The 56,536-nt window shown below is 51.4% G+C and carries 52 protein-coding genes and 2 tRNA genes; 25 read left to right on the top strand and 29 right to left on the bottom strand.

Annotated features, from left to right (window positions below; all coding sequences use genetic code 11):
* The first annotated feature begins 74 nt into the window (after positions 1 to 74).
* Positions 75 to 476, top strand: coding sequence for a glycosyl-4,4'-diaponeurosporenoate acyltransferase CrtO family protein (locus NGM62_RS22260; protein WP_390937533.1), 402 nt, complete (start codon positions 75 to 77; stop codon positions 474 to 476).
* Positions 477 to 496: 20 nt separating this feature from the next.
* Here the strand turns inward: NGM62_RS22260 and NGM62_RS14820 are convergent, their stop codons facing one another.
* From NGM62_RS14820 to NGM62_RS14805, 4 genes are all read right to left on the bottom strand, one after another.
* A complete protein-coding gene (locus NGM62_RS14820; RefSeq protein WP_262249033.1) occupies positions 497 to 1,822 on the bottom strand; it encodes a sensor histidine kinase in 1,326 nt (441 codons plus the stop codon).
* A gap of 197 nt (positions 1,823 to 2,019) precedes the next feature.
* Positions 2,020 to 2,760 carry a 3-keto-disaccharide hydrolase gene (locus NGM62_RS14815; protein ID WP_262249032.1) on the bottom strand — a complete coding sequence of 247 codons (741 nt, stop codon included), beginning with the start codon at positions 2,758 to 2,760 and terminating at the stop codon, positions 2,020 to 2,022.
* Between the two features lie 166 nt (positions 2,761 to 2,926).
* Positions 2,927 to 3,002, bottom strand: a tRNA-Gly gene (locus tag NGM62_RS14810).
* Between the two features lie 64 nt (positions 3,003 to 3,066).
* Positions 3,067 to 3,555: a regulatory protein RecX gene (locus NGM62_RS14805; protein WP_262249031.1), complete on the bottom strand. Its 489-nt coding sequence runs from the start codon at positions 3,553 to 3,555 to the stop codon at positions 3,067 to 3,069.
* Between the two features lie 56 nt (positions 3,556 to 3,611).
* Here NGM62_RS14805 and NGM62_RS14800 point away from each other — a divergent pair, with 56 nt between their 5' ends.
* On the top strand, positions 3,612 to 6,077 hold the full coding sequence (locus NGM62_RS14800; RefSeq protein WP_262249030.1) for a bifunctional UDP-N-acetylmuramoyl-tripeptide:D-alanyl-D-alanine ligase/alanine racemase: 2,466 nt from the start codon (positions 3,612 to 3,614) through the stop codon (positions 6,075 to 6,077).
* A 106-nt stretch (positions 6,078 to 6,183) separates the two neighbouring features.
* A complete protein-coding gene (locus tag NGM62_RS14795; protein WP_262249029.1) occupies positions 6,184 to 6,780 on the top strand; it encodes a DUF502 domain-containing protein in 597 nt (198 codons plus the stop codon).
* A gap of 16 nt (positions 6,781 to 6,796) precedes the next feature.
* Here NGM62_RS14795 and NGM62_RS14790 read toward each other — a convergent pair whose 3' ends face one another.
* Positions 6,797 to 7,642, bottom strand: coding sequence for a 3-hydroxybutyryl-CoA dehydrogenase (locus tag NGM62_RS14790; protein ID WP_262249028.1), 846 nt, complete (start codon positions 7,640 to 7,642; stop codon positions 6,797 to 6,799).
* Between the two features lie 250 nt (positions 7,643 to 7,892).
* Between NGM62_RS14790 and NGM62_RS14785 the strand changes: the two genes are divergently transcribed.
* The 6 genes from NGM62_RS14785 (at position 7,893) to NGM62_RS14760 (ending at position 16,133) form a co-directional block, all read left to right on the top strand.
* Positions 7,893 to 10,904, top strand: coding sequence for a TonB-dependent receptor (locus tag NGM62_RS14785; protein ID WP_262249027.1), 3,012 nt, complete (start codon positions 7,893 to 7,895; stop codon positions 10,902 to 10,904).
* Positions 10,905 to 10,950: 46 nt separating this feature from the next.
* Positions 10,951 to 11,883, top strand: a complete 933-nt coding sequence (locus tag NGM62_RS14780) for an ABC transporter ATP-binding protein (RefSeq protein ID WP_262249026.1) — start codon at positions 10,951 to 10,953, stop codon at positions 11,881 to 11,883.
* Complete coding sequence (locus NGM62_RS14775) at positions 11,883 to 13,214, top strand: ABC transporter permease (protein ID WP_262249025.1); 1,332 nt, start codon at positions 11,883 to 11,885, stop codon at positions 13,212 to 13,214. Before NGM62_RS14780 ends, NGM62_RS14775 begins: the two co-directional genes overlap by 1 nt.
* A gap of 12 nt (positions 13,215 to 13,226) precedes the next feature.
* Positions 13,227 to 13,616 carry a hypothetical protein gene (locus NGM62_RS14770; protein WP_262249024.1) on the top strand — a complete coding sequence of 130 codons (390 nt, stop codon included), beginning with the start codon at positions 13,227 to 13,229 and terminating at the stop codon, positions 13,614 to 13,616.
* Between the two features lie 15 nt (positions 13,617 to 13,631).
* The gene (locus NGM62_RS14765; protein WP_262249023.1) at positions 13,632 to 14,921 is read left to right on the top strand and encodes a tetratricopeptide repeat protein; all 1,290 of its coding nucleotides are present in this window, start codon (positions 13,632 to 13,634) and stop codon (positions 14,919 to 14,921) included.
* Between the two features lie 207 nt (positions 14,922 to 15,128).
* Complete coding sequence (locus tag NGM62_RS14760; protein ID WP_262249022.1) at positions 15,129 to 16,133, top strand: sensor histidine kinase; 1,005 nt, start codon at positions 15,129 to 15,131, stop codon at positions 16,131 to 16,133.
* Positions 16,134 to 16,283: 150 nt separating this feature from the next.
* Here the strand turns inward: NGM62_RS14760 and NGM62_RS14755 are convergent, their stop codons facing one another.
* Genes NGM62_RS14755 through NGM62_RS14735 form a run of 5 tightly spaced genes read right to left on the bottom strand, consistent with a single transcriptional unit; the run spans position 16,284 to position 22,851 of the window.
* Positions 16,284 to 18,122 (bottom strand): UbiD family decarboxylase, encoded by a 1,839-nt coding sequence (locus NGM62_RS14755; protein WP_262249021.1) that lies wholly within the window; start codon positions 18,120 to 18,122, stop codon positions 16,284 to 16,286.
* A gap of 30 nt (positions 18,123 to 18,152) precedes the next feature.
* Positions 18,153 to 19,181 carry an LLM class flavin-dependent oxidoreductase gene (locus tag NGM62_RS14750; RefSeq protein ID WP_262249020.1) on the bottom strand — a complete coding sequence of 343 codons (1,029 nt, stop codon included), beginning with the start codon at positions 19,179 to 19,181 and terminating at the stop codon, positions 18,153 to 18,155.
* Positions 19,182 to 19,224: 43 nt separating this feature from the next.
* Positions 19,225 to 20,406, bottom strand: a complete 1,182-nt coding sequence (locus NGM62_RS14745) for a class I SAM-dependent methyltransferase (RefSeq protein ID WP_262249019.1) — start codon at positions 20,404 to 20,406, stop codon at positions 19,225 to 19,227.
* 10 nt (positions 20,407 to 20,416) lie between these two features.
* Entirely contained in the window at positions 20,417 to 21,616 is a 1,200-nt protein-coding gene (locus tag NGM62_RS14740; protein ID WP_262249018.1) for a polysaccharide pyruvyl transferase family protein, read from the bottom strand.
* A gap of 47 nt (positions 21,617 to 21,663) precedes the next feature.
* Positions 21,664 to 22,851 (bottom strand): cysteine desulfurase family protein, encoded by a 1,188-nt coding sequence (locus tag NGM62_RS14735; protein WP_262249017.1) that lies wholly within the window; start codon positions 22,849 to 22,851, stop codon positions 21,664 to 21,666.
* Between the two features lie 74 nt (positions 22,852 to 22,925).
* Here NGM62_RS14735 and NGM62_RS14730 point away from each other — a divergent pair, with 74 nt between their 5' ends.
* Positions 22,926 to 23,342, top strand: coding sequence for an OsmC family protein (locus NGM62_RS14730; RefSeq protein ID WP_262249016.1), 417 nt, complete (start codon positions 22,926 to 22,928; stop codon positions 23,340 to 23,342).
* 67 nt (positions 23,343 to 23,409) lie between these two features.
* Positions 23,410 to 23,482 (top strand) — tRNA-Thr (locus NGM62_RS14725).
* 84 nt (positions 23,483 to 23,566) lie between these two features.
* On the opposite strand, the gene NGM62_RS14720 is transcribed toward NGM62_RS14725, so the two are convergent.
* From NGM62_RS14720 to NGM62_RS14700, 5 genes are all read right to left on the bottom strand, one after another.
* Positions 23,567 to 24,139, bottom strand: a complete 573-nt coding sequence (locus NGM62_RS14720) for a DUF1572 domain-containing protein (protein ID WP_262249015.1) — start codon at positions 24,137 to 24,139, stop codon at positions 23,567 to 23,569.
* Between the two features lie 56 nt (positions 24,140 to 24,195).
* On the bottom strand, positions 24,196 to 24,489 hold the full coding sequence (locus NGM62_RS14715) for a GNAT family N-acetyltransferase (RefSeq protein WP_262249014.1): 294 nt from the start codon (positions 24,487 to 24,489) through the stop codon (positions 24,196 to 24,198).
* A 205-nt stretch (positions 24,490 to 24,694) separates the two neighbouring features.
* Complete coding sequence (locus NGM62_RS14710; RefSeq protein WP_262249013.1) at positions 24,695 to 25,390, bottom strand: hypothetical protein; 696 nt, start codon at positions 25,388 to 25,390, stop codon at positions 24,695 to 24,697.
* Positions 25,391 to 25,474: 84 nt separating this feature from the next.
* Positions 25,475 to 25,606, bottom strand: a complete 132-nt coding sequence (locus tag NGM62_RS14705; protein ID WP_262249012.1) for a hypothetical protein — start codon at positions 25,604 to 25,606, stop codon at positions 25,475 to 25,477.
* Positions 25,607 to 25,612: 6 nt separating this feature from the next.
* The gene (locus tag NGM62_RS14700; protein ID WP_262249011.1) at positions 25,613 to 26,377 is read right to left on the bottom strand and encodes a hypothetical protein; all 765 of its coding nucleotides are present in this window, start codon (positions 26,375 to 26,377) and stop codon (positions 25,613 to 25,615) included.
* 217 nt (positions 26,378 to 26,594) lie between these two features.
* Here NGM62_RS14700 and NGM62_RS14695 point away from each other — a divergent pair, with 217 nt between their 5' ends.
* From NGM62_RS14695 to NGM62_RS22255, 3 genes are all read left to right on the top strand, one after another.
* Positions 26,595 to 27,542, top strand: a complete 948-nt coding sequence (locus NGM62_RS14695) for an endonuclease/exonuclease/phosphatase family protein (RefSeq protein ID WP_262249010.1) — start codon at positions 26,595 to 26,597, stop codon at positions 27,540 to 27,542.
* Between the two features lie 161 nt (positions 27,543 to 27,703).
* Positions 27,704 to 27,931 carry a hypothetical protein gene (locus NGM62_RS14690; protein WP_262249009.1) on the top strand — a complete coding sequence of 76 codons (228 nt, stop codon included), beginning with the start codon at positions 27,704 to 27,706 and terminating at the stop codon, positions 27,929 to 27,931.
* Positions 27,928 to 28,275, top strand: coding sequence for a type II toxin-antitoxin system PemK/MazF family toxin (locus tag NGM62_RS22255; RefSeq protein ID WP_390937521.1), 348 nt, complete (start codon positions 27,928 to 27,930; stop codon positions 28,273 to 28,275). The genes NGM62_RS14690 and NGM62_RS22255 overlap by 4 nt, the downstream gene beginning before the upstream one ends.
* A 90-nt stretch (positions 28,276 to 28,365) precedes the next feature.
* Here NGM62_RS22255 and NGM62_RS14685 read toward each other — a convergent pair whose 3' ends face one another.
* On the bottom strand, positions 28,366 to 28,989 hold the full coding sequence (locus NGM62_RS14685) for a 7-carboxy-7-deazaguanine synthase QueE (RefSeq protein WP_262249008.1): 624 nt from the start codon (positions 28,987 to 28,989) through the stop codon (positions 28,366 to 28,368).
* A 126-nt stretch (positions 28,990 to 29,115) separates the two neighbouring features.
* Here NGM62_RS14685 and thrS point away from each other — a divergent pair, with 126 nt between their 5' ends.
* The 4 genes from thrS (at position 29,116) to rplT (ending at position 32,322) form a co-directional block, all read left to right on the top strand.
* Complete coding sequence (gene thrS / locus NGM62_RS14680; RefSeq protein ID WP_262249007.1) at positions 29,116 to 31,041, top strand: threonine--tRNA ligase; 1,926 nt, start codon at positions 29,116 to 29,118, stop codon at positions 31,039 to 31,041.
* 12 nt (positions 31,042 to 31,053) lie between these two features.
* On the top strand, positions 31,054 to 31,623 hold the full coding sequence (gene infC, locus NGM62_RS14675) for a translation initiation factor IF-3 (RefSeq protein WP_262249006.1): 570 nt from the start codon (positions 31,054 to 31,056) through the stop codon (positions 31,621 to 31,623).
* Between the two features lie 31 nt (positions 31,624 to 31,654).
* Positions 31,655 to 31,855: a 50S ribosomal protein L35 gene (gene rpmI / locus NGM62_RS14670; RefSeq protein WP_262249005.1), complete on the top strand. Its 201-nt coding sequence runs from the start codon at positions 31,655 to 31,657 to the stop codon at positions 31,853 to 31,855.
* A gap of 122 nt (positions 31,856 to 31,977) precedes the next feature.
* Positions 31,978 to 32,322: a 50S ribosomal protein L20 gene (gene rplT / locus NGM62_RS14665; protein WP_262249004.1), complete on the top strand. Its 345-nt coding sequence runs from the start codon at positions 31,978 to 31,980 to the stop codon at positions 32,320 to 32,322.
* A 369-nt stretch (positions 32,323 to 32,691) separates the two neighbouring features.
* On the opposite strand, the gene NGM62_RS14660 is transcribed toward rplT, so the two are convergent.
* Entirely contained in the window at positions 32,692 to 33,324 is a 633-nt protein-coding gene (locus tag NGM62_RS14660) for a hypothetical protein (RefSeq protein WP_262249003.1), read from the bottom strand.
* A 168-nt stretch (positions 33,325 to 33,492) separates the two neighbouring features.
* On the opposite strand from NGM62_RS14660, the gene NGM62_RS14655 reads away from it, so the two are divergent.
* Positions 33,493 to 33,954 carry a LytR/AlgR family response regulator transcription factor gene (locus NGM62_RS14655; protein ID WP_262249002.1) on the top strand — a complete coding sequence of 154 codons (462 nt, stop codon included), beginning with the start codon at positions 33,493 to 33,495 and terminating at the stop codon, positions 33,952 to 33,954.
* Here NGM62_RS14655 and gap read toward each other — a convergent pair.
* From gap to NGM62_RS14625, 6 genes are all read right to left on the bottom strand, one after another.
* Positions 33,949 to 34,950 carry a type I glyceraldehyde-3-phosphate dehydrogenase gene (gap, locus tag NGM62_RS14650; RefSeq protein ID WP_262249035.1) on the bottom strand — a complete coding sequence of 334 codons (1,002 nt, stop codon included), beginning with the start codon at positions 34,948 to 34,950 and terminating at the stop codon, positions 33,949 to 33,951. The genes NGM62_RS14655 and gap overlap by 6 nt on opposite strands.
* Positions 34,951 to 35,231: 281 nt before the next feature.
* Positions 35,232 to 35,840: a peroxiredoxin family protein gene (locus NGM62_RS14645; protein ID WP_262249001.1), complete on the bottom strand. Its 609-nt coding sequence runs from the start codon at positions 35,838 to 35,840 to the stop codon at positions 35,232 to 35,234.
* Positions 35,841 to 35,864: 24 nt separating this feature from the next.
* The gene (locus NGM62_RS14640; RefSeq protein ID WP_262249000.1) at positions 35,865 to 37,127 is read right to left on the bottom strand and encodes an aspartate kinase; all 1,263 of its coding nucleotides are present in this window, start codon (positions 37,125 to 37,127) and stop codon (positions 35,865 to 35,867) included.
* A complete protein-coding gene (locus NGM62_RS14635) occupies positions 37,127 to 37,942 on the bottom strand; it encodes a DUF3298 and DUF4163 domain-containing protein (RefSeq protein ID WP_262248999.1) in 816 nt (271 codons plus the stop codon). The genes NGM62_RS14640 and NGM62_RS14635 overlap by 1 nt, the downstream gene beginning before the upstream one ends.
* A gap of 3 nt (positions 37,943 to 37,945) precedes the next feature.
* A complete protein-coding gene (locus NGM62_RS14630) occupies positions 37,946 to 38,431 on the bottom strand; it encodes a GNAT family N-acetyltransferase (RefSeq protein WP_262248998.1) in 486 nt (161 codons plus the stop codon).
* Positions 38,428 to 39,093, bottom strand: coding sequence for a YggS family pyridoxal phosphate-dependent enzyme (locus NGM62_RS14625; protein ID WP_262249034.1), 666 nt, complete (start codon positions 39,091 to 39,093; stop codon positions 38,428 to 38,430). The genes NGM62_RS14630 and NGM62_RS14625 overlap by 4 nt, the downstream gene beginning before the upstream one ends.
* Positions 39,094 to 39,247: 154 nt before the next feature.
* Between NGM62_RS14625 and NGM62_RS14620 the strand changes: the two genes are divergently transcribed.
* From NGM62_RS14620 to NGM62_RS14610, 3 genes are read left to right on the top strand one after another with little or no spacing between them, the layout of a single operon-like run.
* Positions 39,248 to 39,922, top strand: coding sequence for a DUF4296 domain-containing protein (locus tag NGM62_RS14620; RefSeq protein ID WP_262248997.1), 675 nt, complete (start codon positions 39,248 to 39,250; stop codon positions 39,920 to 39,922).
* Positions 39,923 to 39,924: 2 nt separating this feature from the next.
* Positions 39,925 to 42,300, top strand: coding sequence for an endonuclease MutS2 (locus NGM62_RS14615; RefSeq protein WP_262248996.1), 2,376 nt, complete (start codon positions 39,925 to 39,927; stop codon positions 42,298 to 42,300).
* Positions 42,300 to 42,944, top strand: coding sequence for an MgtC/SapB family protein (locus NGM62_RS14610; protein WP_262248995.1), 645 nt, complete (start codon positions 42,300 to 42,302; stop codon positions 42,942 to 42,944). Before NGM62_RS14615 ends, NGM62_RS14610 begins: the two co-directional genes overlap by 1 nt.
* A 55-nt stretch (positions 42,945 to 42,999) precedes the next feature.
* Here NGM62_RS14610 and NGM62_RS14605 read toward each other — a convergent pair whose 3' ends face one another.
* The 3 genes from NGM62_RS14605 to NGM62_RS14595 all read right to left on the bottom strand — a co-directional run bounded on the left by NGM62_RS14605 (position 43,000) and on the right by NGM62_RS14595 (position 49,869).
* Positions 43,000 to 45,636: a TonB-dependent receptor gene (locus tag NGM62_RS14605; protein WP_262248994.1), complete on the bottom strand. Its 2,637-nt coding sequence runs from the start codon at positions 45,634 to 45,636 to the stop codon at positions 43,000 to 43,002.
* Between the two features lie 277 nt (positions 45,637 to 45,913).
* Positions 45,914 to 47,407: an amino acid permease gene (locus NGM62_RS14600; protein WP_262248993.1), complete on the bottom strand. Its 1,494-nt coding sequence runs from the start codon at positions 47,405 to 47,407 to the stop codon at positions 45,914 to 45,916.
* Between the two features lie 218 nt (positions 47,408 to 47,625).
* Positions 47,626 to 49,869 (bottom strand): sodium-translocating pyrophosphatase, encoded by a 2,244-nt coding sequence (locus NGM62_RS14595; RefSeq protein WP_262248992.1) that lies wholly within the window; start codon positions 49,867 to 49,869, stop codon positions 47,626 to 47,628.
* 164 nt (positions 49,870 to 50,033) lie between these two features.
* Between NGM62_RS14595 and NGM62_RS14590 the strand changes: the two genes are divergently transcribed.
* Positions 50,034 to 51,470, top strand: a complete 1,437-nt coding sequence (locus NGM62_RS14590) for an APC family permease (protein ID WP_262248991.1) — start codon at positions 50,034 to 50,036, stop codon at positions 51,468 to 51,470.
* Positions 51,471 to 51,491: 21 nt separating this feature from the next.
* Here NGM62_RS14590 and NGM62_RS14585 read toward each other — a convergent pair whose 3' ends face one another.
* The 3 genes from NGM62_RS14585 to NGM62_RS14575 form a co-directional block, all read right to left on the bottom strand.
* Positions 51,492 to 52,019 (bottom strand): SAM-dependent methyltransferase, encoded by a 528-nt coding sequence (locus tag NGM62_RS14585; RefSeq protein ID WP_262248990.1) that lies wholly within the window; start codon positions 52,017 to 52,019, stop codon positions 51,492 to 51,494.
* 159 nt (positions 52,020 to 52,178) lie between these two features.
* On the bottom strand, positions 52,179 to 53,507 hold the full coding sequence (locus NGM62_RS14580; RefSeq protein ID WP_262248989.1) for an APC family permease: 1,329 nt from the start codon (positions 53,505 to 53,507) through the stop codon (positions 52,179 to 52,181).
* 174 nt (positions 53,508 to 53,681) lie between these two features.
* On the bottom strand, positions 53,682 to 55,079 hold the full coding sequence (locus NGM62_RS14575) for an ATP-dependent DNA helicase (protein WP_262248988.1): 1,398 nt from the start codon (positions 55,077 to 55,079) through the stop codon (positions 53,682 to 53,684).
* A gap of 106 nt (positions 55,080 to 55,185) precedes the next feature.
* Between NGM62_RS14575 and NGM62_RS14570 the strand changes: the two genes are divergently transcribed.
* Complete coding sequence (locus NGM62_RS14570; protein WP_262248987.1) at positions 55,186 to 55,992, top strand: DUF3822 family protein; 807 nt, start codon at positions 55,186 to 55,188, stop codon at positions 55,990 to 55,992.
* Positions 55,980 to 56,513 (top strand): RsmD family RNA methyltransferase, encoded by a 534-nt coding sequence (locus tag NGM62_RS14565; RefSeq protein WP_262248986.1) that lies wholly within the window; start codon positions 55,980 to 55,982, stop codon positions 56,511 to 56,513. Before NGM62_RS14570 ends, NGM62_RS14565 begins: the two co-directional genes overlap by 13 nt.
* Positions 56,514 to 56,536: the final 23 nt, after the last annotated feature.

Here is a 56,536-nt window from a genome sequence, read left to right as displayed (position 1 = left end):
GACTTCAAAAAAGAAATATTGGGCTTTTTAAGGGTTGACTAATTACAGGACTTAATTATTGGTTTTATATTATTTTGGTAATAGCCGTTTTGTTCTCCGTACTGCCGCAGAAAGTACTCCAACAGCTCACAATCGGAAACAACCAAACGGTATATGAAAAATGGGGAGTCAAGTTTATCCGAAAGTTTGTGCAGGACGGAGATTGGATTAAATCGTGGTCGAACGGCTCATTACCATTGCGGATCGGAAATAAATTCCAAGCGCGCAGGTACTTGACCACTATAGCTATGTACGAGCGTTTTCATTGGACGTGCTTTATGTTTTTTGCCGGTACTGCCGTTTATGCGATTATAATTGGACATGTCTGGATCAGCCTTTGGATCACAGTAACAAATATAGCGTATAATGTCACGTCAATTATGCTCCAACAGTATAACCGTCTTCGAATTAATCGCTTGTATAAAATAATCGGGTAAACCTTTGCGCTCTGATTCGCTTAGCGGAGCTCCAAAATAAAAGTGGTTCCCTTGCCGGGTGTACTTACAAAGCGAAGTGTTCCCCCTAGTGCTTCGGACAGCTCTTTACACAGCACCAATCCCAACCCCACGCCCCTTTCATTGCGCGTGCCGGCATTGGGGTCGGTGTTGAGCGTAAATATCCTATCCTGTGCTTCTTCCGGTATGCCTATGCCATTGTCTGCCACACTGATAGCAACCGCACCGGCTGTCGCAATCGCACTCACGCGGACCCTACCATTGGGCTCAGTGAACTTCAAGGCATTGTTCACAAGGTTCCGGATGATAATTTGAATCATATGCCTATCGGTATGAGCCACCACATCTTCGTCCGGCAACGTCAGTTCCACGCCCTTGGCCCGGGCGGTACCGAGCTCGATTTCGAGGGCATCACGGATACAGGTACGTAAGTTCACCGGCTCAGATTTTACGGTAATTCCTTTGATCTGCTGCTGGGCCCACGTCAATAGGTTGGTTAGCAAAGCCGATGTCCCCGCCAACTGCTTCTTCAATTCCCCTTCGATATATTGGCGTTTATCCGGTTCCAGCGCTGTGTGGAACAACATATCCATGTAGTTATGTATATTTCCGAGCGGGGTGCGCAAATCGTGTGCAATAATGGAAAACATCCGGTCTTTCTCGGTATTCAGCCGTTCGAGTTCTTCTTTCTGCATGCCGATTTCGAGGTGTTGCCCGCGGATTGCTTCCGCACGGTCTGCTGCCGACCGGCGCTCAAATTCGTAGTTGGTGATGATATATGAGGTTCCGTAGTACAATACCGAAGATAAAATGATGTATTGGAACAAATGGTCCCAAAGCCGGTCCGACAGCGTGTTGTATTCAAATGACACCCAGTCCGGATACCGGTATTGCACGTACAGCAGCGTAGTCAATAAACTGATATTGATTGCACACCATATCAATTTAGCCCGCTTACTGGACGAAAGAACAATCATCGGGAATAGCGCAATCCAAAAACTAAGCAGGTTGGGGCCGTTTATTCCCCCCGCGAATAAAAAAATCAGTGAAAAGAACACATTTATTGTCACACCGAACAACCCAATCGCCAATTCCACGCGCTTCGCGACACGCGAAAGCACGAAGTAAATAATGAGAAGTACGATGGCTACGAATAAAAGATAGAGCGCTTCGTATTGCTGAAAGACGTAATTGATAGGGACGGAAACCAATAATCCCATCATGGCGAAAGCGCAGACCGAATGGAATATCCTGCCCTGCAATGAAAACTCATCAGGAGATCCCTTGAGTGTCGCCCACGGTCGGAACTGTCTGTACTGCGTAGACATTAGGATGATAGGTTATACTTAAACTTGTGGTTAAAGATAGTCTTTTACCGGGTGAGTCGCAACATCTTGGTTGTTCAAAATACGTTGGCCGCACCGAAATTCTGTTCAATTGGCCCGAGAGCGCATCTTTCAGCGCACAAAAAAATCCCCAGTGTTGTTCTACGGCCGGGGATTTCTATCATATTATTAACCAGCCGTTACAATTCCTTGATGCGGATATTGCGGTAGGCAACCACATCGCCATGATCTTGCAATGCGATCCTGCCTTTCGGGTACTTGGCGAAGCCTTCCCAGTCTTTGAATTTACTGGCGTTGAGTACCTCTTCCCATTCGGGCGTGCCAATGGTTACGTCGGCAGTTTGCACATCGTTGAGCCACAACGTGATTTGTCCATTATTTTTACGGATACGGGCTTTGTTCCATTCGCCCACGGCCTTCGGCTGGGACACTTCTGCACTACCAATCATGTCATACAGGGTGCCGGCGAGGTGGTTTTCTATTTTATTATCACCGGCATCGATGTTGTCAAGCACCTGCATCTCGATGCCGGTTTGGTAGGTTGCACTGTATTCAGGAACCTCATGGACACCGAAAATGATACCGCTGTTACCCCCCGATGAGATTTGCCATTCCAGTTCCAGCTCGAAGTTCTCGTATTCGCCGTCGGTCACAATATCGCCACGTTGCTCATGTGGAACGTCAGGATTGAACCGCAGTTCGCCATTTTGAGCCGTCCAAGCTGCTGTGACGGTATCTCGCAGATAGGTGTGCCAACCATTGGTGGTCTGTCCATCAAATAAAGATATCCAGCCACTATCCTCCGCAACGGAAGTCGTCGTGTCTTGGTCTTGGCTGTCACCATTTTTCTGCCCGGCTCCGCAAGAGGCCAGGAATACAACCGCAAAAGCAATAGTTAACCAGTTTTTCGAATTTTTCATGTTTAAAATGCTGTGTTGTTTTTTACTAGTTTGTTTGAGTTCCAATACTACGAACTTATTTTGAAATAGCCGCGCCTTCGGGAAAATAATTTATCTTAGAACTGGCTTTCACCACGTCGCTGAAAACGAAAAACCCTTTCTATCATCGATAGAAAGGGTCTGTTTTTGGAGCGAAAGACGAGGTTCGAACTCGCGACCTCAACCTTGGCAAGGTTGCGCTCTACCAACTGAGCTACTTTCGCTTGCTGTTTGTGGATGCAAATATAGTGGAGTTTTCGGCATCTGTCAAATAATTTTTGGAAAAAATCACAATTCATTGTCATTCAACAACTCGAGTATGAGCTCGCTCTCATACCCCTTGCTCAAGGCGTAGCGCACCAGCTTGTTTTTCCGTTTATAGGGGTGTGTTTCTTTTTCCAAGCGGGCCTTGGCGCGCAGAAGGTCGCCGAGCTTCCCGCGGTATTCTTGTTCATCTAGACTGGCCAGCGCGGCCCGGATGAGGGGGGCAGACACGGCCTTTTGGGCCAAACCTTGCTTAATCTTGTGCTTGCCCCAACCGTTTATCCGGAATTTACCCGAGGTATAGGCCATGGCGAACCGCTCTTCATTTAAAAATCCTTCGGTGATGAGCTCGGCGATAACATGCTCCACATCTCCGCTGTGTAGCCCCCAATGGTAAAGCTTGTCGCGTACTTCTTGCTGCGAGCGCTCCTGGTAAGCACAATAGGCTTCGGCTCTGCCTTTGGCTTGTCCGGGTGTCAGTTTTCTACGGCTTTGGCCGGTTAAGTCGTCCATAGCACCAAAATGGCAAAAAATTCTCGCAGTACCCAAAAAATGTTGAAATTCGTGCCATGGCTAAGCACACCCATTCTTATACCATCCGCGAGGTTTCGGAGGCAATGCAAACGGTAGATGCTGTCTACGCTGACGCCGCTGCCACCGTTGCGACATTGCTCTACGACAGCCGTCGGCTTATCTATACCGCCCAGGGGCTTTTTTTCGCCTTGCTAGGTCGGCGGGATGGGCATCGTTATCTCGATGACGTGTACGCATTGGGCGTCCGTAACTATGTGGTGATGGCCGGGCGGACCGATACCAGCCGGTTTCCGGACGCTAATTTTATTGTCGTTGAAGACACGCTCCGGGCGCTGCAAGAGCTGGCGTCATACCACCGGAGTAGGTTCGACTATCCCGTAATCGGCATTACAGGCAGTAATGGGAAGACCATTGTGAAAGAATGGCTCATGCAGCTGCTTTCACCCGAGCACCGAATCGTGCGCAGCCCGAAGAGCTATAATTCCCAGATCGGCGTGGCACTTTCGCTGTGGCAGATGGATGCCAGCTATGATTTAGCCATTATTGAAGCCGGTGTGAGCGAGCCCGGGGAAATGGAGCCGTTGCGCACGATGATCCGACCGGATATGGCTATCCTGACTACTGTGGGGCCTGCCCACGACGATGGATTCCGATCGCGTGAGGCAAAAATCAAGGAGAAACTTCAACTGTTCAGTGGCACAGCCAAAGCGGTGTATTCGCCCAACGACACCGCCGGAATACCGGTGCCGTCGGAGGGAGTGCATATCACGTGGGGTAGCAGCGATGCCACGTTGACGGTTGTGGGCCATGCCGCCACCGCGGGGAACCGGTGCACCATCCATGCGAAGCACAAAGGGGTCGATGTGGCTATTGACATCCCGTTCACAGACGCCGCAGCACGTGCCAATGCCGTTTGCTGTTGGGCGGTACTGCTGGCCATGGGATATGGCCAAGAGGTGATCCGGGCACGTATGGCGATGTTGCAGCCGGTGGAGATGCGGCTGCAAATGAAGAAGGGAATAAACAACTGCACCATAATAGATGATAGTTACAGCAATGACCTGGCTTCGCTGCATATAGCGCTCGATTTCTTGAAACAGCAGCACCGGCACCCGATCCGGACGCTGATTTTATCGGATCTCCCCGGCGTGGCAGAAGGCGAAGTCCAAGTTTATGATGATCTATTTAAGTTGCTGTCAGATAGCAGTATTAACAGGTTGATTACCGTAGGGCCAGTATTGGGTGAGTTCAAAGGTGCCCCAAATGGGATAATACGCGAGTCGTTTGCCGATACCGATGCATTGCTGGCGTCGCTGCCCAAGCTGGACTTCCATGATGAAACCATTTTGCTGAAAGGTGCCAGGCGCCACGCATTTGAGCGGGTCAGCGCCGCACTGATGGCCAAAGTGCACGACACGGTATTGGCAATCAATTTAAGTGCTGTAGAGCATAACCTGAACCAGTACCGGTCGCTACTGCCCAAGCAGGTCAAACTGATGGCGATGGTGAAAGCATTTTCTTACGGTAGCGGCGATTTTGAGATCGCGAGCCTGTTGCAGTTCAATAGGGTAGACTACCTTGCGGTGGCGTATGCCGATGAGGGCACCGAGCTCCGCAAGGCGGGTATCTGGATGCCGATCATGGTGATGAACCCCCAGCCAGCTTCTTTTGAAGCCCTGTTGGAGCACCGGCTTGAGCCCGAGATATACAGCTTTGCTATTCTCGAAGAGCTGATCAATACGCTGGTGTCGAAAAATATCAGCGGTTACCCCATCCACATCAAGGTGGATACCGGAATGCACCGCCTTGGTTTTGCAATGGCAGATCTGATGCAGCTGGTACAGCGTCTCGGTGATGCTCCCGAGGTTAAGGTGAAGTCGGTGTTTTCACACCTGGCAGCCGCCGGCGATGCACAGCACGACGCGTTTACGGTGGGACAGCTGACGGCCTTCCTGGGTTTTACAGATCGGTTGGTCGGAGCGCTACAGTACCCCGTACTTCGGCACATAGCCAATTCGGCCGCTATCCAGCGTTGGCCCCAGGCACACCTTGATATGGTACGGCTGGGGATAGGCTTGTATGGGATTGGCGCCGGGAGTGGTAATGCATTGCAGCTGCAGCAAACGGGTACCTTGAAAACTGTTGTTACGCAGCTGCACAGCATCCCGGGGGGCGACAGTGTGGGGTACGGGAGGCACGGGCGCGTAACGAAAGATAGCCGCATCGCAACGGTCAATATCGGCTATGCCGATGGATACGACCGGCGGTTTGGCAATGGGGTGGGGTACATGCTGGTGAACGGACAACGCGCGCCGACGATAGGTGATATCTGTATGGATATGACCATGCTGGATGTAAGCAGCATCGACGCCAAAACAGGTGATGAAGTCATCGTGTTCGACGATATCGAGGAGCAAGCAGCAGCTATCGGTACAATCCCGTACGAATTGCTCACCGGAATATCCCAACGGGTCAAACGGGTTTATTACTATGAGATGTGAGGGATTTGAGGAGCAAGGATTAATGGTTTGAGGAGCAAGGATTAATGATTTGAGGAACAAGGATTAATGGTTTGAGGAGCAAGGATTAATGATTAAATAAAAAAACATGAAAAATAAAACGCTACGACTGTTTTTTAATTACCTGATTAAAGGAGCGATAGTAGTGGTGCCGCTAGCTGGTGCACTGTTTCTGATTGTATGGATTGTGGCAAGCATCGACTCGGCCCTCAACCTAAGCAGCTGGTTTTGGGAAGATGAATTGGGCCGTCCGCTGTATGTGCCGGGCTTGGGGATACTTACCGTTATCATCGGATTGGTCATCGTAGGCATGATATTCACCAATGTGGTAACCGCACCGATATACAACTGGTTTAATGACCTCATCAACCGGATTCCCCTGTTCAATACCTTGTATTCGTCCATCAAAGATTTTACCGAAGCATTTGTTGGCGATGCCAAAAAATTCAACGAACCGGTGCTGGTGGAAGTGAATGAGACGGGCCTTAAAAAGGTGGGTTTCCTTACGCAGCACGATTTAACCGCACTCGGGCTGCAAGGTGAAGTGGTTGTTTACTTTCCGTATTCTTATTCGTTTGCGGGGCAGGTTGTTATCGTGAAGTCTGAGCGGGTAAAGCCCCTTCAGATGAGTGCCACCGACGCGATGAAGCTCGTGGTGTCGGGCGGGGTGAGCGGGTTGGAATAAGATCCGCTTACCGTCTTCAGTAGGTATAGAACCCTTGTCCTGATTTCCGCCCCAGCTTGCCGGCAGTCACCATGTTGACAAGGAGTGGGCAGGGTGCGTATTTCGGATTGCCGAAACCATCGTGCAGCACACGCATAATGGCGAGGCATACATCTAGTCCGATGAAATCGGCCAGTTGAAGCGGTCCCATCGGGTGGGCCATACCCAGCTTCATCACCGTGTCTATCGCCTCCGCATCGGCAACATTTTCATAAAGCGCATAAATAGCTTCGTTAATCAGGGGCATCAAAATGCGATTGGATACAAACCCCGGATAGTCGTTGACTTCTACCGGTGTTTTATCCAGTTGCTTGGAAAGGGCCAGTACTTTGGCGGTTGTATCGGCCGAAGTGGTGTAGCCCTTGATAACCTCCACCAGTTCCATCACCGGTACCGGGTTCATAAAATGCATGCCGATAACCCGGTCGGGGCGCTGCGTTTCGGCTGCTATTTTTGTGATGGAGATGGATGAGGTGTTACTCGCAAGGATGGTATGGTGGGGGCACAACCGGTCTAAGTCGCCAAATATTGCCAATTTGGTGCCTTCATGTTCCGTGGCCGCTTCCACCACCAGGTCGGCCTGTCGCACCCCGTCGGCCAGCACGGTATGGGTTGTGATGCGGGCTAGGATACGCTCCTTATCGGCCGAGGTGATGGCCTCCTTGTTGATTTGGCGGTCTAGATTATGGGCTATGGTTGCCAACGCTTTCGTCAATGCTGCAGCATTGATGTCTATCAGTGCGACCTCAAATCCATATTGCGCTAATGTGTGGGCTATTCCGTTGCCCATCGTACCCGAGCCGACGACGCTTATCCGTTGCATGGCATTCCAATTGGTTCAGCACAAACATAAAAAAAAACGCCCATCCACCAAAAGATGGAGTGGGCGTTCATCATCAAACTTAACCAAAAATATGAACTTTCTATTTCGTTATCTCTGCTGTTATTGGTGAGAGTATTTTTGAGCGTGAAAGTTTAATTTCCAAATTGTTAAAAAATGTTAATCCGTAGTTAGTTGTGTTCAGAAATATTTTTGTATTATTGTGGTAAACCCAATTATAACTGAGAACGCTATGGCACACATGACGACCTTTAAGCGCTTTGGATGGTATGGCATACTGTTCATGCTTCATTTTTCTTTCCTTCCGGCATTTGCCCAAACCACGATTTCGGGTACGGTCACCGATGCCGCCGGCCGACCGTTGGTTGGTGTAAGTATCCAAGTAAAGGGCAAGATCATCGGCACCACTACTAACGATGCCGGAGTGTTTACCGTGCGTGTAAACGACCAGCCGCCCCTTACCTTACATGTATCGTCCGTCGGTTACACACCGCAGGAAATCACGGTTGCTGAGCCCGCCCCGGCATTGTCCATTACCCTGCAGGAGCAGACCATTATGGCGTCGGAGGTGGTGGTATCCGCTTCGCGTATTGAAGAGAGCGTTATGCAATCGCCGGTTTCCATCGAGAAGCTGAATGTGTTGGGGATCCGGGAGAGCCCGCAACCCAGCTTCTATGACGCATTGCAAAACCTCAAAGGGGTGGAGATGAGCACCCAGTCGCTGACCTTCCGGTCGGTTAATACCCGTGGGTTCGCTTCCAATGGCAACACGCGGATGGTGCAGCTCATGGATGGCATGGACAACCAGGCCCCCGGCCTCAACTTCGCCGTGGGAAACGTGGTCGGCATGTCAGAGCTCGATGTGGAGAGCGTGGAGCTGCTTCCCGGGGCGGCATCGGCACTGTATGGTCCCAATGCTATCAATGGGCTGCTATTGATGAAAAGCAAATCACCTTTTACCTACCAGGGGCTGAGTGCTTACGTAAAAACCGGACTGATGAGTGCATCCAACCGCACTAAACCGAATACTGCATTTTATGATGTGGCGGTGCGCTTCGCAAAAGCATTCAACGACAGGGTCGCCTTCAAGGCGAATATTGCATACCTCAAAGCAAACGATTGGCAGGCAACGGATTACCGCGACCAAAGTTTTACCAATAACACCAACCTGGAAAACAACGTTGGCAATACGCAAGGCAACCCGACATACGATGGGGTGAATTGGTATGGCGACGTGGGTGCCAACCTATACGATGTGCTCTATGCCAATGGGACACCCGGCGATGGTTCCGATGGGTCGTCGGCCGCACTAGGAGCGATATTCACCACGCAGATCCCGCAAATCGGTAATTCAACGCTACCGCAGTTTATTGCAGGTTCAAACCCCTTGGAGCAGGTGGTCGCAGCACGTAATATCTTCCAGAATATGGTGCCCCAATATTACCAGTCGGCACCGGGTTATTCCGAACAGCAGCTTACCGACTACCCGACCAAGAGCCTGAAACTCAACGCATCCCTGCATTACCGGATCAACGATCGGGTGGAAGCTATCCTGCAGGCCAATTGGGGCAAAGGTTCCACGGTCTATACCGCTGCCGACCGCTACAATATCCAGAACTTCACGATGGGGCAGTACAAGGCAGAATTGCGCGGCGACAATTTCTTTGTGCGGGGCTACACCACGCGGGAAAATTCGGGTGATGCCCATGCGCTGGGAGTACTGGGCAGCCTGATGAGCCAGCGGTATCTGCAAACGGCCATCGGTGCAGGTGCGCCTACTTTCGTGCAGAATGCCTATACGCAATATGCCGGTGCATTTTTAGTGGCCTACCAGCAGGCGGTGGAGGGCGGGGCCGACCACAGCACCGCGGTTGGTGCCGCGCAAAATGCGGCGAATGCGTATGCCGGGGCTAATAGGGATGGATGGATGGGCGATGCAATGGCGCCTACACTGGAAACGGCAAATGGCTTGTTCTTGCCCGGTGGTACCGAGTTTGAGGCGACGGCGGCAGATATCAAAACACGGGCTATCCCATCCGGTGCCAATTTCCTCGACCGTTCCAACATGTACCATGCCGAAGGCATGTTCAATTTCAAGCAGCAAATCGATCCGGCTATTATGGAGTTGATTGCCGGCGCGAACTACCGGGTGTACGACCTCAATTCGGAAGGGACACTTTTTGCCCGCGACGACAACAATGAAGAATTCAACATCCGCGAATGGGGCGCATACGTGCAGGCCGGGCGGAACTTCAACGACATATTCAAGCTGACCGCTTCATTGCGCTACGATAAGAATGAGAATTTCAAAGGACAATTCAGCCCCCGCATATCGGGAGTACTCACCGTTGCCGAAGATCACAACTTCAGGGCGTCGTTCCAGCGGGGGTTCCGCATACCTACTACGCAGAACCAATATATCGACCTGCTGACGCCACAGGCGCGGCTTGTCGGTGGCCTGCCGCTGTTCCGTGAGCGCTATGATATGGTCAGCAACCCCGTGTATGCCCTTTCAGACGTGCAAAGTGGCAACATTACGCCGTACCAATTCAAGGATTGGGAACCCGAAAAGGTGGAGACCTACGAGCTGGGCTATAAGAGCGTAATCGATAACCGGCTCTTTATAGACCTCTTCTATTATTACAATCGGTTTCTCACATTCGAGGGAGTTACCGTATTAGTGCAGTTGAAAGATCCGAATGGGTCGCCGGCCGACCTGGCCGACCCCACGCGCCGCAATGTGTATAGCATGCCCGTGAACGCGCCGCAGGTGCTTAAAAACTCGGGGTGGGGCATCGGGCTCGACTACGTCATCGGGCGTGGATATACGCTTACGGGAAATGTCACACAAAACGTATTGCTCAATGACGACGAACTGCGGGAGCAGGATCCGTCTTTCGTCACGTTTTTCAATTCGCCGAAATATCGGTTCAACATAGGCTTTTCCAATCGCGATATCAACCGGTCCGGCTGGGGTTTCGGCTTGACCTTCCGCCATCAGGCCGAGTTTCTGTGGAACGGCTCGATCGGCACCCCGGCCGTCAATATCGGCAGGCACTCCATGATCCCGGCATATTCCACATTCGATGCGCAGGTGAGTAAGAAAATACCCGCCATCAGGTCTATCGTAAAATTGGGCGGCACCAACATAGGCAATAAGCTCTATACCACGAGCTGGGGCAACCCGTCGGTGGGTGGCTTATATTATGTGTCGCTGTTATTTGATGAGCTGCTGAACCTGTAACAATATCTGCATGTGTGCGTCAAATGTGAAAACCACAAAACACACAATGCTTGAAATTAAAAATATTGTAAAACAATATGCTAACCACCGGGCTTTGGATGACGTATCCACACGGGTGGAAGAGGGGAGTATATTCGGTCTTTTGGGGCCCAACGGTGCCGGGAAAACATCGCTCATCCGGATTATCAACCAGATAACGGCGCCCGATGGCGGGGAAATCTATTTCGATGGCGAGCGGTTGAATCCCGGCCATATCAGTCGCATCGGGTACCTTCCCGAGGAACGGGGGCTCTATAAAAAGATGGAGATAGGCGAGCAGATGCTCTACCTCGCCCAGTTAAAAGGCCTTTCAAAAAGTGAAGCAACCGAACGCATTAAACATTGGTTCGAAAAAATGGACATGCAGACCTGGTGGCACAAAAAGGTAGAAGACCTGAGTAAAGGCATGCAGCAGAAAGTGCAGTTTGTGGCAACGGTGGTGCATCAGCCCAGTCTGATTATCCTCGATGAACCGTTTACGGGATTTGACCCGGTCAACGTAAACATCATCAAAGAGGAGATCCTTGCCCTGAACCGCGGCGGTGCCACCATCATTTTTTCCACCCACCGGATGGAATCTGTCGAAGAGCTATGCGACAGCATCATACTCATCAACAAATCGAAGAAGATCCTGGATGGTAAGGTAAAGGAAATCAAAAACACCTACCGCACGAATACCTACCGCGTGGAGTACCTGCACCAAGAAGAACGGATTGCCGGCGTGGAGGGCTTGTTTACCATTGCTGGCCGGGAGGCTACCGGTGATAACACCACGCTCACCATACAGATTGCTGATGGCAAGACCATCAACGACGTGTTGGCCTATTTGATTCCGTTGGTACATATCCATGAGCTCAAGGAAGTAGTTCCGAGTATCCACGATATTTTCGTCCAACAAGTAACCACTCAAACCACTGCACCTATAAGAGACGCCCAATAATGAACAAGATATTACTGATTATCAAGCGCGAATACCTGAGCCGGGTTAAGAAAAAATCCTTTTTGCTGGTCACTTTTCTGGTTCCGCTGTTTCTCATCGGAATCTATGCGCTCACCATATACCTTACCGCCAAGAGTTTTGAGAACAACCAGGCCACGGTCTATGTGGTAGACCAAAGTGGCCTTTTCGAAGGGAAAGTAGCGAATACCGAAGACGTCACTTTTATCGGTGTATCCGGTGATGTTGCCGCTGAAAAGGAGCGGATACTCGCCGAGGGTGGGAAAACGTTCCTTTTGATTATTCCTGCCGACATCGAAGCCTCATCGCGGGTGGAGCTTTTTTCGAAAGAAGCGGCTAGTTTCGGCGTACAGGGCGAGGTGTCCGACCAATTGGAAGAGGTACTCCGCGATAGGGCGTATGCGGATGCGGGCATTGACCGCGCTACCGTAGAAAGTATCAGTCCCCGCGTGAACATTTCGGCCAAGGAAATTACCGAAGAAGGTGAGAAAGATAGTAGCGCCGGGGCGGCCATGGGCATTGCCATGTCACTTTCCATCCTGGTCTATATCTGCTTATTCCTTTATGGCTCGCAGGTGATGCGGGGTATCATTGAGGAAAAAAACAGCCGTATCGTAGAGGTGATCATCTCGTCGGTAAAGCCGTTCCAACTAATGATGGGCAAAATCATCGGCATTGGCTTGGTCGGCCTTACCCAGTTTATCCTATGGATTGTGCTTTCGTCGGCACTGATGGGTATCGCCGGCACGGGTATGATGGGCAAAATAGCGATGGAAACGCAGGTGGAAAACCAGCAACAACTATTGACGGATAGCGGCGTAGCAGCCACGGCGTCGACCCCGGAAATAGGCATGGTTGGTAAGGTCACGCAGGAACTGGCCAAGGTCGATTTCCAAACAATCATTATCACCTTTTTGCTCTATTTTTTCGGAGGTTACCTGCTTTACAGTGCGTTGTTTGCCGCCGTAGGCTCGGCGGTGGATAGTGAAACGGAAACGCAGCAATTCATGCTGCCGATCACGATACCGCTCCTGTTTACATATATCCTCTCGTTTGGGGTACTGATCAACGACCCGCACGGGCCTTTAGCCTTCTGGCTGAGTATGGTCCCCTTTACCTCGCCGATAGCCATGCTGGTGCGGGTGCCGTTTGGCGTACCCGTATGGGAGATCGCGCTGTCGTTGGCGCTGCTGGTGGGGGGCTTTATCGTTACCACCTGGGTGGCTGGCCGGATATACCGCGTGGGCATCCTGATGTATGGCAAGAAAGCCAGTTATAAAGAGCTGGTCAAATGGTTCCGTTATAAAGGATAATAGCCGTATGACATGAAGCCCGTTATCGCCGCGATCCTATTCCTCTTAACCGGGGTTACCGTCCAGGCCCAATACCGCGAGTTGGTTGGCCGTCCGTATCCGCGGCGGCTGGATGCGATTGACCGGCTTTACGGGAGTGTTATCGCCGAGGAGATGCCGGCCGGCGACGTTGCCGATACGCTCAAAGGCATGCGGGCACTGGCCGAAGAGCTGGATGATGAGGAGCTGCTACTGGAAGCCGATTTGCTGGAAGCGAGTTATGACCTCGAGGTGGGGGCGGGCAGTTTGGAAAAGATGCAGCAAACGTTGGATAAGGCCACAGAGGCGGGCATATCCCATGTTGTTTACCGTGCGGTTTGGTGCATTGGCCAGTATTACTGGATGCAGGAAAAATACGAATAAGGGTTCCGGTGGTATATGCGGCTGGACGATATGATGCGGAATGTCGATGTGGCCGACTTTCCCAATAAAGCGATTTACCTCGAAGAGATTGGCAGGGCCTATTACCGTTTTGGAGATTACGAGCAAGCTATTCCTTATTTCAAAACCGTTGCGGCATTGCCTGCCAGCGATTTCTACCTCCCCAGCTGGCGGCACGCCATCAATACCATGGGGCTGACCTACCGCCAGCTGGGGTTATTGGACCAATCGGATAGCTGTTTCCGGCAGTTGATAACGCACGCTACCGATGTGAGCGAGCAGTGGGTGGGGATCGCTTCGGGCAACCTCGGTTACAACGAATACCTGCGGGGCAATTACGACGATGCCGTTCCGTTGTTCGAGAAAGATATCCGCATTGCGGAGCAATATGACGATCCAGGGCTCGCCGCCGGCTCGGCAATGCCATTGGCCGACGTGCTGTTACAGCGCGGGCAGGTGGCTGCGGCAAAAGCATCGCTCGATAAAGCTTACGCCTATATCCAAGAATCCAGGCAATACGACCGCCTGCGCGAGTGGTACCCTATAATGAGCAAATGGTACACGGCGGTAGGCCAGCAACAGGTGGCTGCCCAATACCTCGATTCCGCGCTGGAGGCTAATAAGCGCTACGCTGAAAAATTCAATGCGCTGAAGCTCATGCGCGCCAACCAGGAAATCATGGCCAGCCGGCAGGAGGCGGCGCTGGAACGTCTCCACGCCGAAGCGGCCCGCCAGCGCGTGAGGCGCAACGCCATAGTTGCCGGGTTGGTGTTGGCAGCATTTGCCATTCTGGTGCTTTATGGAATAACCGTTTACCGCAACCGTATCCGCCGTAAATTGCAGGAGTCCGAACTCGAACGCGCGCATCACGAGCTGGATAGTGCCCGCCGATTGCTTGAGGGTTATGCCAGCCGGATTTTGAGCAATGCCCGTATTATCCAGTCTATGGAAGGTACTGAACCGGAGCGGGACGACCCTGCCCTGCGGCAGCTACGCACAGCCACTATCCTTACGGATGCCGATTGGATTGATTTCCGGACCCAATTCCAGAAAGTATATCCCGGTGTTACCGAAAGGCTCACCGAGCAGCACCCCGACCTCACACCTGCCGAATTGCGCTACCTATTCCTGCTTAAACTGGAATTGTCGAATCACGAAATTGCCCACGCATTGGGTATCTCTCCCGCCTCCCTACCGGTCACGTGGCATCGCATCCGTAAAAAAATCGGCCTTTCTGCAAGTTTTACACCGCCAATGTTCTATACCGACTATTTTGTTGGCAACTAAGGGGTTGTCGTACATATCTGTTCGTTGTAACGCTAGTTGTAACGCCTAAAAAAGCCACTTTTTGGGGAATACCGCTATATTCGCGAGACCCAGTTATATAAAAGAAACAAAATGACGCCTTTACTACCAATTCATTAATAAGCACTGATTTCATGTGAGGCAGATGCCATGCTGTACCGTGGGGGTGGGCGCACTAAACTTTTAGTAATGAATATAGCCGCATTGATAACAAAGCAGTATCTAACGGTTGATGCTTATGTTGAAGCATGCAACGCGAGAATCCTACTGCAGATACAGGATGCTGTGGTGGTAATGGATGGCGATAGGGCCATCGGGATCCTTACGGCCATGGACGTGGCCTTGAAGCCGGAGGGCCTGGTCGTGGAATGCTTCCGTTATCGGCCGCCTGTCGACTTCACGGATACCCTCAGTACGGTCCTCGACCGTATGGTAGCCAGCGGAGACACTACGCTCCCGGTAAACCGCCAGGGGAGCTTTTATGGCCTCATCAAACAGTCGACCATCTTAGCCCACCTATACGCTAACCAAGAGAAGCAGAAATTGGCCTTATTGGCAGCGGCCCACGATATACGCTGCCCCATAGCGGCGATAGAGACATTGGGAACGATATTGAAGGCAGACCCGGCATTGAGCCACCACCAACATCTCATCGGCAAACTAAACGAAACGTGCGATTACATACAGATGCTTATTGAGGATATCCTTACCACCGAACAATGCCAAGACGAAGCCATCGAACTGGCGGACGAACGCCTTGACGAGCTGGTTGATACCTGTACGGAATCCCTTGCCGATAAGTTTGAGGGCAAGCAGCTGGTTTTGTCAAAGCACCTGGTGTCAAATACCGTCATTAAAGTAGACCGCCCTAAATTAACCCGGGCCATCAGCAATATCCTTTGGAACAGCATCAAGTTCACCCATCCGGGAGGGGTGATTGACGTGTTCACCGAGGAGGTGCCGGGCTGGGCCATGCTGGTGGTGCAGGATACGGGAATAGGTGTCCCCAAGTCGATGCAGGAACATATCTTCGATAAGTTTACGGAGGCCAAACGGAAAGGTACTGCGGGAGAACCGACGACCGGACTAGGGCTTTACCTCACGAAAACCGTTGTCGAATCGCATGGCGGCACCATCAGTATGGAAAGTGATGGGCAGAGCGGCAGCCGTTTCACCATATCGCTTCCATGTTGAAGTCGTTCCTGTTTAGGTCTGCGTCCCTCAGGCTTTTGGTATTGCTTATCGTTTTGCTGCTCGTGCTTTCGCTGTGGGCATACCTACACTACGAGGGAGTGTTAGCGCGCATCCAACATGACGTAGACCAGCTAGAATCACATTGAAAACTCACAGGATACCGTGCAACGGTCCGCCTTGGGCACCCAGGGCGTCCACCCGCTTTTCTACTTCCGCATCTTTGATGAGCTCGGGTGCGTGGTGTGGTTTTTTACGTGCGTCGATAACCAATGGCCCACGGCACCCCCAGTGCTTATGCCGGGTGAAGCTGCCTACGCCGTGGATGTCGTGCGACGGGTTGCTGCGCGTAAAGGTAATCCATACGAAATTATCCACGTTGGCTGCGGTGAAGGCAGCATCGTCGCAAAGAACCACAAGCTGTACACCTTCGAGGCCCAGGCTACCGGCCTCGTGGCACCACGTGTCAATACGGCTACTCTCAGTAGCTTCATCGATATAGGGCGGTGCTTCCACGGCCAGCACGCCCGGCAGGGCAAGCTTACACTGGTGGAAGGGCCGCGGCAACTCAAACCCGCCCGGTAGTTCGGTGGCCAGCTCACGCCTCTTATTACCTACGGCCGCGAAGACAACTTTCGAACCCGCATTGAGGCCATCGCCGGTATAATCTAGGGTGTCGATGGTTGTTTGCGTATGGAAGTGCAGGTCTCGCTTCAGGTCGATACGTTCCAAAATATGCGTTAAGAATGCGGGGACGTCGTTGATGTCCAGTTGCGGGTTGTCTTGGTGTGCCGAAATCAGCAAGTATTTGGCTAAGCTTAGTTGGTTTTTACCTAATATCTGGTTGGCAATGGTGAGTATTTCCTGCGGCCGCTGTGTTTCCGCGTAGGGTGTGTATCGCTCGCTGCCGATGGCGAAGAGGAGGGGGTGCACGCCAGCAGCGTCCACGGCATGGACGGCATGGAGACCGTTTATTTCCTGCGGGATCGCCGATCCGGTGATTTCGTGGATCAATGCGCCGAAGCTGGTGTCTTCCTGCGGCGGCCGCCCCACCACGGTGAACGACCATATCGGGTCTTTGCGGTGGTAGACTTTATGCACACGCATCAACGGGAAGGGGTGCACCAAACTGTAATAGCCCAGATGGTCGCCGAAAGGGCCTTCCGGCTTGTTTTCGTGCGGGTACACGGTTCCGGTGATTACAAAATCGGCGTCGTTGGAGATGCAGAAGCCATCGGCATCGTAGAAATAACGGAAGCGGCGATTGCCCAGCGCGCCCGCAAAGGTCAATTCGGAAAGCCCTTCAGGTAGGGGCATCACTGCTGCCAGCGCGTGGGCCGGCGGTCCACCCACAAAAATACTCACCTTCAGCGGTTGGCCCAGCTCATTGGCTTTGGTCTGGTGTATGCCGATGCCACGGTGCAGCTGGTAGTGGAGCCCTACCTCCGTGTCGGGGGCATAATCGTTGCCCGCCAGTTGGATGCGGTACATCCCTAAGTTGGCGTTCATCACCCCCGGTTTGGTAATGTCTTCGGTATATACCTGGGGCATGGTCACGAACGGGCCGCCGTCCATGGGCCAGTTCACAATCTGCGGCAGTTGGCTGATGCGCGTGGTGCCGTGTAAGATGGGTGCATCCCGCTTCGTTTTCCAGGGTAGGGCAGACAGTGCGGTCGTAGCCACATTCGCATACCTGAAGGGTTTCTTCAGTGCTTGCATGGGGTCTGACTTGACGTCGACCAATACCTTGATTTTGTCGAGCGTGTCCCTGAACATGAAGCGCGAGCGTTCTAGCGTTCCGAACAGGTTTGACACCGCTGGGAACCGGCTTCCCTTGATGTTTTCGAATAGCAGTGCGGGGCCCCGCGCATCATACACACGCATGTGGATGGCTGCCATTTCCAGATAGGGGTCTACCTCCTGTTTAATGCGGACAAGGTGTCCGTGGCGTTCCAAATCGTCTATGCATTCGGCGAGGCTTCGATATCCCATGGTATGTGTATTAGCTAGCGCAAAGATAGGCTAATTCCGCTCAATTGGTGCAGCCTGCTGGTTGAGGCTGGCAACAACTTCGCTGAGTATGCGGTACGACTTCAGCCGCGCGCCTTGTTCATAGATATTGCTTGTTGTCATCAGTTCGTCGGCATCGGTCTCAGCTACGAATGCCGCGAGCTGCTTGGAGAGGGTTTCCTGGCTGCCGATAAATGTGCAGGCTGTCATCTGTTTTACCGCAGCTTCGATTTCGGGCGACCAGAACGGGTCCATAGACGGAACCGGCGGCTGCAGCGGGCGGCGGGTGTTGGTAACGATACCCAGGAACATCCGGTACATGCTGGTTGCCAGTACATGGGCTTCTTCGTCCGTATCGGCGGCTATCACGTTCACACAAGCCAGTACATACGGCTTATCCAGTTGTGCCGATGGCTTGAAATGCTGACGGTAGATGGAAATGGCACGATAGAGCTGGGCGGGGGCAAAGTGTGCCGCAAACGCGTATGGCAGCCCCATTTCGGCAGCTAGGTAGGCACTGTCAGTGCTCGACCCCAGTATCCAGATCGGGATGTCGAGCCCTTCGCCGGGGAATGCCCGCACGCGGCCATCGATGTTTTCGTCGCTGAAATACAGTTGGAGCTCGCGGATATCTGAAGGGAAGTGGTACGCTGTGCCCAGGTTGTTGCGGCGCAGGGCAGCAGCCGTCAGCTGGTCGGTGCCCGGTGCGCGCCCCAGTCCCAGGTCGATGCGGCCGGGGTATATCGACTCCAGTGTGCCGAACTGCTCTGCGACTGCCAATGGCGCATGGTTGGGCAGCATGATGCCGCCCGAGCCTACCCGGATGCGGTTTGTCTTGCCTGCCACATGGCCAATCAGCACCGACGTGGCTGAACTGGCAATATTTTCCATGTTATGGTGCTCGGCGAGCCAGATGCGGGTGTATTCCAATTGCTCGATATACCGGGCCACTTCCACCGTGCGGGCAATCGCCGATGCTGCGTCCCCACCTTCAATAATCACTGATAGATCTAGTGCAGAAAGCTTGAGTTGTTTATGCATAACTGCAAAGTACCGCAATAAAGGCCTCTTACACAAACAGGGGTCAGCATTTTGATGCAAAGATGACCAATAGCTCATCGCCGGCGCCGGTGCAGAAAAATAAGTGCTGGTCGCCACCTTCGCTGATCCTGTGCCGCTTGCGGAGTTCCTCCGCCTTCAGTGGGAAATTCCGGGTGCTCACATTACCGCGGTAGGTGGTTTTTGCCTTTTTGAAGGCACCGTAAGTTACCACGTCGGTAATCCGGAATATTTTTCCCATAAAGTCGTCGTGCGGCTCGCGAGCCGTATACAGGTGGGTGTGGCGGTGGAGTTTATCCAACCCGTAGCGGGTACCGATCAGTTTGAAAGCACCCGATTTGAGAAGAGCTGCGTCGGGCTCATGGAGGTATCCCGTAGGTGCGCCGTAGGTGGGGCTCGCCGTTAGCTCCTCAGCGGGCGTGAAGGCAAACCATGCCACGGAATCGGCTGTTAATGCGGTGGCCACGAGTTGCGGTTCGCCGGTATGTCCGCGGTCCATGACAAACAGGAGCTCCTTACACTCATTGCCGGAACTGACGATGTGGACGGCGCTCACGCTCTCCAGTGCCTCCAGCGCAGCGGTGATATCCAGCAGCGGCGCCGATTTGATGATCAGTTGTGGCACCTTCCGGAGCAGCTCCCCCTGGAGGGCGACCACATCGGGCACACAGTCTTGCAGCCGGAAAACCTTGCGTTGGGCTACACGGCGCGATGGGTCGATATACGCAACGTCAAAGGTGTTATCGGGTTGGGTACGGAGGTGCTCCATGCCATCGGCAGCGATGAATGTGCAGTTTGTTAGGCCCATTGCCGCCGTGTTGTGGCGGGCAATCTGTGAGAGTGGGGCATTGGTTTCGCAGTGGGTTACCGTTGCTGCCCGTTGTGCGAGGAAGAGTGTATCCACACCGAAGCCGCCGGTGAGGTCGATGACCCGGGATCCCTTGGCCACGATAGCCGCTTTGTGGGTTGCGGTGATTTGCGACGATGCCTGCTCGATGGCTAACTTTTCGGGGTAGTAGATGCCGGGTGTGCTGTGCCACAGCGGCAATTTCTTGCGGCAACGTTGCCGGCCGTCCAGCTGCTGCGCCAGTTCGGCGGCGGAAACCGCTGGGAACGGGCTTTTGGCCAGTGCAATCGCACTCGGAGCACTATGTTCATGCTCCGTTAAAAAACGCTGTACTTCGGGTGTCAGGATATGCATGTTCATGCCAGGAAGTTTAGGGGATGACCAATTGACGGATATGCGCAAAAGAGGCCTCAGCAGCTTCCAATTGGGTATTGCGCGATCGCTCCAGTGCTGTCCGTTCTATTTGTAGTGCCCTGCTTATACCTTCTTGCAGGCCACCTATAGGCATGGTATGGTTTATTCCGTCCACCCCCCAGGTTTGCAGGTAGCTGTGGAGCTTGGGCACCACCATGCCAACGTAGGGCACGGCGTAACTCATGGCAGTGATGGCGCCGTGGAGGCTGGTGCCGGCGTAAGCGCGCGCGTTGGCAATGAGGTACATGATATCCCAGATGGTTACCTCATCTACCAGCGTATGAGGCTGTGTAAGTAGCGGGGCGATGCGCTTTAGTGCGAGGTGGTCGTCGTGGTTCAGAGCCTTACCAATAGGGCATAGGCAGAGGTGGAGGCCGGTTTGGACAGCTACAGCGTCTAGCTGCCGGGCTATTTCGTGCTCGTTGGTTTTGGCATGATTGTTCTTGATCTGGAAGAACACATATTCACCGCGGTGTTGTGATACATACGTGGCAACGTTTGCCGACACGCGGTGGGCCAATACGCTGATGGGATAGAAATTGGACATCAGTATCGCCGAATCGGGGTACAGCTGCGTGCCTATTCCCTGCACGGCAAGGTTCTGTTGTGTCGCCTTATCGCGCACGGCGAAATAATCGATCCTGCGCAGCTTGTCCCGTAGCCCCGGGAAGCGCCCGAAAATGGCCGGGTCGATTTCCGACCCACCGAGCGAGTTGAAAACAACGCAATCTACGCCTGTGAAATCCGACGCCGTGAAAACAAAGGGCAGTTCTGTTTGGCCCTGTAATTTCCGTTGGGCAAATCCATTGAGATCGATGACCTTGTTGATGTGGTGGTGGAAACGGTGCGTGCGCTTGAAAGCCTTGTTGAGCGCCAGCAGCAGCGAGCTCCATGTAACGGCGACGGCCTCACCGCCAGCGACGATGACACTGGTGTGGCCTCTTCTTTCTCGGCAGGCGCGGTAGAACGCCTGTATGTCTTCGGTAGGTTTGCCACCCAGCGCGCTGAGGTCGCTTTTGACCACCCCGAAATAACGGGCGTTGAAGCGCTCCCCGTAGGTGGCGAGTTGGGCTTCGATGACCAGTGGAAACAAGAGGTCGCCGTAGTTGAAGCGATCGAATGCGCCGATGATTAAAATATAGTTTTCAGTAGCCAATCCGTGTAAAAAAACAATAGCACATCAAGATTCGTACCCAACGCAAATTATTCAACCAGTCCGGCCTCATAGAGTTGCCAGACAGGGGAGGTGGCCCGCAGTTTTTCCACGGCGGTGGTGAGCAGCCCGATTGCCGTTTGGATTTCGGCCTCGGTATTAAAGCGGCCCAAGCTGAACCGCAGCGATGCATGGGCATCGGCGGCGGAGAGGCCCATTGCCATCAGTACGTGCGACGGATCGCGCGTGCCGCTTACGCAGGCGGAGCCCGAAGCCAGGGCAATATCCGGTACGCTGACCATGATTTCGGCTGCGCGGAGGTGTTTGAACGTGATGCTGCTGACATGTGGCAACCGTGCGGTGCCCTTTCCGTTTACCTGGGTGGCCGGTAGTTTTGCCAGTGCCGTTTCCAGCGTATCGCGCAGCGTGCCCAGCCGGGCCGTATCCTCGGTACGCCACCGGTGTGCCAGTTCGGCCGCTTTCCCGAGCCCCACGATGCCAGGCACATTCAGCGTGCCAGCCCGGAGCTTATTCTCCTGGCCGCCGCCGTGCAATAATGCCCCGGTTTGTATAGGTTTGCTACGTCTGCGTGTATAAAGCGCACCGATGCCCTTGGGGCCATAAAGCTTATGGGCGCTCAGGCAGAGCAGGTCGGGGCCACCATTCGCCACGTCGATTTGCACTTTTCCGATTGCTTGGGTGGCATCGCAGAAAAACAACGTTTGGTGCTTGTTGGTAAGCTCAGCGATATTTGCTATAGGGTGGATTACCCCAGTCTCATTGTTGGCCTGCATCAGCGCAACCAGGATGGTGTCGGGCCGGATAGCCGAATCCAACGCGCCCAGATCGATTTGGCCATCGCTTGCAACAGGCAGGTAGGTAACTTCGGCCCCTTTTTTTTCCAGGTATGCGAGTGTATCCAACACCGCTTTGTGTTCGGTGCGGCAGGTGATGATGTGTTTGCCTTTGCTTTGGTAGTGTTCGAAGACCCCCTTTATGGCAGTATTGATAGCTTCGGTTGCCCCCGATGTGAACGTGATTTCCTTTGGCGATGCCCCGATCAGCGCCGCTACTTGTTCCCGCGCTGTGTCTACCGCAGCCGCAGCTGTCCGCCCTGCCCGGTGTGTCAGGCTGGAAGCATTGGCATAATGTGTGGTGAAATACGGCATCATCGCTTCCAGTACGCCGGGGTCCAGCGGTGTGGTTGCATTGTTGTCGAAATAAATCAGCCCGTCCATGGTGCGAATTTATAAACAATTTCGGGGGAATGTGTGTTATTCAAGTATAACTTTATCGCATAATCAAAACAACTATGAAATTTATTAGAAGAGCCAGTGCCCAATGGAAGGGTACCGGAAAAGACGGCAGTGGTACCGTAAGCACACAGAGTACGGTACTGAATCAGACGACCTACTCCTACAAAACGCGCTTCGAAGACGGGGTAGGTACCAATCCCGAGGAACTGATTGGGGCGGCACACGCAGGTTGTTTCGCCATGCAGCTCAGCTTTCTGCTCAGTGAAAAAGGCTATGAGCCGACCGACCTCAGTGTGGGTGCCAAGGTAACGTTCGAAGACGGCAGCATTACGCTGATACAGCTGGACCTGAAAGGGACCGTTGCAGGGATTTCCGGATCCGAATTTGAGGAGATCGCGGAAAATGCCAAGGCCATCTGCCCGATTTCGAAGCTGCTGGATACCAAGATTGAGCTGACGGCGGCACTGGTGTGAGTTGTCGAAAATACTTGTAGAAAAAAACAAGTTTACGTATGTTTGCAGCGGCAAAAATCTTGCTGCTGCCGACGTAGCTCAGCTGGTAGAGCAACGCATTCGTAATGCGTAGGTCGTAGGTTCGAATCCCATCGTCGGCTCACCATCAAACTGATGAAATTCCCCTCTATTTCAAGATAGCAGGGGTTTTTTATTTGCTGAACTGCTTGTTAGCGGTTCTGTTTTTATTTCCCTTTGTCGGTTAGAAATTCGTCTGTAAAATGTTGCCGTTGCTTTGGTTTTGAAAATTTTTCTTTGTTAAATGTTTGCGAATTACCTTTGGGAATGGATAACGACGTCCAACCGTTTTCTGCCAGCATTTTTCCTAAGAACACAATTTGTCCAATGTGATATGTATAATGTGCGAGTTGCCGATTAACGGCTTCGGTTACGGAGTGTCCTTGATTGCGTATGTATATGATTTTGTCAAGGTCATCTGCCGTCAATGAGTTGATAGCGTTGAAAAGGCACGCCCAGCCTTCGTTCCACTTGCTTAGAAGTTCTTCCCTGCTTGTTATGTCATTTAGAAATTCAGCATCTCTGTTCCGGGAATCTTTTTCTCCGTCTGAAGTCAAAAAGTCTGTCCACCGTGAAAGCATATTTCCCCAAAGATGTTTTACGATTGTTGCGATGCTGTTGCTGTCGTCATTGTATTGCCAAAACAATTTATCGTCGGGTACCTGCGAAAACGTTTTGTCGCCAAGCATTCTGTAATATTCAAATTGCTTTCTTACGCTGTCCAGATAGTCGTTTGTCATGATTCCTTTGTCTTGTTGGTGAGGCGCCTTTTCATTAGGCCGGTTCCTTTTAGGTTTTATTTTTTAAACCAAATGTCATTGTATTCCTCGGGATTCCGTTTAAACTGAGCGTGTACATACGGACAAAGCGGTATGATTTTCAAGTTGTTGTCCCGAGCATAGGCAACTAATTTCCCCAATAGTAACTTAGCAAATCCTTTTCCGCCATGCTCTGGACTCACTTCAGTATGGTATACTGTCAATACCTTCTCTTTCACGGAAATATCCATTTTTCCGACTTTCTTTCCGTCAGTCAGCAATTCCACCACCCCCAATCCTTTTTCGTTGAGTATCACATTTGTTGTTTCCATTTCAACTGGTTTTTTAATGTCAATTCGGGTAATACGGCTCCAATTTCCAAATGCTTTGTTTGATAATAGCACAAGCCATTTATTATTTACTAAATTAAGAAAAAAGGATGAGGATACAGTGATGATTTGGCTTTAAAAAAGCGGCCATCCCGAGACACGGGATGGCCACTTTTGCTGATGGGGTCGCGGAGCCAATCGGCATCCACTACAGGATGTTCTTGTCGATATGATCATTGAGCCTTTCGGCCCTGCGGTAAACTTTTTCGGACCGTTCGTGCAATGCCGTGTACAACTTGAAAACAGCTTCGCCGTAGTCAAAGTATTCGCTCTGAAGTTCGGTCACTTCACCCACCGCGTCGAAAAACTCCTGCTGGTCCCTATCCAATGAAACGATGTCTACCGATACCTCCTCATAGTGCCTAAAGACCTTATGGATCAGTTGGTGTCCGATGTCGTCTTCCTCGTCAAACCAGTCTTCGTTTTCATAGATGTGGTCTGCCCATGCGTTGAACCACTCCTGTTCGGCAACAACCATACTGTGCAGTTCGATCAGTTCTTGGTTGTGGTATAAGACGCCTTTGTTGAAATCGCCCACATCAATGGTAAACTCCTCTTCAATGAAAGGAAGCTTGCTTTGGTCCGTAAGCTGGAAACCTGCTTCCAGGAACTCGAGTTGCTGCTCGGTGGGCAGCAGGAGGTACTCCAGCTCGGTGATTTTCACTTCCAACGCGAAGAGGGCGTCTTTGTGTTGAAGCAGCTGCTGTTTGGCATCCCATGTCCTGTCGTGCTGCCGGTAATAAGCATCAAGCGCCTTGATTTCGAAATCAAGCTTTGGCTTATCCTCATCAAACTCAAGGATAATGGGGCGTAGCGGGTGTTGTTTGACGATCTCTTTCATCATTATATGGGTCTAAAGTTACGAATCATTTTTATCTTAATAACAATCCATCCCGGTGTGCACACCGGGTGGATTGTTAACGCGCTGTTAAAGCGCAAACGTCGACACGATGTCGCTGTAATTGGGCGTCGTGCTTTTACCCAGATACGAAGCGCGGAATTCGTATTCCTGGAATGCTTCCAGGTTTTCGATATCCAGCTTGGCGGTTGGGCTCAGCACCTGGTTTCACTCGGCCCCGGCTTCCTTTTTCCGGTATTCGAACTGGTAGTAGCGGACCTTTTCCCAGGGCGCCACCTTGGCCGTCACCTGCAGGGTACCCAAGCCGCGGGGTTCCACGGTGAAGTTCTCGGCTTTGGGGTTCACCCCGGTGTCTGGCGACGGGTCTTTGGTAGGCCGGAAACCAGCGCTCAGGATAATCGTTTGGTTTCCCCTGGCGATTATCTCCACATACTTGGCAAGGTCGCTGATCACGGAGTAGGCGCCTCCTTTGAGCTGCTGTACCTTATCAAACAGGTTCTTTTGCCGATAGCCGATGGTAAGGGGTGAGCGGGGTTTGTGGGCAAGCGTCGGAAACTCCGAACGTATCGCCTGGAGTGCCTCGCCGGATATACTGATAAGCAGTATCCAGGTTTTCCCGCGGTCTATGCGGCAAAGGAGCCTCTCGCCGGTGTGGGTGCGGCAACCGATATGCTGGCCCCATTTGAGTGGCCACGACCCTGATGCGGTGATGACGCTGTTGCCGATGAATTGGTAGGCAAAACAAAAGGTTTCTTCTTCCCGAGGGAATTCTATCACCTGGGCTGCCTCGCTGGCGCCCTTGATTTCCATCAGCCGGATATTACCCGTTTCCTGCGTGGCTGCATATAGGGTGTCTGATATGGGCAAATGATTTTCACGCTCAAGAAAGCGCAGATACAAGCCTTTTAAAACCGGTTTACTGTCGATCGGTCCATTGGCAATTACGGTAAGTGATCGGAAAAAAGGGTTCATGTTAATCAGTATTCAACTAGGTAATAATGTGTCTGCTAACAGTAGAAACGGGTAATTTCCCTGAGTTTGATCATGATTTTGATTTAATTAGTTTTTATGCGCATCTAAATATAGGGCTTTTAAATGAATTGCCGCACGTGGTTACGCCGCCCCGACAAGCGGAGTATTCGTTTATTCGTTTCGATACCTTACATTTGTAAGTATAAACCAATGGATTATGCCAAAAATAACGGATACCCCGCCCGTTGCCGTCCAGCAAGAGCTGGGGATGCTGCGGGAAGATCTGGAAGCCACTATCCCGGCTAAGAAACTGGACCAGAATGTATTGATTTGCACCTGGAACATCCGTGCGTTCGGTGGGCTCACCGAACAATGGGATGCGGAGAACCGCAGCCCTAAAAGGGATCTGCAGTCGCTGCTGTGTATCGTTGAAGTATTGAAGCGGTTCGATATCATTGCTGTGCAGGAAGTGACCGGCGACTTCAAAGCCCTACGCCATGCGTTGAAATTGCTGGGCCCGCATTGGAGTTTCCTGATGACCGATGTGACCAAAGGCTCGCGCGGTAATGGCGAGCGGCTGGCGTTCCTATTCGACACGAGGAAAGTGAAGCTATCTGGTCTGGCGTGTGAGATTGTGATTCCCGACGAGGTGCTGGAACGTAATAAATTGTTAGATGATGGCTCATTAAGGCGGCAATTTGCCCGTACTCCCTATGCGGTGAGCTTTTTGGTGGGTGGGCGTACCTTCGTGTTGCTCACCCTGCACGTGCTCTTTGGCACGGTTGAGGAACGGATCCCCGAATTGCGGGCCATCGCTGATTGGATACGTGAATGGGCCGACGAGCTGCATGGATGGGACCATAGCCTTATCGCGCTGGGCGACTTTAACATCGTAAAGGCGGGCGACCCCACCTACGATGCATTCATATCACGGGGTCTGCATGTGCCTGCCGACTTGCAAGACATCGATCGTACCGTCTTCAAGAAGTCTTATTCATTTTACGACCAGATCGCCTGGTTCGAGGGGGAGGTTTCCCTAACGTACAATAGGGGCGGGGCTTATGATTTCCGTGATACCATGCTGGTGGCCAGGGGGTACACCAATTCTGAACTCTCATGGCGTATCAGTGACCATTTTCCGCTTTGGGCAGAATTCAGGACGTAAATGTGCAGCGAACGGCTAAAGCGGTAAGCCAAAAACCGGAAGTGCTGTAAGAAAGCTTGGGGAACCGGCGATTTTGAGGCCTTGTGCTACGTATTGAGACTATTGACATTTTTGAATTTCACAGTTTTTGGGTATTTTTGTTTTAATTCAAACGTACAGCTATGACATTGAGACAGGTTTTAACGGTAAAAGATAGTGTTTTGGTTGTAAAACTCCCCCCTCGTTTTACAATAGGGAAACGTGTGCTTGTAACTGTCGAAGATGAGCAGGCTGCAGGCCGGAAGCAAAAATTAGCGTTACTGAAGAAGTCAGTCAAGGATCCGTTGTTTCAGCGTGACATACAGGAAATAGCACAGGATTTCGACCCCATTGACGAAGAGTCTTTATGAAGATTAATCGATGGGGCATATTCCGTGCAAACCTAGATCCCGTTATCGGTTCGGAACAAGGTAAAACCAGGCCGGTGCTGGTGATAAGCGATGACGACGTGAATGCCTTGCTTAATTGCGTGAATGTGATTCCGATTACCAGTCGAAAACAGGGTCGAACGGTGTACCCAAACGAGGTGTTATTGTCAGCCGGAACACTCAATCTAGCTCATGAGTCAATCCTCCTTTGCCATCAAATTCGGACTTTGGACAAACGAAGACTGTCACTAAAATACGATGATATTGAGGATTTAGCACTACAGGATGAAATACTTAGTGCGCTATCTTTCCAATTGGGCCTTTAAACAGAGATATTCCTGGCCTATCTCCCTCACACAGATGAAGGCCTCTAGTCGTATCTAATAAAGAGACGTATCTGCTTCCTGGGTAGCGATTTACGGAATATTCAGGTACTTATGGGTTTGCAGCGAGATTTCCCATTTGGGGTTTTGCATGACGTAATCCACAATCAACGGCGTCATCACGTCGGCTTTAGACCACTCGGGCTGTAGGTAAAGTTTACACGCGGTGGATACCAATGCAGCATATTGCTCGGCCCAGGCGAAATCACTTTTGTTGAATACGATGACCTTCAGCTCGCCGGCGGCGGCAATCACATCGGGCAGGGGGGCTTTGAACTTTTTGGGCGAGAGGCATATCCAGTCCCAATGGCCGCTTAGTGGGTATGCGCCGGAGGTCTCGATAAATGTCTGGATGCCGGCAGCTTGCAGGCCACGGGTAAGGTAGTCGAGGTTATACAGCAGCGGCTCGCCGCCGGTTACCACCACCGCTTTGGAAGGGTGTTGCTTCGCGTGTTCGATGATTGCATCCGCAGTGGTGAGCGGATGGAGCTCGGCATCCCAGCTTTCTTTGACATCACACCAGTGACAACCCACATCACACCCACCAAGGCGGATGAAATAGGCCGCTTTGCCCGTATGGTAACCCTCACCCTGAATGGTGTAAAACTCTTCCATCAGTGGAAGTAATGTGCCGTCTTCTGGAACTTGGTGTGCCATGCCTCTTTTGGAAGTGCAAAGGTACAAATAAATCATTTCGTTTCGTTACCTTTGCCCCCGAACTGACAATCACACTTGTATTGTGGTTTATTTGTTTTTTTTAGAAACAGGAAGTCATAGTTGTAAATGATGAACATTACCCTACCGGATGGTTCCGTGCGGCAGTACGCGCAGGGAACCTCAGCGATGGAAATCGCACAATCCATTTCAGAAGGACTGGCCCGCAATGTGTTGGCGGCGGAAGTGGACGGCGAAGTGTGGGACGCCTCGCGCCCCATTGAGCACGATGCCACGGTACGCCTGCTTACCTGGAACGACAAGGAGGGCAAGTCCACATTCTGGCACTCATCTGCCCACTTGATGGCCGAGGCGCTGGAAGCGTTGTATCCGGGTATCAAATTCGGTATCGGCCCGGCTATAGAAACCGGGTTTTACTACGACGTGGACTTTGGCGACCGCGAGTTCTCCTCAGACGATTTCAAGCAGATCGAGGATAAGATGGTGGAGCTGGCCCGCACGAAATCGGCTTATACACGCAAGCCGGTAAGCAAAGCGGAGGCTATAGATTACTTTACGGAGAAGGGCGACGAGTATAAGCTGGATCTGATCAAAGACCTGCCCGATGGTAGCATCACGTTCTATACCCAGGGCAATTTTACCGACTTGTGCCGGGGTCCGCACATACCGAACACGGGTTTTATCAAGGCCGTGAAGCTGACGAATGTGGCGGGCGCTTATTGGCGTGGCGACGAAAGCCGCAAGCAGCTCACACGGATTTATGGCGTCACTTTCCCCAAGGCCGGCGAACTGGCCGACTACCTGCACATGATCGAGGAAGCCAAGAAACGCGACCACCGCAAACTGGGGCGGGAGCTGGAGCTATTCGCTTTCTCGGAAAAAGTAGGGCTGGGGCTGCCGCTATGGCTGCCCAAAGGTGCAAGGCTGCGCCAGAAGTTGATCGATTTCCTGCAACAGGCACAGATTAAATCCGGATATGAGCCGGTGGTAACACCGCATATCGGGCATAAAAACCTCTACGTCACCTCCGGGCACTACGAGAAATACGGGGCAGATTCGTTCCAGCCCATCCACACACCGCAGGAAGGGGAGGAGTTTTTGTTGAAACCGATGAACTGCCCGCACCACTGCGAAATCTATAAAACAAAACCCCGCTCGTATAAAGACCTGCCCATTCGCTATGCGGAGTTCGGTACGGTGTACCGCTATGAGCAGAGCGGCGAACTGCACGGCTTGACGCGGGTGCGCGGATTTACACAAGACGATGCCCACCTGTTCTGCCGCCCGGACCAAGTGAAAGAGGAATTCAAGAAGGTTATCGACTTGGTGCTCTACGTATTCGGTGCGCTGGGTTTTGAAGATTATACCGCGCAGATTTCCTTACGTGATCCCGACAATAAGGGTAAATACATCGGTACGGATGAAAACTGGGACCGTGCTGAGCAGGATATCATCGAGGCTGCCAATGAGAAGGGACTCAAAACGGTGGTGGAATATGGCGAAGCTGCGTTCTATGGCCCGAAGCTCGACTTCATGGTGAAGGATGCGCTGGGGCGCAAGTGGCAGCTTGGTACCATCCAGGTGGATTACAACCTGCCGGAGCGGTTCGAGTTGGAATATACCGGCAGTGACAATGTGAAGCACCGGCCGGTAATGATACACCGCGCACCGTTTGGGTCGTTGGAACGGTTTGTCGCCGTGTTGATTGAGCACTGCGCAGGCCAGTTTCCGCTGTGGTTGGCACCGGAGCAATTCATCATCCTGCCGGTGTCGGAGAAATATGAAGAATATGCGAAAAAACTTTTAGAATCGCTCAATAATTCCGATATTCGCGGCCTACTGGACTTGCGCGACGAGAAAGTAGGGCGCAAAATCAGGGATGCAGAATTGAAAAAAATCCCCTATATGCTGATTGTGGGAGAGAAGGAGGAGGCAAGCGGTACGGTTTCGGTAAGGAAACACGGCACGGGAGATTTGGGAGCGATGACAGTAAGTGCGTTTAGCGAGCAATTAATAAAAGAGATAACTGTTTAATTTACTTAGCGTTTGGCATTAAAAAGACCAGGATTCAGAGGCCCGAGGCCGCCATTTAGAAAAAAGGAACCGGAGCACCGTATCAATGAACACATCAGGGTACCTGAGGTACGATTGGTAGGCGACAATGTAGAGCAAGGGATATACCCCACACGTAAAGCATTGGAACTTGCCGATGAATTGGAGCTGGATTTGGTAGAAATATCGCCAAAGGCTGTGCCTCCCGTCTGCAAAATCATTGATTATAGCAAGTTTATCTACGAGCAAAAGAAGAAGCAGAAGGAGATTAAATCCAACGCAAAGCAAACGGTTATCAAAGAAATCCGTTTCGGCCCCAATACGAATGACCATGACTTTGAGTTCAAATTGAAGCATGCCATCAAGTTTTTGGAAGCGGGAGAGAAGGTGCGCGCCTACGTGCATTTCAAAGGCCGCGCTATTGTATACAAGGAGCAGGGCGAGATTTTATTGCTGCGTTTTGCCCAGGCTTTGGAAGATTATGGCAAGGTGGAATTGCTGCCCAAATTGGAAGGTAAGCGCATGTTCCTTACCGTAGCACCCAAAACAACTACAAAAAAGTAATTTCTGACAAATCGATATAAAATTAGTAATCATGCCAAAAGTAAAAACCAATTCCAGTGCGAAAAAGCGCTTCAAGCTTACTGGAACAGGTAAGATTGCGAGGAAGCATGCTTTTAAGAGTCACATCCTGACCAAGAAAAGCACCAAGCAGAAACGTAATCTGACGCAGACCGGTTTAGTGTCTGAGGCCGATATGGGCAACGTGAAACGTATGCTTGTAATCGGGAAGTAGTTTTTTAGTACTTAGTACATAGTAATTAGTATTTAGTACATAGTAATTAGTAATTAATAACCGGGTATTGGGTTGTAAGTCCGTTGCGAAACACGGCACCTGTTACCAAAAAAAGTAAAATTATGCCACGTTCGGTTAACGCAGTAGCGTCTAGAAGAAGACGCAAGAAGATCCTCAAAATGGCCAAGGGCTATTATGGGGCACGCAGCAAGGTTTATACCATTGCTAAGAATACAGTAGAAAAAGGTTTGTTGTACGCATACCGCGACCGCAAAACCAAAAAACGGGAGTTTAGGGCGTTGTGGATACAACGTATCAACGCTGGAGCCCGCGAGCATGGAATTTCATACTCGCAATTGATGGGTAAGTTGAATGCCAAGAATATCGGTCTGAACCGTAAGGTGCTTGCCGATTTGGCGATGAACAACCCAGAGGCTTTCAAAGCCGTTGTTGATGCAGTGAAATAACGTTTTAAGAACCGATATCGATTTTGTTAGCGAAAAGGGAGGCCAAGTGGTTTCCCTTTTTTGCTGATGTGAGAATTAGAACGTTATCAATTTCCGATAACGACATCTTTTGCCACGGTTTTGCCGGCTGTCAATACGATATAGTCGTACGTAGTCCGGTCGTCGCTATTAATAATCCCGTCATCATTTATATCAGCGTATCGGAATCCACCCACCGACGCACCGGCTTGCAGGGCATAAACGTCGATTCCTATTGGCGTGGCACGAAGAACTCGCCTTGGTTAATCGTGATAAGCTTATCTTTCCACTGCCAGTTTTCATAATCGTAGGCTTGGAGAGAGTCACGGAAGGTCCCCTTGACCGATAGCTTTACCAGCGTTCGGCATCTGGATAGTTAACCGATTTGAAGAATCGATTCGTTACCTCCGGCCATAGGCCCAATCTTGAATAAAGCAAGATGCCAACCATGACAAAAAGCAGGATGAATATGGTCTGCCATGCGATGTCGACAAGCGTTTTGCTCTGTAGCATCATGATAATGCCAAGTATACAAATCGTATAAATCAATTCGTTTCTTATCGGCAGGGGATGAACATATCGTTTAGCAATGTTTTCTATTACTGATCTTTGAGTGAACTTGCTATTTGTAGAGTGGTTTATTATTGTAAAATAAGATCCTGTTTTCTTTCCTTCGGGAATTGCCCACATGGCCGTCACGATATGGCCTTTGCGACAAGCGATGTCGAAATCCACTAATTGCAAGGCGCGCTCATTTCCTTCCCTGTCTTTCAGGAAGAGCTGATCGTGGACGTATGTTGTCGACTCGATAGGATTTGTATACGTTGGGGCGGTACTTCCCGTACCTTTGTAGGAGAATCCACCGCCGCCACCGCCACCACCGCCGGATATCTTGGTTTCCAGATTCTTGTATGCACCGACTACTTTGCCGGTAAAATGATAAACTTTGACATTGCGTTTGCCTAATTTAATTGTTTGTGCCATTGTTTTATTTGTTAATAATGGATTTTTGATAAGCGTAGTTGCCCGGTCGCCCCTTGTTAGTTTCTTTGTCGTTTTCTTTTTCCGCTCCGGGTGATTAGCTAATGTGAATTAACCGAGTATTTTCTAGGGGTACAAGTCAAAGCGTTTAAGTTCAGTGCGCTTGACTATTTGCTGAAACCGATTGATGTAGATGACCTCGTTGAGCTTGTGGGACGGATAACGTCTAAGCACGGCTCCGACCGTATGCAGCGGCAGCTTCTTTTCGAGATGACGCAACGGAATATCGATGGCTACAACAGGCGGGAGAAGCGGATTGCCGTACCGACGATGACGGGCCTGACGTTATTGGCGGCAGACGACATCGTCCGTTGCCAAAGTGATGTGAATTATACGACCATCCACCTGTCGGACCACACGAGTCTCGTTGTTGCGAAAACACTGAAGGATTTTGAAGAAATGATGGAACCGCACGGGTTTATGAGGGTTCACAATTCGCATCTGGTCAACCTAGCCTATATCAAGAAATACCATAAAGGCAAAGGCGGGTACCTTATCCTTCGCGATGGTGCTGAAATAGATGTGTCCGTACGGCGGAAAGAGGCGCTACTCGAAAAGTTGAATAACCTATAATGCCAGCCGGATCAGCAGATCCACCAACCGGTTTGAATAGCCGTATTCATTGTCGTACCATCCCACCACTTTAACGAGGCCGCCTACTACGGATGTGAGCTGTGCATCAAACACACACGAATAAGGGCTGTTGATGATGTCTACAGACACAATAGGGTCTTCGGTGTATTGCAATACGTGCTTCAGGCTACCATTGGCTGCTTCTTTGAATGTAGCGTTTATTTCTGCCACCGTGGGCTGCTGCCGCAGGTTGCAGGTGAAATCGGTGAGCGACCCGTTCAGCACTGGTACGCGGATGCCGGCGCCTCCTAGTTTACCTTCGAGATGGGGAAATACATTGGTGATGGCTTTGGCTGCACCGGTAGTGGTGGGAATAATCGACGCCGATGCGGCACGTGCCCGCCGGAGGTCCCGGTGGGGGCGGTCGTGCAGGCTTTGGTCGCCCGTCATACTGTGGACCGTAGTGATATAGCCGTCTATAATACCCCAGTTGTCATCCAATACCTTCACCAAGGGTGCCAGGTTATTGGTAGTGCACGAAGCATTGGACAAGATCGGTGTGCGTAAGTCGATATGGCTATCATTCACGCCGAGCACAACGGTAGGGATCTCCTTATCTGCCGAGGGGGCTGAAATGATGACCTGCTTGGCACCTGCCTGGAGGTGTTGCGTGGCTTGTTGCTTTGCCGTGAACTTTCCTGTCGACTCGATAACCACGTCTATGCCTAGTGATGCCCAAGGCAGCTGCGCGGGTATTTGTTCGCGTACAATCCGGATAGGAGGGTGGTTATCAATGACCAACCTATCGCCATCTGCCACCACACTGCCCGGATAGGGGCCATGCACCGAATCGTACTTGAACAAATGCGCTAATGTAGGTACATCGGTGAGATCGTTGATAGCAACAACGGTGATTTCGTCCTGCTTGCGGAGCAGGATATTCCGCACGGTATTACGGCCAATACGGCCAAATCCATTGATGGCGACTTTAAGCATGTTCATTCGTGTTATTGTGGTCTTATGCAGTCAAATGTACATAATTACGCTGTATGCGGGAAACAAATTATCCCTATTCGGGTTGTATTCGGTATGGGAGAGAAAGAAAAATTCAAGCCAGAAGATTCGGCACGACATCCGCGGAAGGCTGAGCAAGCGGTGACACAAAAGGCGGTCCCGCCGGATAACCGAAAAGAGGCCAAAGCATCGGCTCCGGCACTAAAGCGGAAATTCAGTGAACAACCGCCTACGAGGCATAATTCGAAAACATGACTGTAGCGCTATTTGTTGATGGCGGCGACGATTTCTTTGATATTGCGCTCGCCGTTCCAATATTCTTTTAGCTCCCCGTTGGCACCATAAACGTAGGTAGCGGGGTATTGCGATGGAATATGGAACTTGTTGATGAAATCGGCACTCCGGTCGTAGAGAACTTCTACGTTTTCTTTACCAACCAACGGCTTCGCCCACGTTTGGAGGAATGTTGCCATGAGGGCCGGATCGTTCATAGACACGAAGTAGAAGTTCGCATTTTTTACTTCGTCATAGTGGTTCCCGATGTCGTTGGCTTCGTGTTGGCAGTGGCCACATGTGGGGTCGAATAGAATGAATACGATATTCCCTGTTTTGGCCAAGTCTTCTTTCGTGAAACGGATGCCGCTTTTCAGAATGTAGAATGTAAAGTCGGGTATAGCGGCTGCCGGTTTGGCCGGAGCCACTGGTTGGTGGGGGTGTTGGTGGTCGGCGGCGGCATGTGCCTGCTGGGGTACGGCGCTCGAAGCAACCTGGCTGGATGAATGCTCCGTATTACCACTATTATTGCATGCGGCGGCTAACAAAATGAAAAGGACGCCGGCAAGTGTCGAAAGGCGATTTGTTCGTGTTGTCATGTGCGCAAAGATACGGGTTTCTGATTACAGTTTACGTACCAAAAGCTGGCAGGTGTAGCTGTCTTTGAGTTCCATAATGATTTCCTTCGCTACCAATACCCGGTCGATTGTCTGCTGGTTGTAATACCTGATGGTAATCAGTTCCAGTCCGTGCTGGTGCTGCACTTCATACCGAGACTGAAGGTCTTCGAGCAGGGCATCTACGTTGCTGCCGGTATTATCAATGCTCACCGAAAAGCTGACGGCGCTGTTGTGCATCATATTCACCTTGATCTTATGGGCATGGAAGCGGCTGAAGATATCACTCAGGTTGTCTTCAACGATAAATGAAAAATCCTTTGGCAAAATAGAAATCAGCACTTGGTTTACTTTGAAGATGAACGACGGTACCGGGAGCGACTCATTCGTGCTCTTGATCTGTGTGCCACGGCTTTCGATATCAACAAAAGATTTTACATACAGCGGTATATTCTTGTTTTTCAGTGGCTTAATGGTCTTCGGGTGGATTACCGTAGCCCCGTAGTAGGTTAGCTCAATGGCATCGAGATACGATAGCTCGGGGATCAGTTCTGTCTTGTCGAACCATTTCGGGTCGGCATTCAGTACGCCCGGTACATCTTTCCATATCGTAAGGCTCTCGGCATCGAGGCAGGCGGCGAAAATAGCGGCAGAATAGTCGGACCCTTCGCGGCCCAGGGTGGTAGTGAAATTCTCCGACGTAGAGCCGATGAATCCCTGGGTCACCACCAGCTGGTTTTCCAGTATACGAGGTAGCTGTTCGTTGATGCGTGCTGTGGTGGTATTCCAATCCACCCGGCCCTCGCGGTGCGTGTTGTCGGTAAGGATATAGTCCCTCGCATCTACCCAGCTGGTTTTCAGGCCGATTTCGTTTAAGTAATGGCTTACGATAGTGGTAGACACCAGCTCACCCACAGCAACGATTTGATCATAGAGGTAATCGTACGGGTCCATAGGTGGTTCTTCCAATATCCATTCGATTTCCACGAAGCGGTTGGCCACTTCGTTATGTACCGGGTGGCGGTGGTCGGGAAAGAGCCCTTCAGCAATCGCATGGTGGTATTGCTGGGCTTCTGCAAGCACGTCGGCAGCATTGCCTGTGCCATATACGTGGTATTGTACGAGCTTTTCGAGAAGGTTGGTGGTTTTGCCCATGGCCGAAACCACGATGAGCAGTGCATGGTCTTGATGTGCTTGGACAACCCGGCCTAGATTCCTAACGCCATCGGCGTCTTTGACAGAAGCACCGCCAAATTTAAATACTTGCATTAAGGTTCAACTTGTGTGTTTAGTTCAGCAATGAATTGTTTTGCCCGATCCGTTAGTAGCCGTTCGATATCGGCATAGGGTACACGGAGTTCCGTTTGCCCGTTTACGTATGGCTTTATTTCGTAGATATTATATAAGAACAGTATACTGTCCTGTTCCAGCGCGAAGTTATCGGGCAGGCTGAAACGCCCTTGGTCAAAAAAGTACCCGTCTTGGAGCGATTGGTCGACACCGAGGTTTTCCTGGCGCCGGAAATAACGCTCCGCCACGGCAGCCAGTTCATTCTGGTATGATCGGGTTACGATATCGTCCAGTGCAAGTAATTCATCTGCCCGGAGATCGTAGTGTTTGAAAATGGTCGCATAATTGCCGTGGGCACCACCGGTAAACGACGATGCGTGGATTGTTAGCGACAAGTAGGAGGGGGTAATGCGGTATACTTTGGCGTGCAGCTCTGAAGTCCATATCCGTGGATAGGGATCTGACGCGTAAAAGCGGTCGAATTCGCCGATAAACGTAGCTGCAGCATCTTCTACCGTGGTGCTATCATTACCCAGTAACGCTATCCGGACGAACCGGTCTGCCAGCGAGTCACTGAATACGGGATAGGAAGCATCAAAGAATGCCGTGTCGGTGGTCTCGCCTGTCTTGATGAGATGCTCGCTGTATTTGAGGTAGTTTTTGTACGTATAAGCCAACGTATCGGCAGCCGCACCACGGACGGCGGTACTTTCCTGTTGGCTGGTATTTGGCTGGCACGATACCAATGCCATACCAACAATAATGGAGTATCCCGTTAACCTTTTAATCGCCATTGTTTATTTTTTTTGCCCGTTCGTCGTTGCATTACCAGCGAGCGATACATTTATCCATTCACCGTCAAAAGTCGCTCCATATTTTTCGTAAAAGCGGATGGCCGGTTCGTTCCAGTCCAGCACCTGCCATACCATTCCGTTATAATTCCGTGCTTGACACAGCTTCCAGGTTTCGTCAAAAAGCAACTTGCCCACGCCTTTGCCCCGCATGGCTTCCGTAACGATGATGTCTTCGAGATAGAGGCGGCGGCCTTTCCAGGTGGAGTACCGTATGTAGAAGAGCGACATGCCCACAATGCGGCCGTCGACCTCGGCCACGAATGCCTCCCATACAGGCTTATCACCGAATCCGGCATCGATAAATTCGGCCAGGCTTACGGTTACCTCGTCGGGAACGCGTTCATACCGTGCGAGCTCCCTGACCAACTCCAGTAACTGCGGACAATCTGCGGCAGCGGCTTTGCGGATATGGGGGGCTAGCGTTTTCAACGGTTTCCAAAAAGTGTACTTCCCAGCCGCACCATGGTGCAACCTTGCTCGATAGCAATTTTATAATCGGCCGACATGCCCATGGATAGGATATCAAAATAATCCACATCCTTGAAAAAGCTCACTTTGACACCATCGAACAGCGACTTCAGTTCGCCGAACTCTGCCTTTACTTCACGCTCGTTGCTGGTGTTGGTGGCGATGCCCATCAGTCCGCGTATACGTACATGGTTTAACCCCACGAGCTCTTCCGACCGCAGTAACTCAATAAGCTCCACATGGTCCAGCCCAAACTTGGTGTCCTCGGCAGCAATATGTATCTGCAATAGGCAATCGATGACGCGGTTGTTTTTGGCAGCCTGTTTATCGATTTCTTTCAACAGCTTCAGGCTGTCTACGGAATGGATGAGCGTAATGAACGGAGCGATGTATTTTACTTTGTTGCGCTGAAGGTGGCCGATAAGGTGCCACTGGATATCTTTGGGGAGCACATCATATTTACCCACCAGTTCCTGAACGATATTTTCGCCGAAAATCCGTTGGCCGGCATCGTATGCCTCCTGGATCACCTCGGGTGGCTTGGTCTTCGACACAGCGACCAGTGTGACATTTAAACGGCTTAGCTCGTTGTTGATAGTTTTTATTTGATTGGCGATATCCATAAATACGGTACTACTTTTGTGTAATTGCATTTAAATTGCAATTTGTCTAAGTTTGCACAAAACTACGAAACCTACGGGTATCCATCAAGGACAGTTCGGGGGAATCGGCAAATAGGCGATAAGCATATAGCTATAGATGAGGTAAGATAATTACATGCGGCTGATAATCATCGTATTAACGATTTTGTTGTTTGGTATCGCCTGTGGGCGCAAGGTGCCGGAAGGTATCGTGCCCCAGAAACAAATGGAGCCTCTTTTGTTGGATATGCACTTGGCTGATGGCCAGCTTGCCGCTATGCCGCTCGATTCGGCACGCAGTTACCGGGATGCTTATTACAGTGCTATTTTCAACCACTACGGGATTGACTCGACCACGTTTGAGCGCAGCATCGAGTTTTATTCGACTCGCCCGGAGTTGATGAAGACGATGTATGCCAATATTGACAAACGACTGGAAGCGTACAACACGGCCGAGCAGCGGGCCATTGAAGAAAAGTATGCCGAGCAGCGACGGACCGACTCAATTGCGAACGCACATCGCACGGACAGCTTGCGGAAGGTGAACCGCGACTCGCTGGACTTCAAGCGCAAGCGGTACCTACTGCGTTTGGACGGCCCCGATAGCCTGAAGTACGGACAACCCATACCGGTAACCTACGATTTACTGCGGAAGCGCTTGTTTGAGGCAATAGGGCTGAGGGATGTTGTTCCCTTGGACGGCCACAGTGCGCCGGAAACCAAGCCATTGAGCCAACCGAGTACCGTACCTCCACCGCAAGAGAACGAGTATACCCGGCCCGCAGTAAGGCCTATCAAGAAAATCAGTTGACAATGACTTATCCGGATAACGCCATAGAAAAACTCGGTTTTGCGGATATCAGGGCGTTGATTGCCGCTAAATGCCTCAGCGATATGGGTGAATCCCTCGTAAACCGGATACAGCCACAGACGCGCTACGAACAGATCGATCGGTTTTTACGGCAAACGGTTGAATTCAAAGAAGTACTTACCAATGATACGCCGCTACCCATAGACCACCTGTATCCCATACAGCCGCTGGCCGAAAAAGTGCGGGTGGCGGGTACGTTCCTTTCGGAAGAGGAGTTTTTCCAGCTGATGCTTTCCTTGCGGACGGTATTTGCGATTATCCGCTACTTTAATGAGCGCGAGGGCCAGTATGTCAACCTTGAGGCATTATTTGAGCACCTCCCCATCGAAAAGGATACCTTGAAGTCTATCGAGCGTGTCATTGACGCTAAGGGGCAGGTGAGATCCAACGCATCGCCGGTGCTGGCCGATATCATCACCAGTATTGCCAAGGCGGAGCAGGAAGCGAGAAAACGGATAGATGTGGTATTCCGTACAGCACAACAGCAGGGGTGGACAGCCGATGGAAATCTGACCGTACGTGACGGCCGCCTATGTATACCGGTGCTCGCCGAGCATAAGCGCAGGATAAAGGGATGGATACACGACGAATCGGCGACCGGCCAGACTGCTTATATCGAGCCCGAAGAAGTGTTCCACCTCAATAATAAGGTGCGCGACCTGGAATTTGACATGCGGCGGGAGATCGTACGTATCCTCACCGCCCTTACCGATGAAATCAGACCGCATGTGCCACTGCTGATTGACTATCACCGGCTGCTCGCCAAGGTAGATTTCGTTCGAGCTAAAGCGATGTTTGCCATTGATATCGATGCCGATATGCCCGAATTGGTGACCGATGCATCGATATCGTTGATTAATGCCCGCCACCCATTGCTGCTCCTTAATTTCAAGGGAACGCAACACACCGTGGTGCCGTTGAATGCCACCATCGACGAGGGCCAGCGCATCCTGGTGGTGTCGGGACCGAATGCAGGGGGCAAATCGGTGTGTATGAAAACAATCGGGTTGCTGCAGCTCATGGTCCAGGCAGGTTTGCTTATCCCGGCCGACCCTACATCGCGCGTGGGGGTGTTCCGCCGTGTTTTTGCGGATATCGGTGACGACCAATCCATCGAGAGCGACCTTAGTACGTACAGCGCTCACCTCACCAAAATGAAATACTTTTCGGCGCATGCGGATGCGAAAACCTTGGTGTTGATCGATGAATTTGGTACCGGCACGGACCCGCTTTTTGGCGGCCCGATAGCCGAGGCGGTGCTCGAAGTGCTCAACCGGAAGCAGGTGCGCGGAGTGGTGACTACCCATTATTCGAATTTGAAGGTTTTCGCGAGCAATACCGAAGGGATTGAGAATGCCTCCATGCTGTTTGATAATGTAGCCATGCAGCCGCTGTATATCCTGCAAACCGGTAAGCCCGGTAGTTCGTATGCGTTCGAGATCGCCCAAAAGATTGGCTTGGACAAGGGTATTTTGAATGCGGCAAAGCAGAAGATCGGTGTGCAGCAGAAGCGGGTAGATACGCTGTTGGTGGATTTAGAACGGGACAAGAAAGAAGTGCATGACACGAAAGTGGCCCTTAGCCAAAAAGAAAGGCAGCTTGTAAGGCTAAAAGCTGAAAATGAAGCGCTGCAGGCTTACTTGGAGGAAAATAAAAAAGCCATCCTCGGCAAGGCGCGGGAGGAAGCACGTGACATCATACGTAATGCTAATAAGCTGGTGGAAAACACCATCTCTGGCATCCGCGAAAGCCAGGCCGATAAAGCCAAAACCAAGGAACTCCGTAAACAGCTGAATAAGGAGCTGGACAAACATACGGCGAAAGAGAAGCCCGTGGTGGCAGCAAAACAAAAAGCAGCCGAGCCGGTTACTATCCAAGTGGGCGATTGGGTTAAAATACTGGGAACGGGGAATGAGGCAGAAGTTATCAGTACAGCAAAAAACAACCTCGTATTGGCTATGGGTGAGCTCCGCACAGTGCAAAAGCGCAGCAACGTGGTGTTGATCGACAAAAAAAAGCAGAAAGGTGCCGGCCGTCGGTCAAACCAGACTTCATTGGTTGAAAGTGCAACCAGTTTCAGTCCGGAGGTGGATGTACGCGGTATGCGCACCGAAGCGGCGCTTTCAGAAATTGAGAAGCACCTGGACAGGGCGCTGATGATGGGGTTCCCGAGCTTGAAAATCGTGCATGGAAAAGGCGACGGTATTTTGCGTAAATTTATCCGTGAGTATTTGCGCAAGTACGGTGAAGTGACGCGGATGGAGGACGAACATCCCGACCGGGGCGGTGAAGGGATTACATACGCTTATCTGGACTAATGGAATTTTTACCCGAAAATAATGACCTGGTGGCTATCGGGATATCCCTTTTGGCGGGTAGCTTGGTAGGGCTTGAACGTGAATACAAGAATAAGTCGGCAGGTTTCCGCACCATTGTATTGATATGCTTGGGAGCTACGGTATTTACCATCGCTTCCCGGTTTGGGGTGGGCAGCGACGACCGCATCGCGGCGAATATCATCACCGGAATCGGCTTTATCGGCGCAGGTGTCATTTTCAAGGATAAGTTTTCGGTGATGGGCCTCACTACCGCAGCGGTTATCTGGGTAGTGGCCGGCATCGGCATGGCGGCGGGAATCGGCTACTACAGCCTGGCGCTCTCCATTTCGGTGATTACGGTGGTTGTCTTATCGATATTCCACAAGGTTGAGAAGGGGATGGAGCGGTTGTTTCTGACGAGGACCATCTATGTGGGTTTCCAGGATATGGATACCGGCAACCTGGAGAAGCTGAAGCAGGTGATGGACGAGCATCGCATAAGGTATACCCGCAAAACGGTTGCCAAGCGCTCGCGTAAGTTATCGGTGGTCTTTGAGCTGATGGCCGATCGGAGAAACCTGAGCGAATTCAACAATGCGATGATGGAGCTCCCTTATGTGGACGAGTTCCACTATAACTCATAAAAAAAGGCCGTCCCCACAAAGGAACGGCCCGTTATGCCGGTTTTAGATACGGGTTTTAGAAGCTGTAGGTGAGCCCGGCATTCCAAGTGGTGCCCAAGCCGTAAAAGTACCCGAAACCGTCTTTACGGCCGAAGTACTCTTTATTGAACACGTTGTACACGTTGCCCCTGAATTTAAGCCGCTGGACACCTAAGCGGAAAGTGTATGAAAGGCCGGCATCCACAATGCCGAAGCCATCCAACTTCTCAGAAGCATAAACTTCATTGTCAAGCGCGGCGCCAACCACATCTTCGGGATTTACCTGGCCGTATAGATTGTCGTAGAAGTTGAAATCCACATCGACCGATAGGTCGGGGAGGATGTTGTATTTGGTGCCCAAGCCAAAGGAGGTCTGCGGCGCATTGCCCACTTTAACACCTGACAAATCCAAATCGCCGGTACCGATAATCTCAGAATTTACTTCTTCACGGAAGCGGAACGGTGTTTCTCCGTCGTACTGCCAGTCGCCCACCGTGGCATACCCACGCAGCATCCAGCTGGGTGTGATATACGATTGGAAATCGAGCTCCAACCCCTTATGCAACTGGGTGATGCCGGTAAGCAGGTAAGCACCATCTATATTGTCATTGCCATAAGATCCGCCAAACAGGAGGAATCGGTTTGCCCATGACGTGTAGTAGCCGTTCAGGTTGACCGTCAAGTTAGTGGTCGTAAACCGGTATCCGGCTTCAAGGCCCAAAATCTCTTCGTTGTCTACCACCGGATCGGTGAAATCCACCGTGTTCTGGATGAATACGTTATCCAGGAACGGCTGGCGGGAGTAGAACCCGGCGTTTGCGAAGATGGTGTGGTTTTCTTCGAAATTGAATGAGAGGCCCGCTTTGGCGTTATAACCTAGCTTGTTTTCTACAGGTGATTCGGCTTGGCCGCCGGCGTAGTTCCAGCGGTCGAACTTCTGGTAGGACTGGTTGGAAACTGCCCCTTGGACGAACGCCGAAACGATGCCATTGCTGAACTCAGCCTGCCCGAATACGCCTTGGTAATTGATTTGCTCGGAGTTGTCGTAGCCCACGCGGTATTCTTCAGCGGCAGGGTTGAATAAGGCAGTCCATGGGTTGGCTTTGAAAGTCTTCGTGACCAGGTAATCGCCCTCACCGCGGTTGGCGTTCGGAGCGTTCCACGCTTGCAGTCCTAATTTGTCGACCAATTGCTGGAAGTGGTCGCCATGGTAGAAACGGATGTCGGCACCCACGTTAAAGGTAAAATAGCGCTGGGTATCGAAGTTGTAATTCGTTACCAGACCATACCAGGCGTGGTTGTTGGCAGATGCACGCAGCATAGACCCGTCACGACCAGCGCCGATGCCGTTAGCAATGGTCGCGTTGTAATCTACAACACCCTGCCAGTTAATCGAACCATCAGACAGGTAACCGCCGCCGAATTCGGGGCCGATGAAGCTCAGTCCATTTCCCAGGGGTCCTGCGCCACCGCCACGTCCCAGTGATGCATAAACTACGGTAGACAACGACGATTTCTCGTTGATGTCAAAGTCCCAGTTGAAGTTTGCAACCGGCTTGTGGTAATAGTTTTTACGGATGGCGAGGCCTTCGCCATTCAGGTAACCGTAGTTGGAGTTTCCTTTGATACCGGTGATGTCGTAGCCTGGGGTTCGGATGGTTCCGTTTGAGTTACGGCTAGTTTCCAATGCTTTGGAATAATTCTGGTCGTGCCATTGCGGCGCGCCGAATACCATGACATTGAAATTATGCCGCTCGTTGGGTTTGTAGCCTACGGAGAAGAAGTAGCTTTGTCCTTCGCCTGCGGTGCCTTTAGCATATTTCCCATCGCCGCGCCAGTAGTCGAGCAACATGGAGAAACCCCACTTTCCGCGTAGCCCGGTGTTGTATGAAACGGTTCCTTTGGCGTAGCCATAGTTTCCGGTGATGAATCGTACTGAACCGCCTTCTTGCATATCGGTGGCTTTTGTCACGATGTTGACCGTTCCGCCCACGGAGGAGATGGCCAATTTGGAAGAGCCCAGACCGCGTTGAACCTGCACAGCATTAGCGATATCGGCTATGGAGCTCCAGTTCGACCAGTACATATTGCCGTCTTCCATGCCGTTGATCGGCTGTCCGTTCAATAAGTAAGCCGTGTTGGATTGGTCGAACCCACGGAGGAAGTTCTGGCTGTCGCCAAAGCCGCCCGCTTGGTTGGTGATGAACACAGAGGGGATATTTTTCATGATCTCGGGGAATTCGACGTTCCCAACCCCTTTTTCCAAGATCTCTGCACGCGACACCGTAGATACCGCGATGGGTGTTTTGCGGTCTTCGGCGATGTCTATGATACCGCGACCCACAACCACTACCTCTTCAAGCGACTGTGAGTCGGACGATGTCAAAATGATGGTGCCTAGGTTTGCCTGCGACGAAAAAGGCACGGATTTGCTGGTGAAACCGAGGATACGGACAATCAGTTCGCCCGATTCCACGTCGGTAGAGAGGCTGAAATTCCCATCGCTGTCTGTAGCCGTGGCACTGGATGTGCCTTTGACCAGGACAGTGGCACCGGCCACGGGACCCTCCCGGTCGGTAACTTTGCCGGTGAGCACACGTTGTGCCCACGAATGGTTGCTAAGCAGCATCAGCATAGCAGCCAGTACAAAACATTTAGTAGTTTTTGTGTTCATGCGTAAATAATAAAATGATAAAGTCAGATGTAAACAGTGAAATGCAGCTTTTCTTGTTGAAAAGAATGATGTCGCGTGCGCTAGGAAACGATTCATTCATGGGGTGAATGGTATGTTACGCTGCAAAGGTAACTTTTTAGGTGTTAAATTTGCGTTAGCAAATTATTATCTAACGTATTTTTTGTCAACAATCCAGTTGAGGTGTGAATATCGCCTATAAAAAAAACTGCCTCCCATATAAATGGAAGGCAGTACAAAATCATTGTGTTTATCCCGCTTACGCGGTAGGGTCTTGCGATTGCTTGGCTTTTTCAGCAAGCCGTATCTTGCTATGGTATCTGCTGTATGAAAAGTAGATAACAATGCCGACAGCCATCCAGATTGCTAGCCGTTCCCAGCTTTCAACGGGAAGGGAGGCCATCATCGCGATACATACGACGATACCGAGTATCGGCACCAACGGTACCAGCGGTGTACGGAAAGGCCGTGCTGCATTGGGGTTTGTTTTGCGGAGTACCATCACACCGATGCATACCAATGTGAATGCAAACAACGTTCCGATACTTACCATGTGGCCCAATTCGGCGACGGGAACAAACCCAGCGAAAATGCTGATGAAGACCATGAATATGGCATTGGTCTTCCACGGTGTTTGTCTTTTGGACAAATCCGAGAAGAACTTAGGCAGCAGCCCGTCTTTACTCATGGTATAAAACACGCGGCTCTGGCCGAGTAACATCACCAGCATCACTGAGGTGTAACCAGTGAGGATGGCTACGATTAAGGCGGTATTCAGAAAGGTATATCCCGTTTTTGCGAATGCCGTGGCTACGGGCTTAGCGTCGCCGGCAAATGCCTGGTAGTTTTCCAGTCCGGTCATCACAAAAGAGAACAGTACGTAAAGGACTGTACAAACGATGAGTGACCCGATGATGCCGATAGGCATTCCTTTTTGCGGGTTCTTGGCTTCTTGCGCAGCTGTACTTACCGCATCAAATCCGATGAAAGCGAAGAATACCACACCTGCACCCCGCATGATACCACTGATGCCGTATTGGCCGAAATAGTCGCTTCGGAAAAACTCAAAGAAACCTAGTTCGCCCGATTTGAGCATTTGTTCCCCCTCGTTTGCAGGGATGAACGGCACGTGGTTTGCCGGATTGATGAAGCTCCAGCCCAGCGCTATGAATATCAGCACCACCGCTACTTTCACGATTACCAGTATGTTGTTGACGAACGACGACTCCTGCGTGCCCCGCATGAGCAGCAACGACAGGAGGCAAACGATGATGATGGCGGGTATGTTCACAATACCCCCTTCCCAGGGGCCGTGGAGGAAGGCGTGTGGGATATGGATACCGAATTCGGATAAAAACTGTTCAAAATATTGAGACCAACTCGATGCCACCGTAGCGGCACCGAGGGCGTACTCGAGTACCAAATCCCACCCGATTACCCAAGCTACAAATTCGCCCATGGTGGCATAAGAATAGGTATAGGCGCTTCCTGCCACGGGAATCATGGCGGCAAACTCGGCGTAGCATAACCCGGCGAATGCACAGCCCGTGGCGGCAATGATAAATGAGATCGTCACGGCAGGGCCCGCATTCTCAGCAGCAGCTATACCGGTAAGTGAGAAGAGACCGGCACCGATGATAGCACCAACGCCCAGCGCAACCAACCCACTACTCGTTAATGTCCGTTTCAGTGTTCCTTCGCCACTCTCCGCGGCCTCTGCGATTAAGGTTGGAATCGATTTTTTAAATAACATACTATTCTCCTTTACAATTCAGGTAATTCGTCAGTGTATGGCCAAACCTACAAATTTTTCTTAGTAATGAAAGCAATTTTTTTCACACATCAGCACCCCCAGATAACCCAGCGATGCATTCCTGCCAGTTTAGCCGCATAAAAAAGAGGGTGCCGAAATGGTATCCGGCACCCTCTTAAATATGTTGCTGTCACAATAATCAGTACTGCTGTGGAATCTTAAAACAAAGAGACTGTGGATTTTCCGTCTACTTCAGCTGCTTCGTACACAATCACCTTTTCCTGCGTATCAACGGTGGTTTCCACTGCGTGGCTTTGGCCTCCGCCCACGCTGATATGCGGCGCGATGATCAGCGACACAATAGACATCAGTTTGATCAGGATATTCATGGAGGGCCCGGAAGTATCCTTGAATGGGTCGCCCACGGTATCCCCGGTTACAGAAGCCTTGTGGGCATCCGATCCCTTATATTCCATCTTGCCATTGATTTCAACACCTGCTTCAAACGATTTTTTAGCATTGTCCCATGCTCCACCTGCGTTGTTTTGGAACATACCCAACAATACGCCCGATACGGTGACTCCGGCCAACAGGCCACCCAATATCTCGGCCGAAGATGTGTCTTCAAATACACCTTGGAAACCGAAGCCCACCAAGAGAGGAACAACCAGTGCAATAGCACCGGGGAGGATCATCTCACGGATAGAAGCTTTTGTCGAGATGGCTACGCACTTATCGTATTCGGGCTTTGCTTTATACTCCATGATACCGGGTATTTCGCGGAATTGGCGCCGTACTTCTTCTACCATGGCCATGGCCGCACGGCCTACCGCTGCAATGGCGAGCGACGAGAAGATAAATGGAATCATCGCGCCGACGAAGAGGGCACTCAGTACCGGCGCTTTGTAAATGTTGATTGCATCGATGCCGGCAATACCCACGAAAGCGGCAAACAGGGCGAGGGCGGTCAGCGCTGCCGAAGCAATGGCGAACCCTTTGCCGGTAGCGGCGGTGGTATTCCCGACAGCATCCAGCTTATCTGTACGCTCACGCACCTCCTTAGGTAGCCCGCTCATTTCTGCAATCCCACCGGCGTTGTCTGCTATGGGGCCGAACGCGTCGATGGCTAATTGCATGGCTGTAGTAGCCATCATCCCGGCCGCTGCGATGGCAACACCATAAAGCCCGGCAAACGCATACGAGGTAACAATGCCCGCAGCGAGTATGAGGATGGGAATAGCCGTAGACTCCATCCCGATGGATAGTCCACCTATGATGTTGGTGGCATGCCCCGTAGACGATTGTTTCACAATGGAATTGACCGGACGTTTACCGATAGCTGTATAATACTCGGTGACGATACTCATGAGTGCCCCAACGATGAGGCCTACGACAATCGCGAAAAACACATCCATCGATGTGAATGATACGCCGCGCAGTTCGAGTTGCTCGGGCAGTAGCCAGCCTACTACGAAATATGATGCTATCGCCGTGAAGATAATCGACGACCAATTGCCGATATTGAGTGCCTGTTGAACGTCACCTTGATCATTTTTGACCTTGACCAAAGATGCTCCGATGATCGAGAAAATAAGCCCCAGCCCGGCAATCAGGATGGGCAGTAGGATGGGGGCAATACCTCCGAAGTTATCTGCTGAAACAATTTCACGTCCCAATACCATGGTGGCTAATATGGTGGCTACGTATGAACCGAAAAGGTCTGCACCCATACCGGCAACGTCGCCCACATTATCGCCTACGTTATCGGCAATTGTAGCCGGGTTGCGCACGTCGTCTTCAGGAATGCCTGCCTCAACTTTACCGACGAGATCGGCACCCACGTCTGCTGCTTTGGTATAAATACCGCCGCCTACACGGGCAAAAAGTGCAATAGACTCAGCACCCAACGAGAAGCCGGCAAGCACTTCCAGGGCTTTTTCCATTTCAAGCCCGTTTACACTGCCGCCGGTACTTACCACGTAGATTTGATAAAACACAATGAATAGCGCGCCCATTCCCAATACGGCCAGGCCAGCTACGCCCAATCCCATTACGGTACCGCCCGCGAACGACACCTTGAGTGCGTTGGTGAGGCTCGTACGCGCAGCCTGGGTGGTCCGCACGTTAGCTTTGGTAGCTACATTCATGCCGATGTAGCCGGCAAAGGCAGAGGTAAATGCGCCGAGGATGAACGAAATGGCAATAACCCACGATGAGGTTTCTACCAGCGTGCCCGACCAGGCCAACAGGAGAGCCGCAATGATTACGAAGTACGAAAGTACTTTCCACTCGGCCTTCAGAAATGCCATGGCGCCATCGGCGATGTGGCCGGCAAGCGACCTCATGTTGTCATCGCCCGCGTCTTGCTTGCTCACCCATGCTGATTTAGCAATCATCACGATGATGCCCACCAAACCCAATACGGGTATGAGATAAATCAAATTTTCTTGTAAAAATTCCATTATAACCAATTCAATTGTCCATAAATCTCTTCATTGTCAAAATAGGTCCTAACAAAGAGTCGCCAAAAATAAGATGCTTATCGCAATAAACAAATTTATTTCCGTGATTTCATATTATTTGCCTACTTTCGGCACAACTAATCGGATAAATTGAACGAACCTTGATGCATGCCTCCGACGAACAACATAATGACATGAAGCGTGAGCTGGGACTGCTCGATGCGACCATGCTGGTGGCCGGATCGATGATCGGATCCGGGATTTTTATTGTAAGCTCTGATATCGTACGGAATGTAGGCAGTGCTGGCTGGCTTATTTTTATCTGGGTACTTACGGGTGTGATCACTATTATCGCAGCGCTGAGCTATGGAGAGTTGTCGTCCATGTTTCCGCGGGCCGGTGGCCAGTATGTGTACCTGAGGGAGGCATATAACCGGTTTGTTGCTTTCCTCTACGGGTGGTCGCTTTTTATGGTTATCCAGGCAGGCACCATTGCTGCGGTGGGGGTGGCTTTTGCCAAGTTTGCCTCCTACATCTTTCCCGTATTAAGCGATGGAAATATATTATGGAACTTGGGGATTGTGAAAATCAATGCGGCCCAACTGGTGTCTATCACTACGATAGTTGTCCTCACGTGGGTAAACGCACGGGGTGTCAAAAACGGGAAGGTTATCCAAACTGTTTTTACGATAGTCAAAATCCTTTCGTTGGGCGGACTGATAGTCATGGGGCTTTTTGGTGCGTTTAACGCTGATATCTGGGCTGCGAATTGGTCTACGGCCTGGGAAGCCGTACGGTGGGATGTGAGTAGCGGCACGGCGGCGCCGATAGCGGGGGCGGCGCTGTTTGCCGGCATTGTGTCGGCTATGGTGGGCTCACTCTTTTCTAGCGACGCGTGGAACAATGTTACTTTTATTGCAGGTGAAATACGCAACCCGCGGAAGAATATCGGGATGAGCCTCTTCCTTGGCACACTGATAGTTACCATTGTTTATGTTTCGGCCAACTTAATGTATGTGGCCACACTTTCTATGGAAACAATTGCGGCTGCGCCGGCCGACCGTGTAGCGGTGGTGGCGGCGCAGGCCATCTTTGGCGAGGTAGGTACACTGGTGATTGCCGTGATGATTATGATCTCAACGTTTGGTTGCAATAACGGTCTGATCCTGGCCGGCGCGCGTGTATATTATACCATGGCTAAAGATGGACTGTTTTTCAAAAGGGCCGGTGAATTGAACCGCTTCGAGGTGCCCGGCTGGGGCCTTTGGGCGCAGTGTATTTGGACGTCGGTGCTGTGCCTTACCGGACGGTATGGCGACCTGCTCAACTACGTCATTTTTGTCGTATTGATTTTTTACGCACTCACTATCACCGGTGTATTTATCCTACGTCGTAAGCTTCCCGATGCCGAGCGGCCGTATAAGGCCGTAGGCTATCCCGTATTACCCGCGCTGTATGTGGTGGCGGCATTTACCATCTGCGTGGGCCTTTTGATCTACCAACCCACCTTTACCTGGCCGGGACTGATCATCGTATTGCTGGGCATACCGGTGTATTATCTTTGGAACAAGAAAGAAGGTGCCGCTTCGGACAGTCGTTGATTTCGTGATGGCTACCGGCTATCACTTGATCGTCCATAAAAAAATGGTGTCGTGGGTACCCACACGGACCGTCTTTTCGGGTTTCCAATCGCCCATGTCGAAATCGTGCGACACGATGCGGCTTCCGGGTTTCAGCTCCTTTTGGAGTTTCGGCCGTAGTGCCAGGTTCACCGACGGCAGGAGGTACATCGTTACCACGTTGGCTTTGCTGAAGTCGAATTCAAAAAGGTCACCCAATACAAATGTTACCTTATCGGTTACGCCTGCGGCCGCAGCATTTGCATTGGCTTCTTTGATCCGCTCAGGATTGAGGTCTACACCTACACCGGTAGCGCCGAATTTCGCGGCTGCCGTGATGACAATACGGCCATCGCCGCATCCGAGGTCGTAAACCACATCTCCCGGCTTTACGCCAGCCAGCTTCAACATTTCTTCAACCGTTTTCTGATCGGTGGGTACGTAAGGTACATCCAATTCGGTTTTCTGGGCATAGGCAGCCGTGCATACACCCACAAGCAAAACAATCAACCAATTTTTCATTGCGCTCATCTTTTTGTGTTATTTTTATTGATTTATATTAGCATATCCAAGGTAGCATATCGGGCTAACCAGAGGGAAAACAAGCGATTGCTGGTATTGTTTTGTTTACCTATGTATCATGTTGGTTAAAATGTGTGGTACGCCCTAACGCTGCTGTGCGGCAAAGCCTTATCGTATGATAAAGAAAAATAACATGCCCAATAACAGAACAGCTACACCCACCAGTGCGCCCACACCGGTGTACATCAAGCTTGAGTACAATAAATACGCACACGATCCGCAGAATATAATCGGCGTGATTGGATACAACGGGACGCTGAATGGCCGTGGGGCGTGGGGCTTTTTCTTCCGCAACACCATAAGGGAGATGCCGATGGTCAGGAAAAAGAACCAGAATACGGGCGCCGTGAAATCGACCATCGCCTGGAATCCGTCGCGCGTCATTGCACCAAGGCCGATAAGCGCCAAGGCAACGATGCCTTGGGCAAGCAATGCGTGGACCGGTGACGATGTTTTTTCATGCCACTTCCCCAACCACGAAAACGCGTTGAAATCGCGACCCAGGGCATAATTAGTCCGTGCGCCGGTAAAGATGGTCGCGTTGACGGAGGTGAGGGCTGCCAGGGCCACCAGTACCCCGATGAGAAAAACCCCCGGCTCGCCGAGTGTCACCCGCATCAGGTCGACACCAACAGCGTCTGAGGCCGCCATCCGCTCCATACCGAGCACACGGACGAAAGCTCCGTTGATCAACAAGTATATCACGGTGATTGCCAGTATGCTCATTACGAGCACCTGCACCATTTTGCGGCTGCCCGACCGTAGCTCGGCCGATATATAACCAGCCTCATTCCAGCCGCCGAAGGTAAGCAGTACGAACACCATGGCTAGGCCCAGCGCGGTATTGTTGCCCTCGCTCGCCGCGGGTATCTCAGAAAGTGCTGCGGGAGCTGGCGATATGAAGAAGCCGGCGATGATAACCAGCAGTAATCCGGAAAACTGGATGGCCAGCAGGATTTTCTGTAAGCCAGTGCCGAATGTGACGCCGATGATGTTGACCAAGGTGAGGGCAATCACCACCAGAGCGGCGTATATCGCCGAAGAGTAGGCGCCGAGGTGATACAGCGGTGAGACGTAATCGCCCACAATGAAAGCAAGCAGTGCAATCGATCCCGTTTGGATCACGCTTACCCGGGCCCAAGCAAACAGGAAAGCAAACCGCCTTCCAAAAGCTTGCATCAGGAAATGGTAATCGCCACCCGTGTTTGGAAATGCTGTAGTTAACTCCGCATAGCATAATGTGCCGACCAACGAGACCACGCCGCCCAGCAACCAGACCGACAAGAACAGTTCCCAGCTTGCCGTATTGGCCGCCACCAGTGAGGGCGTGCGGAAGATACCCGCCCCCACGACGATACCAACAATGATAACCATGGCATCGACCATACGGAGCACGGGCTTTGGGCTGTCATCACCAGCCCTCTTTTCTCCCTTCATACGACAGTTGTTACGATTGGTGCTTGGTGTTAGTACAAAAAAGCAGCTGGTTTGTTTACGGTCGATTGTAATATTCTTATAGCTTTTAGCCCTAAGTCCTCAGGCTTAAGTCCTTTATCCTTGAATCTGAAATCTTCAATTATAGTCAGCGACTTACGGCTTATAGCTTACGACTTAAATAAAAAACCGCTCGTGGAAATTGACGAGGAACAATTCGTGGGTGGTGCGGGTACACGCTGTATACAGCCAGCGTAAAAACTCCACATCGAGCAGGTCTTCGGTGATGTAGCCTTGGTCTACAAAAACAGCTTGCCATTGTCCGCCCTGTGCCTTGTGGCAGGTAACCGCCATGGCAAACTTGATTTGTAACGCATTGTAGTAGGGGTCGGCTTTGAGGGCGGCTAGCCGTTCTTTTTTATCGGTGATGTCTGCATAATCTGCCATTACAGCTTCAAATAGGCGCTGCTGGTCTTCCTGCCGCAGGTTTGCGGTATCGCTGTGGAGCGTATCGAGCATCACCCGGCAGTCAACAGGTTCAGTCTCTTCCGAGTCCATGAATTCGAGGCTTACATCAGCAAAGCGGAAACCATGTTGCTCGTGTACATTGCGCACGCGCCTTACCTGCGCCATGTCGCCATTCGCGATGAAATCTGCCCGTTCCGATTCGTTAGCCAGCCAAAAGTAGTTGTTACGCACTACCATGATGTAGTCGCCCCCGGTCAGTTCTTCCTCGCGGAACAAGATCTGGTTGCGGATATGCTGGTTGTAGAGGTTGGCGTTCTTGTTTGAGCGGCAAATGACGATGGTGTTTTCCATGCCGTATTTATCGTAGGCATAGTGCAGCCCTTCGATGAGCCGTTCGCCGGTCATACGGTAAATATCCGGGTAGCCTTTCACCGTAAACTGCGGGAAGGGGAGCGGTTCTTCTTGCGCTTTGCCGGTGGCCGTTTGGATTTGTTGGCGTATGGTTGTTGCGTTATGCAAAATGCCCGAATCTTTTTCCTGCCGTACTACGTCGGTAAGTTCGTAAGTGGTTGCATTTAAACCAAACTGCCTCGATAGGGCCTTTGCGTCCAGGGCGGGACTTTGCAGCAGCCCCACGGGCGGGAGCTGGGCGGTATCGCCCACAAACAGCAAACGGCACCGCTCGCCGTTGGCCACGTACTGAATGAGGTCTTCCAAGAGGCTCCGTCCGTTGAAGGTTTGCCGCTCATTGGAAATCATAGATGCTTCATCTATGATAAACAGCGTATCCTTATGCATGTTGTCGGCGAGGCTGAAGGTCATATCTGGCGACAGTGCGACTTTTTTACGGTAGATTTTTTTGTGGATCGTGAACGCCTTCTTCCGGGAGTAGCCGCTCATCACTTTAGCCGCCCGCCCGGTGGGGGCCAATAGCACGGTCCGCATATTCAACGCTGGCAATGCGGCTACCAAGGCGCTGATGATCGTAGTCTTACCCGTACCGGCATACCCTTTGAGTACAAAACAACGGGATTCGTAATCCCCTTGGTCCACCAGAAAATCGGCAAGCTGCCGCAGCGCTTCGCCTTGCTGTTTTGTAGGCCGCATAGGAAAGCGGCTGGAGATCAATTCAACTAGCTGCACGGCCAAAGGTACCCAAAAGTTTGTTCAAAATGATTTATCTAAGTAAGTTTGCCAACGCAAATAAATCAGCATGATATATACAACGACCCACTTTGACGGGAAACAAGCGACAGATCATACCCTGTTGATCGGGGTGGGTGTGGAAACCCATAAGTTGGCCGTCGTTGATCAGGCACGGCAACTGAAATTTGCAGCCGCTTACGAACCTGCAAATGCCGAACCTGAAGTGTCGGCGCTTCTCGATCTCGACTTCGGCACCGTGAAGCTGGCGGTTTCCGATAGCCGGTATTCACTGATCCCCGCCGAGGTGTATGATGAGCAACAGCAAGGGACCTATCTTAGTTATCTTCCATTTGATGGCGTTGGTACAGCACATGTTTCCGATATCGCTTCGCTAGGCATCAAATTGCTCCACCAGATCAATCGGGTGGAGGTGGAACCGTTTATGGGGCGGTTTCCTGACGCAGGAAGCTATCCGCTGGTGCAGGCACTGTTGAATGCCGTTGCAGCACACGGGATGCAGGCAGACGGACCCATTGTGGTTGCCGAACGGCATGCACCTTGGATAACCTTTGGGGTTTTCAATAGGGGGCGGTTAGTGTATTGCCATGATGTTGAAGACAACCATGTAGACGACTTCAGCTACCACCTACTGGGTGTGATAAACCAGCTCGGATCGGATTCGGGGCAACCCACGGTACTCCTGGCGGGTGATGTTGACCAGGGAGACAGCCGCTATGAGCGTGCCGCCGCTTATGCCCAAAAGGTGGTGCTGGCAGACAGTGGCGCGTTGACAGGTATCCATGTGCCGGCCGAAATGGCACCCTATCAGCATCGGTTTCTTTCACTTCTCGGATTATATCCATGCGAATCATAGGGGGTAGCCATGCCGGATTACGGCTACAGCCACCAACCAGTTTGCCGGTCCGCCCGACGACGGATATGGCGAAGGAAGCATTATTCAACATATTGCAGCACCGTATCGATTTTGAAGGTGCTGACGTGCTGGACCTTTGTGCCGGCACGGGAAACGTGACCTTTGAAATCGCTTCCCGTGGTGCCGGTCATGTTACGGCGGTCGATGTCCATTTCAAATGCATACAGTATATCAAAGCGACGGCCAGGAAGCTGGATTTGACGGCGGTGAAGGGGGTCCGTGCCGATGTATTGAAGTTTATCGCTTCATGTAAAGGTGAATTTGACTTCATCTTTGTAGACCCCCCTTATGAAATGGCCGAGCTATCCGATATTCCCCGACGCATATTCGATGCGGGGCTGCTAAAGCACGGTGGATGGCTGGTCCTGGAGCATGCTACGACACGGAAGATCCCGCCGCATCAAAATTTGATCGAAGTCCGCAAGTATGGATACTCGTCATTTTCATCAGAATATGTTTAAATCATTTATTTGTTTATCAATCA

This window comes from Parapedobacter soli (genome assembly GCF_025460835.1).
In the GTDB taxonomy this organism is placed as follows: domain Bacteria; phylum Bacteroidota; class Bacteroidia; order Sphingobacteriales; family Sphingobacteriaceae; genus Parapedobacter; species Parapedobacter soli.
This window is presented reverse-complemented; position numbering and strand designations above follow the sequence as displayed.

Coding starts and splice junctions, on each gene's coding strand:
- NGM62_RS14685 (WP_262249008.1), bottom strand. CDS start 28,989: ATGGCACACCAAGTTCCAGAAGACGGCACATTACTTCCACTGATGGAA.
- NGM62_RS14595 (WP_262248992.1), bottom strand. CDS start 49,869: ATGGAATTTTTACAAGAAAATTTGATTTATCTCATACCCGTATTGGGT.
- NGM62_RS14700 (WP_262249011.1), bottom strand. CDS start 26,377: ATGAACCCTTTTTTCCGATCACTTACCGTAATTGCCAATGGACCGATC.
- NGM62_RS14775 (WP_262249025.1), top strand. CDS start 11,883: ATGAACAAGATATTACTGATTATCAAGCGCGAATACCTGAGCCGGGTT.
- NGM62_RS14625 (WP_262249034.1), bottom strand. CDS start 39,093: ATGGATATCGCCAATCAAATAAAAACTATCAACAACGAGCTAAGCCGT.
- NGM62_RS14755 (WP_262249021.1), bottom strand. CDS start 18,122: ATGGGATATCGAAGCCTCGCCGAATGCATAGACGATTTGGAACGCCAC.
- NGM62_RS14780 (WP_262249026.1), top strand. CDS start 10,951: ATGCTTGAAATTAAAAATATTGTAAAACAATATGCTAACCACCGGGCT.
- NGM62_RS14645 (WP_262249001.1), bottom strand. CDS start 35,840: ATGACAACACGAACAAATCGCCTTTCGACACTTGCCGGCGTCCTTTTC.
- NGM62_RS14770 (WP_262249024.1), top strand. CDS start 13,227: ATGAAGCCCGTTATCGCCGCGATCCTATTCCTCTTAACCGGGGTTACC.
- NGM62_RS14790 (WP_262249028.1), bottom strand. CDS start 7,642: ATGCAACGGATAAGCGTCGTCGGCTCGGGTACGATGGGCAACGGAATA.
- NGM62_RS14800 (WP_262249030.1), top strand. CDS start 3,612: ATGGCTAAGCACACCCATTCTTATACCATCCGCGAGGTTTCGGAGGCA.
- NGM62_RS14750 (WP_262249020.1), bottom strand. CDS start 19,181: ATGCATAAACAACTCAAGCTTTCTGCACTAGATCTATCAGTGATTATT.
- NGM62_RS14695 (WP_262249010.1), top strand. CDS start 26,595: ATGCCAAAAATAACGGATACCCCGCCCGTTGCCGTCCAGCAAGAGCTG.
- rpmI (WP_262249005.1), top strand. CDS start 31,655: ATGCCAAAAGTAAAAACCAATTCCAGTGCGAAAAAGCGCTTCAAGCTT.
- NGM62_RS14735 (WP_262249017.1), bottom strand. CDS start 22,851: ATGGACGGGCTGATTTATTTCGACAACAATGCAACCACACCGCTGGAC.
- NGM62_RS14620 (WP_262248997.1), top strand. CDS start 39,248: ATGCGGCTGATAATCATCGTATTAACGATTTTGTTGTTTGGTATCGCC.
- NGM62_RS14745 (WP_262249019.1), bottom strand. CDS start 20,406: ATGAACATGCATATCCTGACACCCGAAGTACAGCGTTTTTTAACGGAG.
- NGM62_RS14710 (WP_262249013.1), bottom strand. CDS start 25,390: ATGATGAAAGAGATCGTCAAACAACACCCGCTACGCCCCATTATCCTT.
- gap (WP_262249035.1), bottom strand. CDS start 34,950: ATGCTTAAAGTCGCCATCAATGGATTTGGCCGTATTGGCCGTAATACC.
- NGM62_RS14610 (WP_262248995.1), top strand. CDS start 42,300: ATGGAATTTTTACCCGAAAATAATGACCTGGTGGCTATCGGGATATCC.
- NGM62_RS14820 (WP_262249033.1), bottom strand. CDS start 1,822: ATGTCTACGCAGTACAGACAGTTCCGACCGTGGGCGACACTCAAGGGA.
- NGM62_RS14690 (WP_262249009.1), top strand. CDS start 27,704: ATGACATTGAGACAGGTTTTAACGGTAAAAGATAGTGTTTTGGTTGTA.
- NGM62_RS14765 (WP_262249023.1), top strand. CDS start 13,632: ATGCGGCTGGACGATATGATGCGGAATGTCGATGTGGCCGACTTTCCC.
- NGM62_RS14580 (WP_262248989.1), bottom strand. CDS start 53,507: ATGAAGGGAGAAAAGAGGGCTGGTGATGACAGCCCAAAGCCCGTGCTC.
- NGM62_RS14730 (WP_262249016.1), top strand. CDS start 22,926: ATGAAATTTATTAGAAGAGCCAGTGCCCAATGGAAGGGTACCGGAAAA.
- NGM62_RS22255 (WP_390937521.1), top strand. CDS start 27,928: ATGAAGATTAATCGATGGGGCATATTCCGTGCAAACCTAGATCCCGTT.
- NGM62_RS14635 (WP_262248999.1), bottom strand. CDS start 37,942: ATGGCGATTAAAAGGTTAACGGGATACTCCATTATTGTTGGTATGGCA.
- NGM62_RS14600 (WP_262248993.1), bottom strand. CDS start 47,407: ATGTTATTTAAAAAATCGATTCCAACCTTAATCGCAGAGGCCGCGGAG.
- NGM62_RS14720 (WP_262249015.1), bottom strand. CDS start 24,139: ATGACAAACGACTATCTGGACAGCGTAAGAAAGCAATTTGAATATTAC.
- NGM62_RS14575 (WP_262248988.1), bottom strand. CDS start 55,079: ATGCGGCCTACAAAACAGCAAGGCGAAGCGCTGCGGCAGCTTGCCGAT.
- NGM62_RS14715 (WP_262249014.1), bottom strand. CDS start 24,489: ATGGAAACAACAAATGTGATACTCAACGAAAAAGGATTGGGGGTGGTG.
- NGM62_RS14570 (WP_262248987.1), top strand. CDS start 55,186: ATGATATATACAACGACCCACTTTGACGGGAAACAAGCGACAGATCAT.
- NGM62_RS14605 (WP_262248994.1), bottom strand. CDS start 45,636: ATGAACACAAAAACTACTAAATGTTTTGTACTGGCTGCTATGCTGATG.
- NGM62_RS14660 (WP_262249003.1), bottom strand. CDS start 33,324: ATGGCACAAACAATTAAATTAGGCAAACGCAATGTCAAAGTTTATCAT.
- NGM62_RS14815 (WP_262249032.1), bottom strand. CDS start 2,760: ATGAAAAATTCGAAAAACTGGTTAACTATTGCTTTTGCGGTTGTATTC.
- thrS (WP_262249007.1), top strand. CDS start 29,116: ATGATGAACATTACCCTACCGGATGGTTCCGTGCGGCAGTACGCGCAG.
- rplT (WP_262249004.1), top strand. CDS start 31,978: ATGCCACGTTCGGTTAACGCAGTAGCGTCTAGAAGAAGACGCAAGAAG.
- NGM62_RS14640 (WP_262249000.1), bottom strand. CDS start 37,127: ATGCAAGTATTTAAATTTGGCGGTGCTTCTGTCAAAGACGCCGATGGC.
- NGM62_RS14615 (WP_262248996.1), top strand. CDS start 39,925: ATGACTTATCCGGATAACGCCATAGAAAAACTCGGTTTTGCGGATATC.
- NGM62_RS14805 (WP_262249031.1), bottom strand. CDS start 3,555: ATGGACGACTTAACCGGCCAAAGCCGTAGAAAACTGACACCCGGACAA.
- NGM62_RS14795 (WP_262249029.1), top strand. CDS start 6,184: ATGAAAAATAAAACGCTACGACTGTTTTTTAATTACCTGATTAAAGGA.
- NGM62_RS14785 (WP_262249027.1), top strand. CDS start 7,893: ATGGCACACATGACGACCTTTAAGCGCTTTGGATGGTATGGCATACTG.
- NGM62_RS14590 (WP_262248991.1), top strand. CDS start 50,034: ATGCATGCCTCCGACGAACAACATAATGACATGAAGCGTGAGCTGGGA.
- NGM62_RS14585 (WP_262248990.1), bottom strand. CDS start 52,019: ATGAGCGCAATGAAAAATTGGTTGATTGTTTTGCTTGTGGGTGTATGC.
- NGM62_RS14565 (WP_262248986.1), top strand. CDS start 55,980: ATGCGAATCATAGGGGGTAGCCATGCCGGATTACGGCTACAGCCACCA.
- NGM62_RS14760 (WP_262249022.1), top strand. CDS start 15,129: ATGAATATAGCCGCATTGATAACAAAGCAGTATCTAACGGTTGATGCT.